Consider the following 56,409-nt stretch of genomic DNA (forward strand, 5'->3'; position numbering starts at 1 on the left):
GAAGTTTATGGAGGCGGTCCAGAGGTTGAGCAGGAAGGAGAAGGGCCTAATCGCACCGAGTCTGAGCAACAAAAGGCAGAGCGTCACCGTCAGATGTCTGAGCCCGGCTCTGCTTGATAGGGCCTCCATCACTTACGAGCCATATCGGGGAGCTGAGGGCTTGCCCGATGTGCAAATGCGCTTAGCTTTTACGTTATCTGCGCTTTTATCCCTGAAGTCACGATGGCTACGGTAGCTAGTGAGCTTAGTGGGCCCCTTAACGAAAGGCCAAGCCTGAATTCGCAATAGTGCTTGTCAGTCCACACGCTATCGCTGGCGCTTGTTGGAAGCGCTTTCTTTTTTGTAAATCCAGAATGACATCAACGTCACTATAAGGCAAAGCGGAAGCCATAGGGCATTAGGCGAATAGCACCAGGCGTCAGTGCTGCAGGTAAAAATACTCTTATAGGGCAGCAGCAGGGCGACCAGGCCAAGGGAGGTCAGCCAGAGGGCGAAGGTGTGCATGGTGTTCTTGCTAACGTCTCTGTGTAGATGGGCGTGCTGATTCAGAGCTTTGATATGACCGTAAACGCAAAATTAGTTCAGGCCACTGTTTAGAAATGATCTGGGTAGCCGCTTTTATGGCTGGAGACGGGGCGATGTCAGAAATCAGGCGCATTTTCAGGCACGGTGCTTGCTATATCCATATAAGGATGAGCAGGCACTGGTAGAAAGAATGAAAAAAGCCTCGACGAATCGAGGCTTAAAGACCATGGAGACAAGCAGATGTAGGGGTGAACTGCTTGCTAAAAGGTTATCGGAGTTTTCCTGATGTGCTTTAAGGCAAGCTGATAGACGGTTTAAAACTCAAGGCAGCACCTTGACGCCATCAGCTATTACTTTAAAGGGCGCAGGGCTTTCCCTGACTGTGCACAGTGCTAACGATGGAATGTCGCTGAGGTTGGTTGTACTAAAGCGTTCACCTATATGCTCAAGATAGTAGGTAAGTAGTCATGACTGACAGGATATTGGTTGTGTATAGCCAGGCCCTGGCCTCTGTATTTGGAGCGGCTCTGAAACTGGGTGTCGATCCCGACACTATTGCAGAGCAGGCCAAGCTCGATGTTGTCAGCTCGGATAAATGGGTATCGGCTGACCTTGTCGGGGATGTGCAGATGGCAATTGAGGATGCGTTAGTTGTTGCGAAGGTTGTTGGTCGCAAGCGCTAAACGTTTCTGAGTCGCCTTGGGTGTCTGGCTTTTAATGAGGGAGTGAGCGTTTCAAAAGCTGCACGGGCAGTCGAGAGAGTTATCATGCGCAAAGATTTTGCAGTTCTATTGCTGGCATCGGCGTTGTCCCTACCTGTTCATGCTGAGCTTACGCGCGCTGACCAGTCAATTTATAACGCTCAACCTAACAAGGCCAATACGAGCCAGAACCTAAGCAAGGCTGATCTTGCATGGCATGCTACTAAAACATTTGGTTTTGACTGCCCTGAGGTCGTCAAGCAAAAGCCGATGCTGGGTAGCCATCATTCAATCATTACCTGTAGTACCGGCGCTCAGGTCAAGGTTCATCCGTTACTGGATCGTCGTCCCGTAATGACGCTTGTTGTGAGTTCTTTCTAGTTCATGCCTATTGGCACTCTTGTTTACAGAGCGACTCCAATGTTCAGGGTTTACTGTTTTATCTGAACAGTGAATGGATGTTGGATAGGGGTTGTATAACCTGACAACCTTAATGCTTGGAGGAAACGAGATGACTGCCGATTATAGTCAGGGGCGTTACTTGGTATTCGGATACGGCGACAAGGCCGTTCAGATTGGCCTGATCGATAATGACGGCTTTGTGCGCTCTTCTGATGATCGGGACCAGCTGATCTACCGTATAGAAGGCGAGCAGGTATACGACATGGATGATAATTACCTGGCCGATATTGACGAAGGAACAGCGGTAACAGCCAAGGGTGAGCGGCTGTTTACCATTCAGGCAGAATAGGTCAGGGCCTCTGTGTGAGAGCCCTGACACAAAGGCTTAGCCTTTTTTGAAGTGCAACTCATAGTCGGGGTCGACGATGGGTTGCAAGCCACTGGCTTTGATCAGCTCGAATGAGGCATTTGAGCTGATGTACTTGATGAACTGACGGGCCTCTTCGGGGTGGGATGTATCAGGTGCCATGCAGGCTGTATAAAGCGTCATTTTTTGCGCCTGGTCTGGTATCAGTCCTACGATATCAATGCCCTGCAAGGGGCTCAGCTCGCTGACTTGCTCCAGGCCGATTTCAGCCTCACCACTAGCAACGGCTTCACCGACCGATTTACCTGTAATTCTTTTCAATTTAGGTGCAATACGTTCTTTGACACCCATGAGGTTAAAGAGAACGTTTTCCAGATACAGGCCGCTGGCGCTTTCAGAGTAGGCAATCGATTTGGCATCCAGGAGGGTCTGCTTGAACTCTTCCATACTCCTTATGACGGGACGATCTCCTCCCAGGGGAATGGCAAGCGCAATATAAGACTTGCCAAAGTCGGCACAGCTACTTGAGTCGATATGGCCCTGCTGCTGCAGTTTGGAAATAGCCATACGATCCAGCAGAAACACATCGGCTCGCTCACCTTCAGCAAGCCGGCTAGGGATGGTTGTAGCATCGCTGCCGCGTGCGGGAGCGATATGACCTATTAGCTTTCTGCCAAAGGTCGCCTCATAAACAGGGCTGATTTTTTCGACAACATCCAGAGCGCCTTTGGCACAGAACAGCTGAAGTGCAGGGGGCGTTTGTGCTACTGAGCGAGCGGCCGCGTACACAGAGAGGCTCGCCGTGGTTACAGCGAACAGGAAAGCGGTAAAAATATTTTTCATAAGCCGAGCTGATCCAGCCAAATATAGGGCGAGATCGCTTCCTTTACAGGTAAACACAACCGGAGCCGGGATATTACGTGAACAGGGCGCTTATGTGGGAAGCAAAGGACAAGACGTTTGGTAAAATGCTGTCAAAAGACAAGGATTAGAAGCAACAAAGCCCGCAAGTGGCGGGCTTTGTTGGCCTAACTGCGATTAGGCCGGGATACTGGTCGGAGCGACTGGATTCGAACCAGCGACCTTCTCGTCCCGAACGAGACGCGCTACCAAGCTGCGCTACGCTCCGAAAGATGGCGCGCATTTTACCTAAAAACTTTTTGCAGACAAGGTTTTAGGTGAATTTTTTTGCGCGCCAACTGCGAAACCTTACAGCTCTTTGATTGTACGAACCTGATCCTTATTGATGCGGGCAGGTTTGCCATCCAGCTGCTCGAATTCATAGAAGCCAGAGTCATTATCGTACTTAGGCGTATCTACTGCCTGGATTTCACGTCCATCATTCAGCGTGATCACTGAAGGTGTGGAGCAACCAGCCAGAACGGTAAAACCAAGAGCCAGCAAGCAGGCAGGTAGAATCCGGGTTCTCATGTGCAATCTCCTTTTAAACGCACGTTTAATGAAATTGTGACCTGTTACCTTCCGTCAGGTTCCGAAAGCTCCAATAAGCTGTGCTCATCGTTCATGTTGGCAAGACGCTGGTCCTGCTCATTAACCGTCAATGCTCGTGCGCCCAAGGGAATGAAAACACCGCGGGGGCTGCGCTCGCCTGTTTGCCAGGCCTTTTCAATAGTGTCTTTCTGCAGGGTAGGAAGCACTGAAAATAAGGGTTCCCAGAACCGCCCCTGCCGGACCATGACCGGTGCGTCGGGTGCTTCCTGGGCGCAACGATGCAGCTGAATCAGGAGGTCGGTATCAATGAGTGGTGCATCGCATGGCAGGACAATCATCCAGCGATGACGCGCCACCTTGAGTCCCGCACGAATGCCGGTCAGCGGCCCTGGAAAATCAGGCTCTGCATCACTGACGATCTGATCGGCGTATTGTGAGTAGCGCTCGGCATTACGATTACAGGAGATAATGAGGTCGTCCGTTAAGGGGCGGACCACTCTGTACATGTGCTCAATCAGTGGAATGCCGTGCCACTCAATCAGGCCTTTATCTCTTCCCCCCATACGCTGACCACGGCCACCGGCAAGAAGAAGGATGGAACAGTCGCAAAGGAGTGCAGGCATGTAAGAGTCCTGGTTCTGATACAGAGTGCCAGTGTAACGCGGCTTTGGTAGAAGTGGCGGGGCGACGGTTTGTCTCTATCCAGATCGCTACGTAGCGGCCCAGCCTGTGTTATAAAAATGTCTCTTACCTGCCGTTTTGGATGATTGTTATGAGCTCTAAGGCCGATGCGGTCTTTGTACCGCTGAATATTGCCGTTCTGACTGTCAGCGATACCCGTACTTTCGAAACCGACACGTCGGGACAGTTGCTGGTTGACCGCCTTACCGAGGCGGGACATTTTCTGGCTGCTCGCGTGTTGCTAAAGGATGACCTCTATAAAATCCGCGCTCAGGTTGCCCACTGGATTGCTGATGAGACTGTTCAGGTTGTTGTTATCACGGGTGGTACTGGTTTTACCGGACGTGATAGCACGCCGGAGGCGGTAGCCTGCCTGCTGGACAAGCAGGTCGATGGGTTTGGTGAGTACTTCCGGCAGATCTCTGCGACAGACATCGGCACATCTACGGTCCAGTCCCGTGCCCTGGCAGGGTTGGCCAACGGTACGCTAGTGTGCTGTTTGCCTGGCTCTACAGGTGCCTGCCGTACCGGTTGGGATGGCATTCTGGCGGAGCAACTGGACAATCGTCATCGCCCCTGTAACTTTGTGCCGCATTTGAAGAAGGCTGAGCCCTGTGGGCCGCGCGGATGAGCCTGTTACCTATTGAAGAGGCACTGGCCCGTCTTCTGGGGATGGCCGATGCCGATGCGATTACCGAAACGGAGCGCGTTTCCCTGGCTGAGGCTGAAGGGCGCGTGCTGGCCTTGCCGGTTATAGCAGGGCTTGATCTGCCGCCGTGGTCCAACAGCGCCATGGACGGCTATGCCTTGCGGTTTGAAGATCTTCAGGGTGAACCTCTATCCGTCAGCCAGCGTATCTTTGCAGGTCAAAGCCCGGAGCCCCTCAAGCCAGGAACCTGCGCACGTATCTTTACCGGGGCACCGATGCCTGAAGGTGCCGATACGGTAGAAATGCAGGAAAACACCGAGGTTCTGGATGACGGCCGTATTCGCTTTATGGAGACGCTTAAGCCCGGCAAAAATGTTCGCCTGAAGGGTAACGAGACCCGCCAGGGCGATACGGTGCTGGACGCTGGCAAGCGACTGGGACCAATTGAGCTGGGTATTGCAGCGTCACTGGGCTGCGCGACCCTTGAGGTATTCAGGCGCCCGCGGGTGGCGATCCTGTCGACCGGCGATGAGCTGGTCGAGCCGGGTAAGCCATTGGGGCCGGGCCAGATTTACAACAGTAACCGTACGGTTCTGGCATCTTGGCTCAAGCGGCTAGGCTGCGAAGTAATCGATGCCGGCATCCTGCCTGATGATCTGGAGCGCACCCGTGAGCAGCTGGGACAACTGCAGTCAGCAGACCTGATTCTTTCGACAGGCGGCGTATCGGTAGGCGAGGCGGATTTCTTGGGGCAGGCCCTGCGCGAGGCAGGTGAGCTGACCCTTTGGAAGCTGGCGCTCAAGCCTGGCAAGCCGTTGACCTGTGGCCGCTATAATGGCGTGCCGGTTATTGGCCTGCCGGGTAATCCGGCGTCTACTCTGGTGACGTTTGGGCTGCTGGCTCGTCCTTACCTGCTGCGGCGTATGGGGGTGCAAAATGTCGAGCCTCTCCAGCTGCAGGTTGCTGCCGGGTTCAGCTGGACACGTGTAGGGGATCGCCGTGAATACCAGCGCGCTCGTCTGGAAAATGGCCGAGTCGTTCCTCATCGCGACCAGGGGTCCAATGTCTTGCGCACTGCGGCGTGGGCGGATGGACTGGTAGAGGTACGAGAGGGACGAACCATCGCCGAAGGCGATTTGGTAGGCTTTATTCCCATGAGTGAGTTGATTGGCTAATGCCCTGACGACATGGGAGAGCTTTGGCTTTCCCATGTGGGTTCCAGAGCGGTTGGTCTATCACAAATCACGCCAGTCTCAAGGAACATGAACTCTTTGGCGAAGTCCTACTGACACTCGACTTTGCTGGGTGCTCTGTTCATGAATGTTCCTGTCACCGTCTCCAATTCCAATGAAAAAACACTGCTGATTCTCAATGGTAATCAGGCAACCAATGATGATGTCCGAGCAGCGGTTGACGCTCGCCGTGCCACCGGCAAAGCGATTGATGTTCGGGTAACCTGGGAAAATGGCGATGCGGCCCGCTTTGTTGAAGATGCCGTGGCGGCCGGTTACACGCATCTGGTAGCAGGGGGAGGTGACGGCACGCTCAAGCTGGTAGCCGAGGCCTTGGCTCGTACGCGCTCCGATGCGTCGCTGGCCCTGATGCCCCTGGGAACTGCTAATGACTTTGCCCGGGCGGCAGGTATACCGGCTGACCCTGCCGAGGCACTGGCGCTTCTGGATACACCGGCGCAACCGATTGACTTGATTGAGGCAGATGGCGAGATGTTTCTCAACATGGCCACTGGCGGGTTTGGGTCACAAGTGACGGCTAATACCTCCTCCGAGCTCAAGCGTGTACTGGGTGGCACAGCCTATTTATTGACGGGCCTTACGCGATTTGCAGAAGTGCGATCCGCCTATGGCCGTTTTGAGGGGCCGGATTTCGAGTGGGAAGGTGAGTTTCTGGCTATGGGGATTGGCAATGGCCGGCAAGCGGGCGGTGGTCATGTACTGTGCCCGAATGCAATCGTCAATGACGGTATGTTGGATCTGACCATTCTGCCCACACCGCAGGATCTAATGGGAACGTTGGGCTCCTGGTTTTCCGGTGGGTTTGCCAGCGAGGACCTATTCATTCGCACCCGGTTGCCCTGGGTTGAGGTTTCCGCCAGCGAGGGGGTCGATATGAACCTCGATGGTGAGCCTATGCACAGTTCCAAGGTACGTTTCGTCGTGCGCTCAGCTGCGTTGAATGTACATCTACCAACGGATTCCGTGCTGCTGGGAAATCCATCAACCCTGTTACTGACGTCTGACCCCGTTTCCTGATCCAGGTCGTGCATAAACGGGTTTCAGGCAGTAAGGTAAAAGGGTAATCCTGGAGCCAGACATGGATATCTTAATCAATACGCTGACCGTGCTAGGCACCGTGGCCTTTATGGAATGGTTTGCCTGGTTCGCGCACAAGCACATCATGCATGGTTGGGGATGGGGCTGGCACAAGTCCCATCATGAGCCGCGCACCGGTTGGTTCGAAAAAAACGATCTTTATGCCGTTGTGTTTGCCGGTATTGCCATCGCTCTGATTTATTTCGGTACGTCCGGTTATGGTCGGATTGAATGGATTGGCGCCGGTATGACCGCCTACGGCCTGTTGTACTTCATTGCTCATGATGGCCTTGTTCATCAGCGTTGGCCGTTCAAGTACGTCCCGCGGCGCGGATACCTGAAGCGTCTCTACCAGGCTCATCGCATGCATCATGCGGTGGACGGAAAGGAAGGGTGCGTGTCGTTTGGGTTCTTGTACGCACCGTCGGTAACGACACTCAAGAAGCAACTGCGCGACCTGCATGACGGCCCACTTAAAAAGCGGCAGGTGCAGCAGTAATACCTAAACGTAAAAGCGCGCCAGAAGCGCGCTTTTTTATTGGGTCTGGATGTCTTAGGCGGACAGTGGCTCATACGCGGGAAACAGCGAGTGAGCGAAGCGACTATGATCGATTTCGGTACGAAGCAGGGCGATGAATTCCTGGGCTTGTGTACCCAAGAGGCCCGCTTCTGCATTGTTCAGTACCTGCTGCTGCTCTTCAGCTGATAGGGCTGTGAAAAGCTGCTGATGCGTTTGTTGGCTATAGCGGTTCAGGTCGGCAAGTCCGGCGCGGACCAGGTCACGAATAGGCTGTCGGCCTTTTGGAAGCTTGGCGGGAGTATCGGTGAAAGGGTCCTGCAGACAATCCAGGTCACCGTGCGCGTAAGGTGACAGCATGTGTTGATCGATGAAAACAGGTAGATCAACCAAGGACTCACTGGTATCCAGATTCGCATGTGCGGTCAAGCACTCACAGGCTGCTTTCAACAGTGCCCATTCGCTCTCATTGAAGAATTCCGGTTTGTAGGTATGCGCTCTGTCCGTAATGGCCGTGGTGTGTGCACTCGGCACAAGCGGGATGATCGAGAAGAGCGAGTTCGGTGCGTTTTGTAGGTCTCTTGGAACAGCCGATTCCGTCTTGTGCATAAATAGATCCCGTACTTGACTACTGTAGAGCGACTTAAAGTAGTCGCTTATGTCTGACCTGCTATACCACTGAAAAGTTTAGGTTTAGTGTCATTGTACGACGCTTTGTTTGTGACTAATTTCAGCAAAAGAAGCAAGTCTTCATTTCGTAACGAGACACTACTGTTCAGCAAGCACGCTAGCGCGAGCGGGTCCAGAGATTGGCAGGACGCGGACTAGAGCGGCCCGCCCGTGAAGCTAGCGCGCGTAAGGCGCCTCTGATGACCAGGCGAAGCTTATCGGCTGTGCTCGTTGATACTCGGCTGTCCCATGCTTTGGGGCCGCGTGCGTTAACTTTCAGGCCAATTTCCCGATAGACGGCACGAGCAGTGGCAATTGACCAGGCCGAACGCAGAGGGAGGTCGGCAATGCCTGTGGCGGCGGAGTCGTAGTAGGGTTCCGCCAGCTCGACCAGGCGCTGCGCCAGAATGGCCAGCCGGGAGCGATGTACAGGATCAGCTACTTCAGAGGCAGGAATGCCTACTTCGTTCAGCCATTCTCTGGGTAGGTAGATACGGCCAATACGGGCGTCTTCTACGATATCACGTGCAATATTGGTCAGCTGGAACGCCATGCCAAGGTCGCAGGCACGGTCGAGGGTGTCTTCGTCATGCGCGCCCATAAGCATCGCCATCATGATGCCTACTACACCTGCGACGTGGTAGCAGTATTCAAGCGTATCGTCGAGGCGATAGTAGACGCGCTCTTCCACATCCATGCGAAAGCCAGCCAGATGTTCAAGCGGATAACGTTCAGGAATGGCGTGACGCTGGATGACCTGTTGGAAAGCGGCAAAAGCCGGCTCGTTCATGGGCTCGCCGGCATAGGCGCGGCGAGTGAGGTCTTCAAGTTCTCGCAACCGAGCCTCGCTGGCAGTACGGTCGCCGTCGACCTGCCCATGACCATGATCCTGGCCATCCACCACATCATCGCAATAGCGGCACCAGGCATAAAGCATCACGGCACTTTGACGCGTTTGTTCATCGAACAGTTTGGCCGCAGCGGCAAAGCTTTTGGAGCCAACGTTAATGGATTGCGTTGCGTGTTCGACGACGGTTGTGCTCATTTGGCCCCTCCCAGGTCCCCCAGAATCACGCTTGCGGTAGCTTTGGCAGAGCCAACTACCCCAGGAATGCCTGCGCCTGGATGGGTACCAGCACCCACCAGATAAAGGTTAGGGATGGCCGCATCGCGGTTATGCGGGCGGAACCAGGCACTCTGGGTCAGGATCGGCTCCAGAGAGAACGCCGAGCCCACGTGCGCATTGAGTTCAGTGCGGAAATCCTCTGGCGTAAAAATCCGGCTGGTCACCAAATCGCGATTCAGGTTAGGAATGTAATGCTTTTCTAGATACGCCAGGATGCGGTCCCGATACTTTGGGCCTTCTACTGACCAATCAACCGGTGCATTCCCCAGGTGCGGTACAGGCGAAAGCACATAGTGAGTGCTGCAACCATCCGGTGCCAGGGAGGAATCGGTTACACAGGGGGAGTGCAGGTAGAGGGAAAAGTCTTCGGGGACTCCTGGGCCTGAGAAGAGCTCATCAATCAAGCCACGGTATCGATTGCCAAAGCAGATCGTGTGGTGCTGAAGATTCTGCTCTTCAGGACGCTGACGCAGACCAAAGTACACAACGAACAGAGACATGCTGTGGCGTTTCTTCTTCAGCCGATTGGCCTCAACGATGCCATGCACATGATGGCCGAGCATTTTCTTGTAGGTATGAATGACGTCGGCGTTGGAGGCGACCAGGTCAGCGTTGATTTGCTTGCCCTGAGTGGTGACGACGCCTGTTACCCGGCAGTTATCGATCAGGATGCGCTCAACAGGGGCATTAAGCTCCAGCGTGCCACCGATATCCTGGAATAGTTTGACCAGTCCCTGGACCAGGGCGCCTGTACCACCGCGGGGAAACCATACGCCACCTTGACGCTCCAGTGCATGGATCAAGGCGTAGATGGACGAGGTAGCGAACGGGTTGCCGCCGACCAGTAGCGTGTGAAACGAAAGCGCCTGACGAAGCTTTTCGTTACGGACAAACTTGGAGACCTGATCATATACGCTGCGCCAGGCCTGGAGCTTTATGAGCTGTGGCGCGGCACGAATCATATCCCGGAAGCTCAGGAAGGGGACGCTGCCCAGCTTTACGTACCCCTCTTCGAACACTTCGCGGGAATAGGCCAGAAAGCGCTGATAACCTTCGACATCGGCAGGGTCTAGCGCTTTTATTTGTGCATCGAGCTGGGCTTGGTCATTAACGTAGTCGAAGCGCGCGCCGTCTTCCCAGCACAACTGGTAGAACGGATCGACAGGCAATAGCTCGACATAGTCGGACAGTTTGCGTCCCGCCAGGGTAAACAATTCTTCCAGCGCCGAAGGATCGGTAATGACCGTAGGGCCGGCATCAAAGGTGAAGCCTTTATCCTCATAGACGTAGGCGCGCCCACCGGGCTTGTCTCGTTTTTCGAGTAGGGTCGTGCGAATTCCGGAGGCCTGCAGGCGTATGGCCAGAGCCAGCCCGCCGAAACCGGCACCAACGACAACAGCTTGCTTGGAGTTGGAAGCGACGTCTGTATTCATGGGATGTCCTTAATCGGTCCGCCTGTTTGACCGGTACGGCTAGCCAGTGCAGCCGACAGTGCTTCGCGTATGGGAACCGGTGGCTTACCTATCAGAATGCGCAGCTTATCGCTGGGCTTCAATTGTCCAGCGTAGAAACGCTGGATCAAGGGTTCTGAGAGGCCATAAAAGCGTCGCATTACACGGTAGCGATGCTCAGGCTTGCCGGCTAAAAACAGCATGCGGTTGAGCAGGCGGAAAAATCCATAAGTTCGCCAGCGTTGCAGCGCGTGCTGTCGAACCGTATCAAAAAGAGTAGAGGTATCAAGACGAGGGCAGCGTGCAATAAGTTCCGCCAGCCGTACTGCTTCAGGTAACGAGTAGCCTGTAGTGGCATGGAAAAGCCCGGCAGCAAGGCCGCTGGAGGGAATATCGCCCGTTTCAGCCCAGAATGCGTCGATGTCGCCGCTGAGGGTGATTGGAAGTACGCCGTGTTCCTCTCTGATCAAGGCCTGGATTGACCAACCACGCTCCGCGGCATAGCGGGCAATGTGTTCACGCAGCCGATCAGGATCAAGGTTCTGCCCATCGGCATAGTAGGTGTCTTCGATCAGGACACGGTCCTGGGTCAGCGGCAGGACATAGATGAAGCGATAACCTTCTGTTTGTGGAACCGTAGCATCCATGATGATCGGGCCGGAAAGCCCGTGGTGCTGTTCGAGTTGCAGCTCCTGCCCCAGGAATTTCTGGAAGCCTAATCCCATGTGGGGGCTAGGGCGATGACCTCGCCCATCTAGAACCGCAGCTGCCTGGAGCGCTTCGCCATTGGCAAGCCTGACCTCTGTAGGGCTGATAGCACTAACAGAGGCGTTCAAGCGTATCGAATCCCCTAGGTACTCTAGAAGGACCTTATGAAAGCGTTCAGCGCTAATGGAGGCATATCCGCTGTTAAGCGTGCGCTCAAACTCAGGAAAAAAAACCTGATATTCGGGCCAGCGATGAGCCACCAGTGGCTCAATCCATGTATGTTGATCCGCTGTCAGATCCGGCTCATGAAATGACCAGGTGTGATTACCGCCCAATCGATCATCTTGCTCGATCAGCAAGATACGTAGCTCTGGGCGTGTTTGGCGTAATCTCAGTGCAATCAGTCCGTTGGCCAGTCCGCCGCCTACCAGAATCAGGTCGTAACTGCTCATGCCAATCTTTCCAGGGCGGCCTTACCGAGTACATCCTCGATAATATTGGCTGCTTTCTGCACTCCGCCAGCTGTTTGCACGCGTGGCTGAAAGTCCTGGGCTTTCATGCGGAAATGCGGCTCGGTCAAGAGGCGTTGTAGCGAAGAGGCAAGTTTGCTGGGCGTAAGGCGTCTGGGACTTAAGCGCAGACCGACGCCAGCATGCTCAATACGGGCAGCTACGCCGGGTTGATCAAAGGCAATCGGCAGCGCCAGCATGGGCGTGCCGGCTTCCAGAGCATCGAGAACGGTATTGAGGCCCGCATGGGTAATAACCGCGTCAGCCCGAGCCAGAGTAGCCCGTTGTGGCGCAAAGTCTGTTACCCAGTCAGCCCCGGCCCGCTTCAAGGCATCACATTGGCTTAGGGTAAGGCCTCCGCAATGGGCAATCAGTAGTTGTACGTCGAGCATTTTGCACGCACGCGCGATTCGCTCGAATAACGTGAAACGCGCGCCCTGCAGCGTACCCAAGGAGGCAAAGACAAAGGGCTTGTCTGAGCGGATCGGATAGGTCAGGGCTGGTTCTTGAGTGACTGGCAGACGTAGCGGTCCAACCTCATGAAAGTTGGCGGGTAGTTCAGTGCGGGGAAAGTCGAATTCCGGTACACATTGGCTGATTTGAGCATAGGGCGACAGGCAGTCAGCCAAGGTTGACCGTTCTGCCAGTCCAAAGGCTTTGGCATATCGCCGGATAACGCGGGCATGCTCATGCATCAGCAGATCGTAGACCTGAGCGCTGCCCTGGTTGAGATGACGACCGCGCGGCGAGGTATCGTAACCCCATGGCATGACAGGGAGGGGCACGAGCGGATCGCGGTTAACGGGCAGGGCGCAGGCTACCGAGATGTAAGGTAGGCGCAAGTGTTCGGCAACGAGCCCTCCGGCAGCTTCCATCTGGTCAGCAATGATGGCATCAACGCCCAGTTCACGCAGGCGTTCCGGCGCCTCGCGGCAAAACAGCGCGGTGTTGCGTGCCACGTCATGGATAACACGCATCAGCCCCAGCGGGCCGCCTGGGTTGCCTGCGCGTCGTATCATCGCATCCAGAGAGCCGGCCGGATGGGATTCAAGCCCTATGGGCTGGAAATGAATGGCAGTGCTATGAAGCCGCCCGCCAACATCTGCCTGATGGAGTAGGCTGACCTTGTGTCCTCGCGCCACCAGGGTTTCGGCAAGGGCTTCCATTGCACGAAGGTGGCTCGAAAAAGCAGGTGCAACAACGGCGAAGTGGGTCATTCAGGTCTCCGCGAGCGAAACGGGCGTTAACAGGCGTGCCTGACGCAGCTGGGCCAGATTGGCCGAGCCAGTGCAGAAGCACGCCACCCTGAGTTGCCTGATCATGACTTCAAAGTGGTTCAGAACGGCTTCCGAAGACAGGGTTGCACTCTGCAATACAGCTGCAGCCTGGCCTACCATGTTGGCACCCAGGCGGATGGCTTTGGCCGCATCAACGCCGTTGCGAATGCCGCCTGAGGCGATCAATGGAATATCCGGGCATTGCTTGCGCACCTGAACAATGGCCTGGGCCGTTGGAATGCCCCAGTTGATGAAGGCCTGAGCTACCAGACGATCAAGATCGTTATGGGCACGTTCGGCTTCGACGGCGGCCCAACTGGTTCCTCCTGCACCGGCTATGTCGATTACAGCAACACCAGCCTCTACCAGCTGTTGAGCGGCATGAGCAGAAATGCCTGCTCCCACTTCCTTGATAACAATCGGGGCGCCCAGATGTGTTACCAGATGTTCGATGGCCGCCAGTACGCCTTGCCAGTTACGATCACCTCCTGACTGCACCGCTTCCTGTAGGGGATTAAGGTGAATGATCAGGGCGTCGGCCTGAATCATGTCGACCGCTCGGCGTGCCTCAGCTACACCATAGCCAGCCACCAACTGGGCTGCACCAATATTGGCGAGGATGGGAATAGAGGGTGCCAGTTGGCGCAATTGACTGGTCAGCCCCTTGTCACCACCATTTTGCAAGGCAATGCGTTGGGAGCCTACAGCCAGTGCCAGGCCTAGCGCCTCAGCGGCTTCGGCAAGATGGCGATTGATGGTTTGCGCACGTTCCGGGCCCCCCGTCATGGAGCTGATAAGAATGGGTGCCTTGAGCCGCTTGCCCAGCAGCGTGCTAGTAAGATCGATCTGGTTCAGATGCAGTTCCGGTAGAGCGCAGTGCTCGAATTGAACCTGCTCGAACCCGGTCGTAATACTGCTCAGGGCGCGCTTGGGATCAAGGACAATATCTAGATGATCGTTCTTGCGACTTGCCAATTCCCAATCAACCATGGGTTACCTTTTTCCTGTTGCCATCGACCTTTCGTCGGTTGTTGTGGTCATGAGTACGTCAAGCGACTCTGATCTGCAAGATCGGATCAGGGAAATTGTTGAGTCGCTGGTGTCGACCATTCGTCGGCTCGCTTACATGTGCTGGAGTATCTCGACTCATGGCAACGGTATTAGTGCCAAAACTTCCGAAGGAATGCGCTTTCGAGCTTGTAACAGAGCGTGCCCGTATCAACACCCGACTGGAGGAGCTGCTCCCGCCTGTAGAGGGCAATGATCTGGTTGCAGCGGCCATGCGCGAAGGTGCTCTGGCGCCTGGCAAACGTATACGGCCATTGCTCATGCTGCTCGCCTCCCGGGATCTGGATGCCTTTTCACCAGCCATTATTGATCTGGGGTGTGCGGTAGAGATGGTACATGCCGCCTCGCTATTTCTTGATGACATGCCTTGCATGGACAACGCCACGCTCAGGCGCGGTCGGCCTACCATTCATGTTCAGTTTGGTGAGGATATTGCCGTCTTGGGGGCTGTAGCGCTGCTTAGTCATGCGTTCTGCGTGGTGGCCAGTACCTCAGGCGTTGCGCCGGTGCTGCGTAATCAGATGGTATGCATGCTGACGTCCGCAGTGGGCTCTCAGGGGTTGGTGCGCGGGCAGTACCGCGATCTGCGGGATGGTGCAAAAAGCCGTAGCGCCGAGGCCATCAGCGATACCAACCATCTCAAGACGGGCCTCCTGTTCACGGCAGCGTTGGACATGACTACGCTGGCAGTCAGCGCAAAGCCGTCAGTTCGGGAGGGTATGCATCGTTTTGCCATTGAGCTTGGGCTTGCCTTCCAATTGCTGGATGATCTGCAGGATGAGCATGGACTTGGAAAAGATGCCCATCAGGACGATGGTAAGTCGACATTGATCGCTTTGCTGGGTCGCGAGTCGGTACAGGCACAATTTGAAAACCACCTGGGGGCGGCACGTAATGCGCTTGCAGGTATGGGGCTGGCTGGCGGTGGCCTGGATCAGATGCTGGACGTGCTATTTGGGCAAACGATCAACTGAAGGCGCTTTGTTGAGAACTGCGACGTAATCGGGCGTCTAACAGATACAGTTCAGTAAGCTACTGGAGTTAGTGCGATGCCAAAGTGGAAAATTACCTATACCAATAATGATGGCAACACTTCCGTTGTGGAAACTGAAGCCGAACAGAAGCCCGATATGGAGCAGGCTGCTCAGCTGGTACGAGATCAGGCGCTCGACAGCTATGATGACTCTGGCCTGCCTGAAGAGTATGAAGCCCCTACGGTGGCGTTACTTGAGCGTTATGGCATCATGATTTCTGGCATTGCCCAGATGGATTGACAGGCTCCCGTTGGAAGCTGCCTCTGCAGCTTTCCTGGGTTAGCCTAGCGGCCAGATTCCACCGTCTCCCACCACAAAGATCTTTCGGCCCGGCAGGGCCTTGATTTCCCAGCCGCCAGTGAAGTCACCAAAGGCCGGCAGCAGCAAAACATCGTTATCCAGGCAGAAGCAGGGCAGCCGCAACCGTTGGCGTCCCCGACCAATTAAACTGAAGGCCGGATGGATATGGCCAGCCAGGACAAAGTGGCTGGGGTGCGACTCCGGCTCATGCTGTAACGCCAATGGGCCAATCAAGAGCGGCTCGGGAACCACGTTGATATTGAGCGCTGCGGGAGGGTCGCCCGCGCGTAAATCATGGTTGCCTCGTATCAGTGTAATGAGGAGCGAAGCCCGTGCTTGTCGCCACTGCTCTAATGCATTGAGCGTGGTTGAGGCATGGGATTCTGGTGCATGCAGGAAGTCACCTAGAAAATACAGGTGCTCGGTAGGATAGGTTTTCAGCAGTGCATCCAGGCGAGCCAGATTGGTAGCGGTGGTTCCGTGAGGCACCGGTAGGCCAAGGGCGCGGAAGGCTGCAGCTTTACCGAAATGAATGTCGGCAATCAGCAACGCTTTTTGATCAGGCCAGTAGATGGCCTTGTCAGCCAGCAGCCACACCTCGGTGCCAGCAAGGGATAGGGGAATATGGGTATGCATGCACACGTAAGAACAGCGGAAAGCCTGTCACTTTAGCAGTCCCGTATTCCTGAGCGTAGTGTGGGAAGACAACAGGCTTCTTGGCGCTTATAGAATGCCCAGTGCTTTGAGGCAATCTCTACCCAACGATGCGCAGTGGCCTCGGCCGACAATGACAGCAGTAAGGCAGTAAAAAGTCCTCCATATCAATTGGTTATGAAGCCGTTGATGGTTTTATCAGTCCGATTAAAGGTGTGATATTGCACTTACGCGATGGGCTGATAAAGCGTGAGTTGTTAGCCCCTCTTTTGCCGCTTTGTGCTTGGAAGGCCAGTTTTGACTTGGCGGGGGGCGCGGCCCTTACGGCGAGCAGGCAAGTCTGATTCTCCTGCACCTAATGCCATCAGGTCATTTCCTTCAGTGGGTAGGTCATAGTCGCTAGGTCCAGCGGCGTTTTCCAAGTCTTGCACCATGCGTGCAATTCGGTCTGCCAGCTTTTCCGAACTCATACTTTCACGGTAGCGCTCGACCAGGAGCGGAAAGCTGAACGGAGTAGGGCGCTCGATAGCATGCAGGTTAAGCTCAAGGGCCTGCATGCGTTCAAGGGCTTTTTCCAACCGTCGAACGTCCAGCTCCTGACGTAATACCTCCTGCTCGGCTTGGGTAAGCAGAAGATTCTGTGGGTCGTACTGCTGGAACACCTGAAAGAAAAGGCTACTGCTAGCCTGTAATTGCCGAGTGCTCTTTTGCGCGCCTGGATAGCCGGTAAAGATAAGGCCCGAGATCCGAGCAATTTCACGAAAGCGTCGTTGCGCCAGCTCACTGGCGTTCAGGCTGGCAATCACATCAGCAAGCAGTGTCTGGGTAGAAAATAATTGGCCGTCCAGTTCCTCCTCCCAATTCACTTTGCTGGGAGACAACAGCTCGAAACCATAGTCATTGATCGCAATGGAAAAGCTGATGGGTCGCCTCTGGCCGATGCGCCAGGCCAGCAAGCTTGCCAGGCCCAGGTGTGCATGACGTCCGGCAAAGGGATAGAGAAAGAGGTGCCATCCCTCTCGGGACTTCATCGTCTCGCCCAGCAGATGATTGCGTGTCGGTAGGGCCGACCAGTGCTTCTGAATGTCCAGTAGCGGCTTGACCAACTGCATTTCCGGAGTCGTGAACCGCTCCTGATCCGCCTCGGTAAGTTCATCGATAACGGCTTCGGCCATCTCGTCTGACAGCGGCATACGCATCCCGCTCCAGCGTGGAATGGCGGCCTTTTTGCTGCTGGCCCGGCGCACGTAAACAGTCATGTTTTCTACACGCACCAACTCCAGTACGCGTCCGGCGAACAGAAAGTGATCGCCAGGCTTTAAGCGGGCAATAAAGCCTTCTTCGATACTGCCTAACCTGCCACCGCCGCCGCCCTTGGTCCAAAACTGCACATGCAGTGCCGACTCGCTGACAATAGTACCAATGCCCATCCGGTGCCGACGAGCCAATTGCCGGTCCGGCACCCGCCAGATCCCTTGCTCATCGGGCTCCACTCGGCGGTAGTCGGGGTAAGCTGTAAGCGAGTGACCGCCGTGACGAACAAAAGCCAGGGACCATGCCCACTCCTCATCGGTCAGCTCGCGGTAGGCCCAAGCGGTACGCACTTCCTCAAGCAAGGTTTGGGGAGTGAATCCACCGCCCAGCGCAATAGTGACAAGATGCTGTACCAACACATCCAGTGGCTTGGGAGGCGCGCTGCGCGATTCGATTCGTCGTGCCGCCACCGCTTTTTGAGCAGCCGCCGCTTCGACCAACTCCAGGCTGTGCGTGGGCACCAGCGTGACGCGGGAAGGGCGACCCGGAGCATGACCGCTGCGCCCGGCACGTTGCAGCAGGCGTGCAACGCCCTTGGGTGAGCCCACCTGAAGAACGCGTTCAACAGGTAAAAAGTCTACGCCCAGGTCAAGGCTGGAGGTACAGACCACCGCTCTGAGCTTGCCTTCCTTGAGCCCCATCTCGACCCAGTCGCGTACCTCACGGTCTAGTGAGCCGTGGTGAAGCGCAATCAGCCCAGCCCATTCGGGACGTGCTTCCAGCAATGCCTGATACCAGATTTCCGCCTGTGCACGGGTATTAGTAAAAATCAGTGTGGTTGCACTGTGTTCAATCTCATTCGCGACGTGGGGCACCATGCGTACCCCCAGGTGACCGGCCCAGGAAAAGCGCTCCACGCCACGTTTGGGCAAGAGTGTATCGACCAGGAGATCTTTGGCGAGCTTACCCTGAACCAACCGGCCTGGATGTCCGGCCAATAACACCTCTTGTGCATGAGAGAGGTTACCCAGTGTGGCGGATAGCCCCCAGATAACCAGTGCTGGATTCCACTGGCGCAGCCGGGCCAGTGCCAGTTGCACCTGGGTGCCGCGCTTGTTACCCAGGAGTTCGTGCCATTCATCAACCACGATCATGCGCAGACTGGAAAAGATCTCTTGGCTGTCCTCACGGCTGAGCATCAGCGAGAGGCTTTCCGGTGTGGTAACCAGCGCGGTGGGTTGGCGACGACTCTGCCGGGCCCGCTCAGCACTGCTGGTGTCTCCCGTGCGCAGGCCTATCGTCCAGTTAAGCTCCAGATCATCGACAGGTGCTTCCAGTGCGCGCTTGGTATCTGCTGCCAGTGCGCGCATGGGCGTCAGCCACAGTACGCTCAGCGGTTCTGCCGCCTGTTTGCGTTTACTGGGCTCGCCCTTGGCCGTCAGCCGCTTACCTTTGGCAAAGCTATTAAGGGCAGCGAGCCACACAGCATAGGTTTTACCGGATCCAGTGGTGGCATGGAGCAAACCCGACTCGCCACGCTCGACAGCGTTCCAGACATCTTCCTGGAAAGGGAAGGGCGACCAGCCGCGTTGAGCGAACCAGGCTGCGCCCAGGCGGGGGGAGGAAATTGTATCGTCAGGCAACTGATGCACTCCGTCATGCTTATGGTTCGGAGTATCAAGCGGTAGGCAGGTTCCCTTTTTGACCTCCCTGAGTGGCAGAGCTGGTATCTACCCCTCAAGAGATAAGCTTACTTCAGATTGCCACTCAAAAATTGCCTCAGCCGTTCGCTTCGTGGGGTGGTCAGCACCTCCGCGGGCGCACCGACCTCCTCGACACGGCCCTGATGCAGGAAAATCACCTGAGAGGAAACCTGCCGGGCAAAGCCCATTTCGTGTGTCACCATGAGCATGGTACGGCCTTCCTCGGCCAGCGCCTGGATGACCTTGAGGACTTCACCCACAAGCTCAGGGTCGAGCGCCGAGGTAGGCTCGTCGAACAGCATGACATCCGGCTCCATGGCCAGGGCACGGGCAATGGCCACACGCTGCTGCTGGCCCCCTGAGAGAAACGACGGATACTGATCCGCTGCACGTAACGGAAGGCCTACCTTGTCGAGATAGGCACGGGCGCGCTCTTCGGCTTCCTGCTTGCCCAGGCCCAGCACCCGGCGAGGCGCCAGAGTAATGTTTTCCAGCACCGTCATGTGGCTCCAAAGGTTGAAGTTTTGGAAGACCATCGCCAGCCGGGTACGCAAACGTTGCAGCTGGGCTTGATCAGCGATACGAAGCCCATGTCCATGCTGTTCCAGGCGGATAGGATTACCATCCAGCGTCATTACACCGGCATCCGGCATTTCAAGAAAATTGAGGCATCGCAGAAAGGTACTTTTTCCCGAGCCGCTGGCGCCGATCAGGCTGATGACATCGCCTGTCCGAGCCTTTAACGAAACACCCTTGAGCACTTCAATATCGCCGTAACGCTTGTACAGTCCTTCGACGGTCAGCTTGTACATAGGGAGTCCTTGTTCCAATCAAACGGCAGCGCGCCGAGAGCGGTTCGCTGCCACAGGGCGGCCCGTCTACGCGGGCTCACCGTTTTGCCAGGTATTGTCTTACGGCGAAAGGAGATAGCCGCTGCGGTAGGCCTCGGTGCCTGCAATGCGTGCGACAGCCATTCCAGCGGTTGCCATGCGGCGGTTGGCGCAGGCATACATGACACCGGAAATCGAACTGCGGATAGGCTCTACACGGTCTGTAATCGGGTCGATCACTTCAGCGATGACCTGTCCTGCTTCGATTACATCGCCTGCCTTGGCCATTAGAACTAATACGCCCCCCATGGGGCTTTCAATCGGCTCCACGGCCGCCAAAGGGGTGGCGGAGAAGGGCAGCTCCGGCAGTGCAGCAGCCTCGCCAGCAATGACGCCATAGTGAGTCAGATAGTTAAGAATGGCCTGGGCATCTTGCTCTGCAAGGTCGTGAGACACGTCCATCTGGCCTCGTAATTCAATCGTGACAGAAAAGCTGCCCAGAGGAATGCGCTCCCCAAACTGCTGATTCAACTTCCACCACAGCAGCGTGAAGCATTCATCGAAGGACTGGCCGCCTGAGTCGGTGGCCAGCAGGCTGGCCTTGGAACCTAAATACCGCGCCAGGGGTTCAACTTGGTCCCAGGCTTCAGGTGTTGTGTAGAGGTGCTCCACCGCATCGAAGTCGCAATGCAGGTCTAGCACCATTTCAGCATCACAGGCCAGTCGCTGCTGGATCAGCCGTTGGGACGTCAGCTGGTTATTGGCCGTCTCGCGTTCAAGCGTTGTCTTGAAGGCTTTGCGTACAAGTGACTGGTTCTGTACGGGATCATCGGTAAGAGTGCTTTCGATTTCGGCAATAACCTTGTCGGTCATGTCCAGGAAGCGCCGGTTGAAGTTCTGGCCAGACTCCAGCTCATAACGTCCCAGGTGAATATCCATGACCTGCTGGTCCTGGCCGATAGGGTTTGCAACAGGAACCAGCACGATTTCAGCTTTAAGCCGGCCCGCCTCTTCAAGTGTGCGAAGCTGATTCTTGAGTTTCCAGGCGACCAACATGCCGGGCAACTCATCAGCGTGCAACGAGGATTGGATGTAGATCTTGCGGCCGCTGTCCTGCGGCCCGAAATGAAAGCTATGAATCTTGCGGTCGGTGCCAGGCACCGGAGAAATCAGGTCGTGTGTGGCGTGACGCATGAGGTAACTCCTAATGAATCAGCCCGCATCCGTGCGGGATAAGCATCCTGCATGAAAAGATCAGCGGGCCGGGCCTAGAAAGGCCAGCCAGCGGCGCTCAGCCAGACGAAACAGACCAATGAGCGTAAAGGACAGGATGAGGTACAGAATCGCCGCAATACCAAAGGATTGAAAGGTCAGGAATGTCGCTGTGTTGGCATCCCGAGCGACCTTGAGAATATCCGGGACGGTAGCCGTGAACGCCAGCGTCGTGGAATGCAGCATCAGGATGACTTCATTGCTGTAGTAGGGCAGCGCGCGGCGCAGCGCAGAGGGCATGATGACGTAAATGTACATCCGCCAGCCCGTCAGGCCATAGGCCTTGGCCGCCTCGATCTCACCATGGGGAATATTGCGGATCGCACCGGCAAATATCTCCGTGGTGTAGGCGCATGTATTGAGGGCAAACGCCAGAACGGTGCAGTTCAGTGCATCCCTGAAAAATTCGTCCAGCAGTGGCTGCGCACGTACGGCTTCGATGCTATAGATGCCGGTATAGCAAATCAGCAGCTGAAGATAGAGCGGTGTGCCGCGGAAGATGTAGGTGTAGAACTGTACCGGCCAGCGGATGAGGCGATTCCGAGATAGCCTTGCCACGGATAGCGGCAGTGACGCCACGAATCCGATACCGATTGAGGCGGTCAAGAGCCATAGGGTCATTGCAAGACCCGACAGGCCATAACCATCAGTCCAGAGAAAGGCGCGCCAGTATTCCTGCAGGATCTCGATCATCGCACGGCCTCCCGAACACCGGCAGAGTAACGGCGTTCAAGCCAGTTGAGTATCTGATTGGTCATTGCCGTGATGAGCAGGTAGAGGATGCCGCCCAGAATCAGGAAATAAAAGGTCTTGTAGGTCGTCTTGCCGGCCTCCTGCGTAGCCGTAATGATATCGCTCAGACCGATGATGGAAACCAGTGCCGTAGCCTTGAGCAGAACCTGCCAGTTATTACCTATACCAGGTAAGGCAAAGCGCATCATTTGCGGAAAGGTAATCCGAAAGAAGGTTTGCGTACGTGTCATGCCATACGCTGTAGCGGCTTCAATCTGGCCTCTTGGCACCGCCAGGATTGCTCCACGAAACGTTTCAGTGAAGTACGCACCATAAATGAAACCAAGGGTAAGTACGCCCGCGGAAAGGGGATCGATTTCGATATAGTCCCAATCCATGTAATCGGTAAATTCGCCTAGCCAGTTTTGCAGGCTGTAGAAGATAAGCAGCATCAGCACAAGATCGGGAACGCCCCGAATCAGCGTGGTATACAGGGCTGCCGGCAGGCGAAAGGCTTTTACCGGTGACAGTTTTGCGGTAGCGCCGAGCAGGCCCAGGATGACCGATACCACCAGCGACAGGGCCGCCAGCTTCAAGGTCATCCAGGTGCCTTCTAGCAGTAGAGGACCATAACCATGGAGTGCGAAGGCGCCCAACCCCAGGTTTTCAAGAAAGGTGTCGAACGAAGTCTGCGGCATGTGTGATCGCGCTGTTCTTATAGGTCTTGAAATGCCAACGCCTCCACAAGCGGGAGGCGCTGACGTTAAGGCGGATCTTACTTGTTGTTATAGATATCCAGATCGCCAAAGTACTTCTTCTGAATCTTCTCGTAGGTACCGTCAGCATGGATGGCCGCGATGCCTTTGTTCAGCAGAGCCTTCATTTCATCATTGCCCTTGCGGATACCGATCGCGGTATCTGCAGGCAGCAGCTCATCACGGATGGACTGGTTGACGTAATCCTTGGCTTGAGGTGATTTCATGAAATCACCTTCGGCTTGCAGCATGTCCTGCATGGCTACGTCAATGCGGCTTGACGTCAGGTCAGCATACACCTGATCCTGGTCCTGGTAGCTCTGTACCTTGATGCCTGCAGTTGCCAACTTGGTTTTGGCAAAGTTTTCCTGAATGGTGCCTTGTTGAACACCAACGACCTTGCCTTTGAGTGATTCAGGCGTAGGTTCGAGGTTGGCGCCTTTTTTCGTAATCATTGACGAGTAGCCCGACCACATGCGGTCTGTGAAGTCGATCTGTTCGGCTCGTTGGGGCGTTACCGTCAGGGAGGACAGGATACCGTCGAACTTGCGTGCACGCAGGCCGGGAATCAGACCGTCGAAATCGCTGACTATCCAGCGGCATTTCACTGCCAGCTTTTCACAAATGGCATTGCCCAGCTCTACGTCAAACCCTGCAAAGCTTCCATCTGGCGCCTTGTATTCAAAGGGAGGGTAGGTAGTGTCTACACCGAAACGAATTTCCTTGATGTCCTTGGCCAGTGCAGAGCCTGCGGAAAGACACAGCGCAATTGCGGAGAGGGTCAGCCATTTCTTTTTCATGAGTCGTCCTAATACGGATGATTGCAATAAAGTGCGCACTAAAGGCCGCGCTGCAGATGACTGACTGTCAGCAGCAATAACCGAACCAACTGCCACTATATTGAGGTCATGGCATAGGCGCAGAGTAAGCCGAGCGTGCCTCACAAAGAAAAACAGAGCGCATAATCTTCACGATATTGCACCTAAAGTGTGCGCAAATTCTGGCTAAGGTAGGGATGTGCACATGTTTGGTGCGTAAATGTATTGAGTTATTTCTAGGGCTGATATAAGTCAATGATTCTTATGGAATGACTTCAGAAGTGTCACCTCAGGAGGTCTACTTCGTAGCAAACAGCGCATCGGTTGGGTGGATTCGAAACGATCGGATTAAATAATTTCTAGGCTGATGGAGGCTGCACTTGCAGGAGCCGATGATGTTTAACGAATGGGAATTAACCGGCAGAGCACGCACGCATCTGCTACAGATTGACCATCCTCGCTATGCAATACATCGAGAGGTCCATGAGCCGTTTAAAGCAATGCAGGACGCTGCGCAACGGGACGGGTTTGCGCTGCATCCATTCAGTGCTTTTCGGGATTACAAGACCCAGCTTCGAATCTGGAATCGCAAATTTGCAGGGGAAAAGCCATTGTATGACCGCAACGGGAAGGCGCGTGATCAGTCTGTCCTTTCCTTGGATGAGCGCATCGATTGCATCCTGAACTGGTCAGCCTTGCCGGGCGCGAGCCGTCATCACTGGGGTACCGAAATCGATGTCGTAGACCTGACCCTGGTGCCGCCGGGGTACGTTGTCCAGTTGTTGCCTGAAGAAACGCAACCGGGTGGCGTGTTCCATGAATTGCATCTCTGGCTTGATGAGCACATTGAACAGTTCGGATTCTTTCGGCCGTACAAAGCGTACCAGGGCGGAATGTACGAAGAGCCCTGGCACCTGAGTTATAAGCCAGTGGCAACCCTTGCGCTTGACGCCTTGACGCTGGAGTTGCTGGAACAGGTCATTGCCGCCTCATCCCTGCTGGGCAAAGACGCAGTGCTAAGGCGCCTGCCGGAACTGTACGAGCGCCATGTGCGTAACATCTGTGAAAGTTGAAATCCTGGATTTACTACCCCTGATACCCCGTTCAGGCTAAGCTATCTCCAGGTTTTCCGTTTTATGGAGTTGATGGTGAAAGAGCCCCAGGTAAACGCCTCCCATGTGGGTGATCTTCCTGCACATGATGGTAAGTCGGTCGCATTGTTCGTGCTGGCGCTCATTCTGGCACTTTTCGGTACCATCGCCATGTGTGTCGAATTTGCGCGTGGTACCCAGCAGTATGGATTGCCTTTGATCGTCTGGATTCTGGCCTTTTTCATAAAATTGGCAGAGACCTTTCGCCTGCGCAGTCTGCTCAAGGCGGCATACGCGTCTACTGGCAAACGCTAACACCTGTACTAGGTCGGTGGAGGGTTACGATTACTCCATCGGCTTGCCAGCCTTTCCATTCACTCTGAATACATCATCGTTATAGGCCGCTGGCGTATAACGCCTCTGTTTTATCTGCCTTTCTTGTCTGTTGGTCTTTCCATGATTCATCTGCTGTCAGCGCATCCCTGGCTTTATGTCGGGCTCGGCGTCATCGTTTTCCTATGTGTTCTGAGTATGCTGCGGCCTCGTGATACGCAGCGAGCTTTTCCTTACCTTCTTAATGAAGCTTTGTTTACCCCTGCTGAGCGCGCCTTTTTGACTGTACTTGATGAGGCTGTCGGTGAGGATTACCGCATCTTCGGTAAGGTGCGTATCGCAGATGTCGCCAGCGTAAAAGCTATTCGAGACCAAAAGAGCTGGTACAGAGCCTTCAACAAAATCAGTGCGAAGCATTTCGATTATGTGCTCTGCGATAAGGACGATCTGTCGTTCGTAGCGGTTATAGAACTGGACGACAGTTCTCATCAACGGCCTGACCGGCAAAAGCGGGATATCTTCGTCGCTGGCGTATGCCGAGCGATTGCCTTGCCGCTTATACAGATTCCTGTCCGGGGTGCTTATTCAATTGCGGAGGTCAGGGAGGAAATTATGACGGCCTTGCAAAAGAGCGGTACGGCCAAGGCACGCAGGCGTCCGGTAACCAACCGCTCAAGCAGAGCTGCTGTAACGAGCGAAACACCGTCTCCTGCATGTTCAAAATGCGGATCACCCATGGTCATGCGTAAGGCCAAGCAGGGAAGCAATGCCGGAACATATTTTTGGGGCTGCAGTGCCTTTCCCGACTGCCGCAACATCATGCGAATCGAGGAACAGGCTTAGGCCATGCCTGAACGGATTTGGTAATACCAGCCTATTGATAAGGGCATCAATTCCTAATCAGGCCTGCGTAGTTATGCCAGCAAGCCTTGCAGGATTTCCAGGGTATCCGCTTCTTCCACGGGCTTGTCGTGACGCCAGCGCAGCATGCGTGGGAAGCGCACGGCAACGCCGCTTTTGTGCCGTGTGGAAAGGGCAATGCCTTCAAAGCCCAATTCAAACACCAACGTTGGTTCAACGCTGCGTACCGGGCCGAATTTCTCGACGGTCGTCTTGCGCACAATAGCATCTACCTTGCGCATCTCTTCGTCGGTCAGGCCCGAATAGGCCTTGGCGAAGGGTACCAGGGTGCGCTCGGTGCCGGGCGGGCCATCCCAAACGGCAAAGGTATAGTCGGTATAGAGGCTGGCACGTCTGCCATGGCCACGCTGGGCATAAATCAGCACAGCATCCACTGAGAAAGGATCAACCTTCCATTTCCACCAAACCCCCATGTCTTTTGTTCGGCCGACCCCATAGAGCGAGTCTCGCGCCTTTAGCATCATGCCTTCTACGCCTAAGCTTCGAGAGGCTTCCCGCTGCTGGGCAAGGTCTTGCCAGCTTTCGCCTGTAAGAAGTGGCGAGGGACGTAGAAGGGGGCTGTTGCATTGCGCTGTAACGGCTTCCAGCTGAGCGCGGCGTTCATGCTGTGGACGGTTGCGCCAGTCATGGCCCTGCCACTCCAGCAGGTCATAGGCCAGGATAACGACGGGTATGTCTTCAAGCAGTTTCTTGCTTAAGGTCTTGCGACCAATGCGTTGTTGGAGCAGCGCGAAGGGCTTTACGCCAAACGGGATGGGTTCGTCCGGTGTATGCTCGGCCTGCTGATGTGTGATTTCTTCACTATTCATAAGCAGGTCAGGGCTTGTCTCGTCTTTCCAGACGACGATTTCACCATCGATCACCGTGCCATCAGGCAGGGAGGCCCCAAGCGTATGCAGCTCAGGAAAGCGGTCGGTCACTAGATCTTCGCCCCGTGACCAAATCCATAGACGGCCGTCACGTTTGACCAGCTGTGAGCGGATGCCGTCCCATTTCCATTCCACCTGCCAGTTTTCAACGGCGCCCAACTGGGCTTCGAATTGTTCGACCGGCAGTTGCAAGGCGTGCGCCAGAAAAAATGGATAGGGTTGCCCGCCACGCTGCGCATGTTCGTCATCTGATTCGGGCGCGATAAGCGAAAGATAACGCTCGGCTGTAGGGCGGTGCGACAGGTCGGTATACCCCACCAAACGCTGGGCCACTCGCTTGGCATCCAAATCCGCCATGTTGGCCAGCGCACGGGTAACCAACAGCTTGGATACCCCTACACGAAACTCACCCGTGATGAGTTTGAGGCTGACCATCAGGCTGGGCCGGTCCAGCTGCGACCAGAGCTGCGGTAGGCGTTCAGCCAGTTCTTCAGGGGCTAATCCACGCAGCGGCAGAAGCCGTTCTTCCATCCAAAGTGCGAGGCCTTCGTCCGAGACATGCTCAGCTGTAGGAATGAGGAGAGACATGGTTTCCGCCAGATCGCCGACGGCCTGATAGCTTTCTTCGAATAGCCATTCCGGCAGGCCTGAAGCAGCAATTGTCAGCTCTCGAAGCTGGCGCGTAGGGACCGTCCGACGCGGGCGGCCACCTGCCAGGAAGTAGACGGCCCAGGCCGCATCGGCCGGGGCGGCTTGGCTGAAGTAGTCCTGCATGGCTTGGAGCTTGGCATTGCTTGAGGTCGTGGCGTCCAGGCGGGCATAGAGATCGGCGAAGGCTTTCATGGTGGTCTCGCTTTCCTGTGCGGCGTTCTAAATCGATGAGTTTCAGCGCCGCTCTAAAAATAGAGCCAAATCACTGGCAGATTCATCGCTTCGCTGTAGTTATGAGCCTGGCAGAGAGAAAGGAGTTCTTTTAAATGATGGCTATGCAGGATTTATCAACTGAAATGGAACGCGTAGTCCAGAGCAGCTTTCTAATGGCTTATTCGTCACGAGGTTGCAGTAGATGGGCGAGCGCTTACGTTTTCTCTGGATAGCCAGCCGTGACAGTCTTTGGTTTATTCCTATGATCATGTCGCTGATCGCAGCCGGACTGGCCGCTGGGATCGTGTGGCTGGAGCGGCTGGGTATTATCAGTGCCGGTGATTACTTGCTCTGGTTGGCTGGTAGTACAGGTGAGGGCGCTCGCACGGTATTGTCGGCGATCGCTACCAGTGTCATGACGGTTACCGGTACCGTGTTTTCCATTATGATCGTCGCGTTGCAGCTATCCAGTAGCCAGTTCTCTCCACGCCAGCTTAGAAACTTCGTCTCTGATCGCGTCAATCAAGTTGTACTGGGTGCGCTTGTCGGCACGTTTACCTACAGCTTGATTGTGATGACCATGATTCGCTCTGCTTCACCTCAGTCAGCGTCGTTTGTGCCACAGATTGCTGTAGCGCTTAGCATAGGGTTGGCACTGATCAGTGTTGGATTGATTGTCTATTTTATCGATCATGCCTCCCGCTCAATGCAGATTGCCGTCATCCTGCAACAGGTGACGCACCGTGCTACCGAGCAGATCGAGCATGCCTTTGCACCGCTCAATCAAAAACAAGCTGAGCCTGAGCCCTATGTGCGTGAGGCATTGGATAAAAAGGGGCACAGGCTTTGTAGCCAGCGGGGAGGGTATCTTCAGGCAATTGACAGAAAGGGTCTGCTAAAGCTGGCGTGTAAGCATGATCTTGTCATCCAGATGGAACATCGAACCGGGAGCTTTATTTTACCTGGCGATCCTATTGCCTCCATATGGCCTTCCGAGGCGTTGGACGATGCCCTGTTGGCTGAATTACGCAAAAAAACTGTTCTCGGCTCGGATCGTACTCCAGAGCAGGACATTGAGTACTGGATCATCGAGATGTCTGATATTGCAATCAAGGCATTGTCACCTTCCATCAATGATCCCACTACGGCCTTTCGGGTCATTGATCGCTTATGCGAGGTGCTGGCTGTTTTGGGGCATCGACATCCTCGTGCGACACATTGCAGTAAGGATGGAAAGGTTCGGTTGATTGAGAGGCCCCTGACATTCAAATTGTCAGTAGGGCTCGCTTTTGAACAGATTTATCACTTTGGGGAAAGCAACCCTTCAGTGCTCAAAAAGCTGGCCGACTCGGTGAATGCGCTCATGAAAGCCATCCCCCATGAGTGTAGGCCAGCGCTTATTCGCTATAGCCGTACACCACAGGCATCTGAGTAAACCGTAGCCGCCTGGAGTGCTATCTTCTGGGCGGCTAAGTTCTTATGAGCTATTTTCTGTCTCTGCTTCTTCCTCGCCATATTCTGTTGTAAAACCCTGTGCATCCAGCCCTTGTTCGCGTAGATAGCGGACCAGCACGCTCACCGATCCATGAGTCACCATGACCCGCTCGGCCCCGGTCTGCTCAATAGCCCAAAGCAGGCCCGGCCAGTCAGCATGGTCGGAAAGCACAAAACCACGGTCCACACCACGGCGCCGCCGTGTGCCGCGCAGCATCATCCAGCCGCTGGCAAACGCATCGCTGTGCTCGCCAAAACGACGAATCCATGTACTGCCGCCTGCCGAAGGTGGTGCGATAATCAGCGCTTTGCGCAGAAGCGGGTCGCTTTTCTTGAAATCACCCGCATAGTGGGTTTCTGGAATATAAACGCCGCCCTCGCGGTAGACCCGATTGAGCGGTTCTACTGCACCATGAGTCAAGATGGGACCGATACTGGCGTCGATTCCATGGAGGATGCGCTGGGCTTTGCCGAAGGCATAGCAGTACAGTACGCTGGCGCGGTCCTCTGCAGCATTCTGCCGCCACCAGGTATTGATCTGCTCGAAAATTTCGGTTTGCGGCTGCCATGTATAGATCGGCAGCCCGAACGTAGATTCGGTAATAAAGGTGTGGCAACGTATGGGCTCGAAGGCATCGCAGGTCCCGTCTGGCTCTACCTTGTAGTCACCTGACGCTACCCAGACCTCCCCTTGATACTCCAGTCGTACCTGAGCTGAACCAAGCACATGCCCGGCCGGGTGAAGGCTGATCTTCACTCCATGATGGTCGATGACCTCACCATAGCCCAACGTTTGGAGATTGATGTCCTGTCCCAATCGGGAGCGAAGGATACCTTCACTAGGCGCCGATGCGAGGTAATGCTGGTTTCCCCAGCGCGCATGATCGCCATGGGCATGGGTAATGACGGAGCGCTCAACGGGGCGCCAGGGGTCGATGTAAAAATCTCCGGGTGGGCAGTAGAGACCTTCAGGTCGGGCGATGACAAGATCCATGGCGTCGTTGGTATCGCTCTTGATGGGCTTATCTAGTAAGAGCGAAACGGAACGAATCGGTTCGGACAGGCTGTTGCAGCATGATGAGCTAAGGATACCTCGCTTATATGGCGGGTTCCTTGCGGGGCGTCTGGGGTATGTAGCACCCGTGGCGATTTAGTAGCTCTGGAATCTCGGCGTTGGGCACCGCCTTACTAAAGAGAAACCCTTGGCCGAACTCGCACCCAGCTTCGCGTAGCCACTGGAGTTGATAGTCATGCTCAATGCCTTCGGCAATGGACGGCATGTTCAACCCATGGCCTAGCCCCAGCATGCAGCGTACGATCTTGTCATCCTTCTCATTGATGACCATGGAGTCGATGAACTCACGATCGATCTTCAGTTTATCAAAAGTAAAGCGGCTGATCTGAGCCATGCTTGAGTAACCCGTCCCAAAGTCATCGACGGCGATGCGTACCCCTAACTCTCGCAGCATGTCCAGGTTGAGTTTGGCCTGCTTGATGTCCTTGACGATGGCCGTTTCGGTAATTTCGATTTCCAGGTGCGATGCGTTAAAGCCGGTTTCAAGCAGAATACGTTCGATGCGGTCCGGTAACAGAGGATCTCGCAGGTCGATGGCGCTCAGGTTGAAAGACAGGTAGATACCTGCGGGCCAATGCTTGGCTTCAATGCAGGCTTTGCGCAGGAGGTAATCCGTAAGCTCGGTCATCAGCCCGCTTTCCTCGGCTGCCGGGATAAACTTGTCCGGGATAATGGAGCCATGTACCGGATGGTCAAGGCGCGCAAGGGCTTCGAAGCCGGCAATGGTCATTCCATCCAGCGCAACGATTGGTTGATATTCGGGCCTTACATAACCGTGCTCAATCGCCTCGCGTAATGCCTGGGCAATCATGGACTGTTGTTCCAGCAGGTGATCTTGGTCCATATCAAAAAAACGGATAATGTTTTTGCCGTTTCGCTTGCCTTGATAGAGCGCGACATCCGCCCGGCGCAGCAGTGTGCTGATGTCCTGCCCGTCATTTGGATAATGTGAAACGCCGAACGTAGCCGCGGCTGTCAATGCAGTCGAACCATGGATCACTGGGCTTGCAATCAGACCGGCCAAGCCATTCAAAATGGCATGGGCTGCTGTCTCGCTTTTGGCAGAGTGCAGAAGAACCGCAAACTCATCGCCACCCAGACGACAGATAAAATCGCCTTTAGGGAGTGCCGTAGCCACACGCTGCGAGATTTCTTCAAGCAATTTATCGCCGGTGATATGGCCATAAATGTCATTGATGGCCTTGAAGCCATCCAGGTCGAAAACGGATAGAAAAAAAGGCTCTGGCATGCCGCGTACTGTTTGTGCGAAGTGCTCATTCAGCGCGCGCCGGTTCGGCAAATGCGTGAGATTGTCATGGTTGGCCAGGTGATAGGCTTCTTCCTGGGCCTGCTTGCGCGCCTTGATTTCCTTGCGCATGTCAGCGATACGGCGAAACCCGAAGAAAAAGCCGCACCAGCCAATAATGATAAAAGCCGTGATGCACTCATCGATCTGCCATTCTTCATGGGTAAAGCTGAATGCTACAAGATGCTCGAAAAAATCACATTCGATCATCACCACTAGCAATACGATACCGACAGCAATGATGCCAGCAAGGTCTCTGAAGTGCCTTTTGTGCATTGAATAAAAAAAGGTCTTCGGAGACATGAGCAGCTCGGTGGCAGGATCAATCGAAGTAAGCAGGGTCTAGGGCAGGATGTGGCCCCTGTCGTGTTATCGACGCTTGGCAGACGAAGTTGATAGTAGCATTATGCTACGAATATAAAAGCAATAAACATAAAATGACCCTGAGTGACCAATTGGTCACTCTGTGACGGACAAGCGTTTAGGGATTATCCAGCCAGCGTAGCCTGGGCATGCTCAAGCGGTATATAAAGTGCCTGAGCGGCGGCTACTTCACCAATAATGAGAATCGCCGGGCTTTTCAGCTGGAAAAGTGCTGCGTCGGCCAGCATATTGCCAAGCGTACTGCGGTATTCCCGCTGCTCTGGTAATGACGCATTTTCGATCATGGCAACCGGAGTGGCTGCATTCATTTGGCCAGCCAATAATCCCTGCTGGACGTCGTTTATCCGTGACACCCCCATGTAGACAACAAGTGTTGTGCCACTCTGGGCCAAGGCCTGCCAATTCAAGGAGCTGTCGTCCTGGGTATGGGCTGTAACCAGCGTAACGCCACGGGCAATGCCGCGGTGAGTGAGCGAAATGCCGCAGTTCGTAGCACCCGCAAGACCGGCGGTAATGCCATTGACGATTTCAGCCTGAACGCCATGCATGGCTAGCCACTCAGCTTCTTCGCCGCCTCGGCCAAAAATGCAAGGGTCGCCGCCCTTGAGGCGCGCCACAACTTTGCCTTGGCGTACATAGCGCAGCATCAGGCGATGAATGAACGCTTGAGGCGTTGAACGGCAACCGCCTCGTTTGCCCACCTTGATGATTTGTGCGGTTGGGCAGTGTTCCAGCACGGCGGGATTGACCAGATCATCAATCAGAACCACGTGTGCCTCGCCTAGTGCGCGAACAGCCTTGAGGGTCAAGAGTTCCGGATCGCCAGGGCCTGCGCCGATCAGCCAGACTTTTGCGTTCATGTATATACCCTCATCATCAGCTAGGTTCTGTACCAGAGGTGCCTGCGTTTGGCTAACCAATGGTTGGTATCTTTTCGTGCAGACTTTAATTCAGGACAAATAAAAAAGGCGCACCCGCTGTTTCCAGCTGGGACGCCTTTGTCCGGTTCTGTTTAGGTCTTGAGAGACCGCTCAGAAAATGCAGCAATCGCCATTGACCGCTACATCAAATGTCAGACAAATCAGTGCAGTGATTATGCCAAGTATTGGAAGTGGCGGTGTAGAGCTCTTTTCATCAGGATCATGAGCAGTTACCACTCTATACATGCACTCTCTTGGTGGGGATTGCCCTTAAAGGGTGCATGTATAGGCTTGCACTTAGGCGTGTACAGGCGCCTGGGCCAGCAGACGTTTGATCTCCGGAACACAGGAGCCACACTGAGTCCCGCAACCTAGCGACTGTTTGAGTCCATTCAAATCCAGCCCTTCGGCAATACCGCCGCGAATGGCTGCCTCGCTGATATTCATGCAGTTGCAGATAGTCTTGCAACTGACTCCCGTTGTGCCACCGGGCGGTGTGCTGAGCGGTGCCAGGAGCCAGCGGCGCAGCTCTTGATCCGCTCGACCTTCTTCCCAGAGACTTTTGAGCCAGCGGCGTGCGGCTGTTTCACCTGTCAGGCAGAGCGCCGTGATACGGCCATCTTCAATGCGAACGCGCTTGCCGACCTGACGGCGTGCATCGTCATACGCCATGACCGGACCCTCTATCAAGTCCAGCCCTTCATAGATTTGGGCGAGCAGAGCTTTGTCGGGTGATTCGCTGTGTGCTGCGCGAATCAGCAGGGCTGGGCGCTCACGTCCGGTCAGGGTAAGGCTGGCATGGGCGAAGGTTTCGAGTAGCGGACGCAGGGTCTCGAAACGCATTTGCACAGGGCCTTCTACCAACGCGTATAGCTCCCAGGGGAGTTCTACTTTTTCTACTTCAATGCCGGCATGCTTGAGTTCAGGCTGTTTGGAGAGGGGATCGAACTGAGGGAGGGTGAGGGCGTTGATCCCAAAACCCTTAAGGAATCGATCCCCCCAGTGCATGGGCAGAAAGGCTTGGCCAGGCCGTATGTTCTCATCAGACTCGACACGGACGACGAGACTGCCACGACGGCTCTTGACCTTGGCCAGCTGTCCGCTTAACAGGCGCCGCCGCCGCAAGTCCTCCGGGTGCAGCGAGAGCAAAGGCTTCTCTACGTGGCTGAACAGTCGCGCTGCCGTTCCGGTACGGCTCATGCCATGCCATTGATCGCGCAAACGGCCTGTGTTGAGCGTCAATGGATATCGCGCCTCACGTTTTTCCTTGGGCGCTGCGTATTCATCGGCCACGAAACGGGCCCGGCCTGAGTCAGTGGGGAAAATACCCTTCTCATACAGACGCGGCGTACCGTGGACAGCGCCGGTCGGGTAGGGCCATTGCTGCGGGCCGTGGGTATCGATCAGTGAATAGCTGATGCCGGACAGGTCCAGATCACGGCCTGTAGTCAGGTGCTTGTATTCCTCAAAGAGTGCTTCAGGCGTCTGGAAGGCGAAGCGACTGCCTTGTCCAGGCTGTAACCGACTTTCCAGGCGACGCGCGAACTCAGTTGTGATCGCCCAGTCCGGGCGGGCTTCACCCGGTGCGCAAATAGCGCGTCGCACATGGCTTATACGTCGCTCGGAATTGGTCACTGTTCCTTCCTTCTCGCCCCAACTGGCGGCAGGAAGCAGCAGATCGGCATAACGGCAGGTCTCGGTGGTAGAAAAGGCCTCCTGGACCACCACGAACGGGCAATTGGCCAGTGCTTCATGAATCTTTGCCTGGTCCGGTAGGGACTGTGCCGGGTTGGTACAGGCGATCCAGAGCGCCTTGATCTTGCCGCTGTGTACGGCATCGAACAGCTCGATAGCTGAGAGCCCGGGTGCTTCGGGTAGCGTCTCAACCCCCCAGTACGCTGCGACTTCCCTGCGATGGACAGGGTTGGCAACCTCGCGATGGCCGGGGAGCAGATTTGACAGGCTACCGGTTTCGCGGCCCCCCATGGCGTTGGGCTGGCCGGTCAGAGAGAAGGGGCCAGCCCCGGGCTTGCCGATCTGGCCGGTTGCCAAATGCAGGTTGATCAAGGCTGAATTCTTGGCGACGCCTGCCGTGGACTGGTTCAAGCCCATGCACCAAAGTGAGAGAAAGGCAGGCGACTCGCCAATCCACCGGGCGCAGGTGGTTAACGCCTCAATGGTAATGCCGCACAGCTCTGCCACCATGGCAGGGTTGTAATCACGCACTACCGTTTTCAATGCCTCGAACCCTTCGGTATGGGCATCGATATAGCGACGGTCGATCCAGCCTTCCCACAACAGAAGGTGCAGGATGCCATGAAACAAGGCAACGTCAGTACCAGGTTGAATAGCCAGGTGCAGGTCGGCCAGTTCGCAGGTATCGGTACGCCGAGGATCGACCACAATGACCTTCATCTCTGGCCGTTTGGCCTTGGCCTCTTCCAGACGGCGGAACAGCACCGGATGGGCATAGGCCATGTTGCTCCCGGCAATAAGCAAGGTTTCTGCCTGTTCGATATCCTCATAGGAGCAGGGTGGAGCATCGGCGCCCAGGCTGCGTTTGTAGCCTACAACCGCAGAGGACATACACAGCCGTGAATTGCTGTCGATGTTGTTAGTACCGACTACGGCGCGAGCCAGCTTGTTAAAGGCGTAATAGTCTTCTGTAAGCAACTGGCCTGAAATATAAAATGCCACGCTATCAGGGCCATGCTCACGAATGGTCTCGGCAAAGACCGTGGCCGCATGGTCAAGAGCACTGTCCCAGTCGGTACGGCTACGTGCCAGCCCCTTACCCAGGCGTAATTCAGGGTAAAGCGCACGCGCATCCAGATCACCGGTCAGGTGCAGAGTGGCGCCTTTGCTGCACAGCTTGCCGTAATTGGCGGGATGAGCAGGATCGCCTTGCACATTAAGGATACGGGCGCCGTCATGCTCGATCAGTACACCGCAGCCTACGCCGCAGTAGCAACAGGTTGAGGCTGTAACCTGTGTGGCTGCGTCGTGATGCGGCGCGTGAAGTGGAATGTTCATGGGGTACTCCGTTCTTTTCCCGCAGGCCCAGCGGCACGCAAGGTAGGGCAATCAAGCCGCTGTTGTACTGGCAATAATCCGTGTGTCCCTGTGTGTGGATTTCTGGAGGACCAGAAAGACGCGTCCTTCTTCGATCTTGACTGGGTACTTATGCGCGCAGCCTACATCGGGCGCTATGGCTTCACCGGAGTCCAGAGCGATCTGCCAGTTGTGCAGCGGGCAGGCCACGGTCTTGCCAAAGACGATCCCTTGGGACAGTGGGCCGTGTTTGTGTGGGCAGCGATCATCCAGCGCGAAGACCTCATCGGATGAAGTGCGGAAGATGGCAATGTCGCCTTTTGGGCCTTCGACAATACGGGCGCCCAGTTGGGGGATGTCGGTCAGGGCGCAGATATTGAGCCAGTTCATGAAGGAGTCCTTTTAAGTCGAGGTAGAAAAGTCGACGATGGGGACGCTGCGTTTAACTCACCCTATGCAAACCGACCGTAGGATGAGCTAAGCCTGCAGTACCCCATCAATTAGCTGTCATCACAGCGCTGCAACCGGAATCCGTTCGAATTCTTTCTTCAAGGCGGTCTGCTCGATGCGCTCCTTCCAGGGGTCCTGCTCAAGGGAGAGGGCAAAGAGCAACTGCTGGTACAGCGCTCTGCGCCGCTCTTCATCGTCCAGAACGGCCTTCTTGATATGCTCAAGGCCTACGCGGTGCATGTAGTGCACGGTGCGTTCAAGGTAAAAGGCTTCCTGGCGGTATAGTTCGATAAAGGCCAGGCTGTACTCCATGACTTCTTCAGCCGTCTTGACCTTGGTAAAGAATTCTCCCGCTTCTGTCTTGATGCCGCCGTTACCACCGACGTAGAGTTCCCAGCCCGAGTCCACACCAATAATGCCCACGTCCTTGATACCGGACTCGGCACAATTGCGCGGGCAGCCTGACACGGCAAACTTGACCTTGTGCGGTGACCACATGCCGAACATCGCATGCTCAAGATCAATACCCATCTGGGTCGAGTTTTGTGTGCCGAAGCGGCAGAACTCACTGCCGACACAGGTTTTCACCGTACGGATCGATTTGCCATAGGCATGACCACATGGCATATCGAGGTCTTTCCATACCCCAGGCAGGTCTTGCTTCTTGATGCCCAAAAGGTCAATACGCTGGCCCCCGGTCACCTTGACCATAGGGACGTTGTACTTGTCGGCCACATCAGCAATACGGCGTAGTTCGGCCGCATTGGTCACGCCGCCCCACATGCGCGGAATAACCGAGTAAGTGCCATCTTTCTGAATGTTGGCGTGAGCACGTTCATTAATGAATCGGGACTGCGGATCATCCTTGGCCTCGCCGGGCCAGGTGGAAATCAGGTAGTAGTTAAGGGCAGGGCGGCAGGTGGCGCAGCCGTTAGGGGTTTTCCAGCCCAAGGCGGCAATGGCCTGTGGAATGGTGATCAAATGCTGTTCACGAATGGCCTGACGCACAACGCCATGGGTGTGATCGGTGCAGTTGCAGACCGGTTTCTCGCTCTTGGGTTTTACATCCGCCGCGCCGCCTACAGTGTTGATAAGGATTTGCTCAACCAACCCGGTACAAGAGCCGCAGGAGCTGGCCGCCTTGGTGTGCTTTTTTACCTCATCGACGGAGAGTAGATTGTTCTCAGTGATGGCCTTGACGATGGTGCCCTTGCAGACGCCGTTACAGCCGCAAACCTCCATCTCGTCGCTCATCAGCATGGCCTTGTCCTGGCCTTGATGGCCTGCATCGCCTATGGCGTGCTCGCCAAACATAAGCAGGTCGCGGATCTCGCTGACGTTATGGTTTTCTCGAATTTGGCGGAAGTACCATCCACCGTCTGCGGTGTCACCATAGAGGCAGGCACCCACGAGGATATCGTCCCGAATGACGAGCTTTTTATAGATCCCGCCGATGGGATCGGACAACGTGATTTCTTCGCAACCGTCGCCACCCATGAAATCGCCGGCCGAGAAAAGGTCGATACCGGTCACCTTGAGTTTGGTGGAGGTGACTGAGCCGTGATATTCAGCCGTGCCTTGCATGGCCAGATGATTGGCGCAAACCTTGGCCTGCTCAAAGAGTGGAGCTACCAGACCATAGGCGATGCCCCGGTGTGCAGCGCATTCACCTATGGAGAAGATATTCGGGTCTGAGGTGCGCATTGTGTCGTCCACGGTCAGGCCACGGTTACAGGCCAATCCCGCAGATTCCGCCAGTGCATAGTTAGGCCGAATGCCAGCGGCCATCACGACCAGATCTGCTGGCACCTCGTCACCTTCGGCAAAGCGCACCGCCCGTACTCGACCGTTGCCGTCATCCAGCAGCTCGGCGGTCTGCTTGGGTAGCAGGAATTTGAGACCGCGACTTTCAAGAGCGGTTTGCAGGAGCTTGCCTGCAGTTTTATCCAGCTGCCGCTCCATCAGCCAATCGCCGATGTGGACAACGGTTACATCCATGCCGCGTAGCTTCAGACCGTTGGCAGCCTCAAGGCCCAGGAGTCCACCCCCAATGACTACCGCGTGGCGATGTGTGGTGGCGGTGTCGATCATGGCCTGAGTGTCGGCAATGTCGCGGTAGCCAATTACGCCTTGCAGGTCTTTGCCTGGAATAGGGAGGATGAAAGGGGTGGAGCCGGTAGCAATAATCAACCGATCATACTCGGCCACGGTGCCGTCTTCAGCAATCACACGGCGGTTCCCACGATCGATTTCAACCACCTTGCGATGAAGGTGTAGCTCAATGTTGTGTTCGGCATACCAGGCAAGGTTGTTCAGGACGATCTCTTCAAAGGTCTGCTCACCAGCCAGTACGGGCGATAACAGGATGCGGTTGTAGTTCGGATGCGGTTCGGCACCAAAGACTGTCACGTCATAGAGGTCAGGCGCGAGCTTGAATAATTCTTCCAGGGTGCGTACCCCGGCCATGCCATTACCGATCAGTACCAGCTTGAGCTTTTTCATCAGGCGTCTCCGCAAGCAGCCCCATCAGGCGTGCTCTTAAAATCAAGGCAACAAAAAAGGCGTCCCGCACGTGAGTGCGAGGACGCCTTTGTCCGGTCCCGTTATTGACCTGCGTAGGCCTTTCGGGGAGCGCTGCCGTTCGCCGTTGAAGGCTGCGCTTGATGTCTGCCTAAACGCTAAGCAGGGGACGTGCCAATCCTGTAACTGCCTGATATAGCTCTATTTGTAGTCAGAATATCCCAACATTTCTGAGCTTTTTTGCACTACTTTGAAGCGCCCTGCACTCTATCCGTGCGAACTCTCCTTGATTGGCGTGACATTTTGCGTGCCAGATGCTGGCCGATCACTGACCCAGTTAACCTTGGGGAAAATACGATGGAAAGGCTTGGGCATAGGCTCAATATGCTTTTCACGGTAGTTGTAAAAGACAAAGCCACACTTGGCCAGCGCGATAATGGTATCGGTGTCCGGACGCGTAATACGAAAGATGATGTCACCTCCGTATTTATTGAAATCCATGACGCCAATATCGAACTGCAGCTTGTCTCGTGCAAATGCCTCGGCCTGATAAACGGTCGCAAGGTCCGTCACCATCGTACCGATGCCATCCTCGGCACCATCCCGGATGCCGTAATAGAACATGAAGCGTGTACGAGCCTCTGAGATCATGGAAATCATCGACTCATTACTCAAGTGGCCACCGGCATTAATGTCGGTACTGCGGACCGTTTGATGGGTAGTAAAGTAGAACTGGTCGCTTGGAAGATTGAGTTCGATGCGGGCCATGAGGAGCTCCCTAGGATCTTCTTATTGAGGGTTATGCTTGGAGCTTAGCAAGCATGCCGTCTGGAATCACGGTTCCTTCTCTCTTTTACACCTTTGAGGGGCAGTTTGAGAAGCGATTAAGTGAAACGTTTTTACAAGGCTTTCTTCACAAAAGATTGACGAGCGCCTTATCAGACTTTGGACATCTTATTTCAAGAGTTGTCCGTGATGCTGAAGTTAAGACCTGTTCGTCCCGAATGGCTTACGCTGATCGTGAGTGCGGCCTTCCTTGTCCTTTACAATGTTTCCCTATGGATGCACCTCTTTGAAGTGGTGAGCCCCCTCGGTATGAAGGGCATGCTTACCCTGGGTGCTGTAGCTGTTCTTTTCCTGGCAGCCTTCAACCTGATTCTTACCCTGTTTGCCTTTCGCTGGGTATTCAAGCCTCTGCTGAGCGTGCTCTTTATGAGTGCGGCAGGGGTTACCTACTTCATGAATCAGTATGGCGTGATGATTGATACGGAGATGCTCCGTAACATGCTGGAAACCGATACGGCCGAGGTAGGGGATCTTTTATCATTCAAACTGGCCGCCTACCTGCTTGTGCTGGGTGTGCTGCCTGTCTGTCTGCTATGGCAGACGCCGGTTCGTTATCGGCAGTGGCCCCGCGAGCTGTTGAGCAAGTCCGTTGCCGGCGGCGTAACCATCACGGTCATGGTAGGCGTAGCGATGCTCAACTATCAGAGCCTGTCTTCGTTATTCCGTAATCATCACGAGATCCATATGCAGCTGACGCCCAGTAATTCGGTGGGTGCCTTGATCGGCTACGTACATGACGCCACGGCCAAACCCAAAGGGCCACTGCGCGAGATGGGTACAGATGCGGTCCGCCTGGCGCCAGTCAGCACTGGCGCACGTAAGACACTGACCGTTCTGGTCGTTGGAGAGAGTGCGCGCGCCGACAACTTCGGCCTGGATGGCTACAGTCGCGATACAACGCCGGAGCTACGGCAGGAAGAAGGTATTATCAGCTTTACCAATATGCACTCCTGCGGCACCGAAACGGCCGTATCCGTACCCTGCATGTTTTCCAACCTGACCCGTGCCCATTACAGCGACAGCATAGCCAAGAGCCAGGAGAATCTACTCGATGTGCTCAAGCGTGCCGGGTACGACGTGATCTGGCGTGACAACCAGGCCGGCTGTAAGGAGACTTGCAACCGTGTTGCCTTTGAGAGCCTGACTAAATCCAAGGACCCGGCGTACTGTAGCGATGGCGAATGCCATGACGAAATTCTGCTCAGTGATCTGCAAGACATTATCGATCATATGCAACGCGACACCGTGCTGGTGCTGCACCAGATGGGTAGCCATGGCCCTGCCTACTTCAAGCGGTATCCAGCAGCGTTCGAACACTTTACGCCTGTGTGCAGGAGCAACGAGCTGAGCCAGTGCTCCCGTGAGAGCATCGTGAATGGGTACGACAATACTATTCGCTACACCGATCATGTGCTGGCAAGTCTGATTAACTCGTTGCGCACCCAACAGGATAAAGTGGCTACCGCCATGTTTTATCTGTCTGACCATGGCGAGTCACTGGGGGAATACAATGTTTTCCTTCACGGCATGCCTTATGCGGTTGCGCCAGATCAGCAAAAGCATATCGCTAGCGTAGCGTGGTTCTCCCAGCCGTATCAGCAGTCGATGGGCGTGAATAGTCAATGTGTGGCAACGCACCGCAACGATGCGCTTAGCCAAGACAATCTGTTCCACTCCATGCTGGGTCTCTTGCGTGTTCACACTCAGGTTTACAACCCAGAGCTGGACATGTTTGCCAGCTGCCGTCAGCTCTCCGGCGCGACAGTGGCCAGTACAAGCCCGTCCTCGCAAACGGCTGCGAGCAAACTTAACTGACACAAGCGAGCTGGCTTCCGTGAGGCCTGCTCGCTTAGCCAGTCAGTGTCGATAGAGCCAGAACAGTACAGCGGCCACGTTGATCAGCAGCGAAGCACACGCCACTGTGCGCCAAAAGGCTAGGGGGTTGCGTTCCAGCAAGGCTTTGGGAGGTGGCATGGGTTGCCGTTCCCCTTGCTCCAGCATCAGCAGCGCCTCTTCTGCAGTTTCGAACCGCTCGGTCGGGCTTTTTGCTATACAGCGAAGCAACCAGTCGTTTATCCAGACTGGCACATCGTGCCGATAGCGCAGCGCATTTTCTGGCCGCTGAAAGCGCGGTCGCTGAAAAGCCTCGATTTCGCCATAGGGGTAATGGCCTGTCAGGAGGTGATAGAGCGTAATGCCTGCCGCAAAAAGATCCTGCTGCGGCTCGGGAGTAGCGCCCTCAAATACTTCAGGCGCGAGGTAGCCCGGAGTTCCCGGTACCGTACCTTCGCTTTCTCGGGAAAGACCTGGGCAATAGGCCAGACCAAAATCCAGAAGCCTGAGCTCGCCATCGTCGCCGCGGTGCAGGTTCTCGGGTTTTATATCCCGGTGCAGGATATTACGGCGGTGCAGCTGGCCTATGGCGCGCAAGAGTCGGGTTGCGGTATCCAGCCACTCTCCCAGCGGCAGTGGGCCCTCCTGGCTAAGTTGTGCGGCTAGGGTGCGACCAGGATATTCACGCTGTACGTAATACAGGTGCTGGCGGTGGGGCAGAGAATGCAGTTCCACAAAGGCCCGCCCGGCGACGCGGCGCAGGAACCATTCTTCCATCAGAAGTGCCTGCATGGCCTGAGTATCACCCTGCTGAGTTGGCGCGAGGGTCTTGAGCAGCCAGGGGCGTCCCGCTTCATCATGTACTCGGTACAGCCAGGATTGTTGAGAAACGGATAGACGTTGTTCGATCTGCCAACCCTCGAAAATCTGGCCTTCTTTGAGGCGTGGCGGAATGGGCCAGCCTTCTACCTCGGCAAGCGCATCGGCCAAGGGTTTGTCCGGCAGAGTTTCGATTCGTACCAGCAATGCGCTGGCATTATCCTGACTACCGGCTAAATGCGCAGCGTGGATCAGGGCTTGAGTAGCCGAGACCGGATCGGCTTCTTCGAGCAAGGCACGTCGGATAGCGGTATCGCCCAGGGACGCCCATACCCCATCGCTAGCTAACAGAAAGCAGTCGCCTACCTGTACATCGCCCTCACGAAAGTCTACGACCACGTGCGCTTCCAGCCCTAGGGCGCGTGTCAGTACGTGCTGCATTCCGGGTTGTTGCCAGACGTGATCCTCTGTTAGGCAGCGAAGCGTTTCGCCCCGCAGGTGATAGAGGCGGCAATCACCAACATGAGCGAGGGTATAACGGTGCCCCCGAAGGACGAGGGCAGTCAGCGTCGTTAATAACGGCTGCCCCTGTGTACCGGCTTGCAACCATCGGTTCTGTGCCAGGAGCAGGCGGTCCAGGGACTGTGCAACAGGCCAGGTTTCGGGTGTGGAGTAATAGTCCTGCGCCAATGCCTGTACGGTCGAGCGCGCAGCCAGGCCGCCGTCAGCACATTGGCTTACTCCATCTGCCAAGGCAAACAGGTATCCCTTGCTGGTTGCCAGCGCCGGTGCGGGCATTACGCTACGCAATGCGTCCTGGTTTTCCGTGCGTGGACCTGTAGCCGTAGCTTCACCGATGCTCAAGGTAAGGGGCATGGCCTGGATTCAATCAATGGTTGAAGGACATGGGCAACCGTAGTGCTTTACACAAAAGCCCGCCATGTAGCGGGCTTTCCGGTTCAAACGCGTGCGGCGGAAACTGCGGCCGAGCCCCAGGTGGTTCTCCAGCGGCGCTTCACACTTAGCAGGCCAAACCAGGCCAGCACGCCCAGGCAGGCAAACAGCCACAGCCCGAGTTGATAATCGCCGGTGGATTGCTTGATGGCGCCAAGGCCTGCCGTCAGGGCAAAGCCGCCAATACCGCCAGCCATTCCGATCAGGCCAGTCATAACGCCGATCTCCCTGCGAAAGCGCTGCGGCACCAGCTGAAAGACAGAACCATTGCCGGCACCCAGACTCAGCATCGCAACCACGAACAGGGCCAGGGCAGCCGTTGCGCTGGGTAAATGGAAGCCTACAGCGGCGATGCAAATGGCTGCTACGGTATACATGCCCAGCAGACAGCGAATCCCCCCAATCCTATCAGCCAGCGCACCGCCCAGTGGACGCATCAGGCTGCCACCAAAGACGCAGGCGGCTGTGTAATAGCCTGCAATGACAGGCTCCAGACCGTACTGGTCATAGAAATAGCCGGGCAGGGTGCTGGCCAGGCCGAGGAAACCACCAAAGGTCACACTGTAAAAAAACATGAACCACCAGCTGTCCTGATCGCCAAGTGCTTTGGCATAGTCGGACAACTTCTTTGGCGCAGGCCGCTCTGGTGCATTACGCGCAAATACCACAAAGAAAATGAGCGTGGCGACCAAAGGAATCAGCGCCCAGCCAAACACGTTGGTCCAGCCGAACATTTTCGCAAGGCCAGGCGCAAACAGCGCCGCGAAAACGGTCCCGGAGTTACCAGCGCCCGCAATGCCCATGGCCTTGCCTTGATGTTGCGGCGGATACCATTGGGAAGCCAGTGGTAGTGCAACGGCAAAGGAAGCCCCTGCAAAACCCAGGAAGAGGCCCAGCAATAAGGCCTGGTCATAGCTGTCGATACCCATTTGCCATGCCACAAATAGCGCTGCAATAACGGCCACTTGACCCATAATGCCTGCGGTCTTGGGTGAAAGCGTGTCGGCTACAAAACCGAGAATCAGGCGCAGCACAGCGCCAGCCAGGATGGGCGTGGCTACCATCATGCTGCGCTGCTGGGTAGTCAGTTGCAGGTCGGAGGCAATCTGCACTGCCAGGGGGCCAAGTACGTACCAGACCATGAAGCTCAGGTCGAAATAAAGAAACGCGGCAAAGAGCGTAGGCGCATGGCCGGCTTTCCAGAAACTCGTGTTCATTCGTGCACCTCGTAATCAACGATGTACCCGCCACGCGGCAGGGCCTCAGTTCGAACATCACAAGGCGAACGCGCCTGACGTGCGTTGCGAAATGCCAGGCACTCAACACATCTGCGGTGCGTCCACCCGCCCCGGGCATTGGGGCAGAAACGACAAAGGCGCCACGTCGCTCTCTACCAAAGCAGGAGCAACGCGACGCCTTTGTCGTAGGTGGGTAACCGCCATTGGCTACCGTTACAGACAGGACTGCAAAGGCCAAGCCAAGTCGATAAAGTGCTCTGGAATGCGGTTTTACCGTCAGGCTATCGGCTGTTCTGAATCATTACAGAGCATATTTCGTGTATGTGCTCGCATATAGGGCATATGCAGTGACTCGTTAAGAGGCTACGTGATCTGGCTTTTTGCTGCGGACAAAGCGCTCATAAGCATCAAAGTCGAATTTAGTGGCAGACAGAATCTGGCTCTGCTTCAACGTAAGGTAGATGTCCTTATCCGCATCGGCATAGTGGGTCGTAAACGTTACCCAGAGTTTATCCTTGTCCCGGTAGCCGCTCATGATCGGCTTGATACAAACCTCCTGGTCAGCCCCTTCCGTTTCGCTGGGCTCGCCCAGAGTTGTGATCCTGCCGACGTAGACCTTTCGCTCTTCCAGAGAGAGCATCAAGGTTTCCCGGTTGATCGTGGCGTTGAAGAGCAGGTCATCAAGCGGACTGTCCTTGAGGATGCCTGCCATGAGGAACATGGCATAGTTTTCCTCCTTTAGCCCATGTCGGCGCTTGATGTAGGCCTTGGCCAGAAATGCCCAGGGTCTGGGAATCATCAGCGCGGTCACGGTAAGGATGAGAATCCAGGAGAGCTGGGTAGCCTGGCTCGCACCCTCAATGGCATGGGTTCGCAGGATCAGACCCGCCAGGCCGGAAAAGTAGTCAAGCGAGACACTATGGCCTGCAACGTTCCAGTCCCGTTGAGAGACGAGGAGAAACAGGATCAGATTAACGGTCAGCGAAAGAAGAGAGCAGAACAGGCCCAACCGGGCACTCTGCAAATAGAGGTACTGACCCTCGTAGCGATGCAGTCGATAGTAGAAAAGCGGATGCTTATGGCAGACCAGAAACCCGCTGACCAGGATAGGCAGGAGAAGGAGAAGAAACATTTAGCCGTTGATAAGACGTTTGGCTCGGTCGAGATCCTGCTTGAACTCTGGCGAGTCGAACACTTCTTCCGGATCAATCCGAATCGTACCGCGGCCTACTACCCGAAGGGTCTTGTAGGAATTGTTGATCGTTTGCGCCAACTTCCGCTCTTCTTCTGAAGGAGCGCTGAACAGACCGATCAAGTGTTTGAGCATGATAACGTCCATACGAGGTTTCCCGGGCTTATAGCCTAGATAGGAGCCGCCTTCAAGCAGGGACAGACAAGCTCGTTACTCATTAACCTATCACTATAGTTGACCCATGAATCGCTTTATTTATTCAGCTTGCTGTCGATACAGTCAGTACATGGCAGTCTTTAGAGTAACTACGCTTGTTTTATTGATGAACGATGACGTCATCAATGTAGATATGAATCTTCTTGGAATCGATTAATGACCAAAACAGCTTCACAGCTGCGTAGCCGATTCGGCCTCATTATTATCATGTTGGTGCTTAATATCCTTGTGCCGCTGAGCAGCACTACCTGGGTCAAGGCAGGCATAGATGAGTACGAGGTGCTGGAATCACACCTGCAAAAAATTGAGCGGCTCATTTCCGCCGTTAAGGATGGGGAAACAGGACAAAGAGGGTTCATCCTGACAGGGCGGGAGGATTACTTGACCCCGCTATTCCAGGGTTATGCTGAGGTAGACCATCTCCTGGGTTCCTTAAAAGGCGAGATTGATCCTAAAGAGTATCCAGAGTTTGTAGCGCTTCAGGCACAGATTGCGGAACAGCGGACCTACTGGAACCAGGTTATCCAGCTGCACCGGGATAAGGGGCAGGCTGAGGCAATCGCACGTATTAGGGCTGGGGAAGGCAAAAGGCTAATGGATACCGTCCGCCAAGAGGTGGCCGGTATCGAAGGGCGTATTCAGCAGCAAAGCCTATTGGCTTCCCAGAAGATAGAGCTTCGGCGTCAGATTATCCTTATCGCTCTACTGATGATTGCTCTGCTGGACCTTATCCTGATTGCCATTCTGTATAAGTTTACGTTCCGGGTGCTTGACGAAACCAAGACCAGCGAAAATCGCCTGATGGAGCTGTCCGAGCAGTTATCCCGGGGCATGCTGGAGCTGGAAAGGCGCAACCACGAAACAGTTTTGATGAGCCGCATGGCCAGTGCGTTGCACTCCACGACAGACTTTCCTGAGTGCTATGACATCATTACCCGCTTCGCCAGCCAGCTCTTTAGCAACGCGCCGGGCTGTATCCATCTCTATCATCCCTCTCGGGATGTCCTGGAGCTGGCAGGCGCATGGAATGGCTGGGAAAGCGCTAAAAGTCTGTTTGAGCCGCATCAGTGCTGGTCGGTCCGTCGTGGCCAGACACATAGTGTTCAGGACACCAGCAAGGATTTGATCTGTCCGCATATGGCGGGGCTTACCCTGGGTGCAAATGGTTATGTGTGTGTTCCGCTGATGGCCCAGGGTGAGCCTATCGGCGTGCTGACGCTGTGCAATCACCCCAGCACTGGGATTGAGCTTGCTGAGGCGTTTGCAGAGCAGGTTTCGTTGGGTGTTGCCAACCTCGCCTTGCGTGAAAGCCTGCGTCATCAGTCCATTATTGACTCGCTGACTGGCCTTCACAATCGTCGATTCCTGGATGAAACCATTAGCCGTGAGCTTTTAAGGGCAGGCCGCAACCAGTCCACCACTGCAATTGTTCTGCTTGATGTAGACCACTTCAAGCGCTTTAACGATACGCATGGCCATGAAGCGGGCGATGCTGTTCTGCGGCACCTGGCGGTAGAAATGAAGCGACTGGTTCGTGCCAGTGATCTGGCCTGTCGTTTCGGAGGCGAAGAGTTTGCCCTGGTACTCCCGGAGTGTACCCACGCGGGGGCGGTAGCGCGATGCGAGGCGCTACGTGAGGCTGTGAGTCGTATGCAGGTCATGTACGGAGGTTCGCCCCTAGGGCCGGTAACCATTTCAATGGGTATCGCCATGTACCCGCAAAACGGGCAGAAAGCCGATGAGCTGTTACAAGCGGCAGACAAGGCACTTTATGAAGCCAAGCGCTTGGGGCGAAACCGGGTTTGTATGAGTGAGTCACTGAGTGCCTCGCAGGCTTTGCCTTCCCATCCTGTAGGGCGAGGGTGACGCCTTGCCCTACAGGCCGAGCAGCTCATTCATTGAAATGACCTGCTCGGCCACCTGAATCAGCTTTTGCTGTTTGCTCATGGCCTGGCGCCGCATCAGGGTATAGGCCTGCTCCTCATTGCAGTCCCTCATTTTCATCAGCATGCCTTTCGCCAGCTCGATCCGTTTGCGCTCGGCGAGCTGTTGCTCCCGTGCCTGCAATTGGGCACGCAATGCCTGATCGGTCTCAAAGCGTGCCATGGCAACATCCAGGATCGGTTGCAGCCGCTGGGCATGAATCCCTTCCACGATATACGCACTGACACCCGACTGAATGGCTTGGCGCATGACGTCTGGGTCGTGCTCGTCAGTGAACATTACAATAGGACGAGGGCGATCGCGTGTGACCAGACAGACTTGATCCATCACGTCACGGCTGGGTGATTGGGTGTCGAACAAGATGACATCGGGACGGATAGCCTCGATACGCGCAGGCAGGTCTATGGTCAGACCTGACTCTTCAATCACATCGAAACCGGCTTCAAGCAGGGCTGCCTTCAGGCGGCCTACCTTCTTCGGGGTGTCGTCGATAAGCAGAATACGCATGATGCTTGTCGCCTCGAAGTCAAGTCAGTGGGTGAAGCATGGCGTCAGCCAGTGCATGTAGAGGGAAACTACGGGCATAACCTGCTGGGTCCTGTCCATCCCAAACCCGGCCGTCAAGAAGGGTAGCGCTGCGCATTGTTTGTTCAGGTATCTGCACACCACTACGCTCTGCGGCCTCGGCATAAAGCGAGAGTTGCTGCACCTGCCGGGCAATCCCCAGGTAATCTGGATCATTGCGCAGGAGGCCCCAGCGACGAAACTGAGTCATGAACCACATGCCGTCGGACAGATAGGGCATGTTCACGGCACCGTTATGGAAGAAGCGCAGGGGATGTTCGTCCTGCCATTGTTCCCCTAGCCCGTTGGTATAGTGACCCAGCATGCGCGGTTCAATGGCAGTCACCGGGGCATTGACATAGGCCGAACCGCTGATGAGTTGCGCAGTGCTGCGGCGATTCTCGACGCTTTCCTCAATGAACCGGCTGGCCTCAAGCAGAGCGCAAATCAGGGCGCGTGCCGTATTGGGGTTCTGCTCGGCAAACTCGCGCGTACAGGCTAATACTTTCTCGGGATGATCCGGCCAAATGGCCTGAGTCGTTGCCAGGGTTACACCCAACCCGTGCTCAATGGCCAAGGCCCCCCAGGGCTCACCTACACAGTACCCATCAATCCGGCCTGCTCGTAAGTGCTCTACCATCAACGGTGGTGGGACGACGGCTGTAGTGACGTCCTCCAGGGGATGTATGCCTTTGGCTGCCAGCCAATAGTAAAGCCAGAGCGCGTGGGTGCCTGTGGGCAAGGTGTGCGCCAGCATGAGCGGAGGCTGGGTGGGTTGCTGAATGCACTGTGCCAACGCTTCTGCGGTGTTGATCCCTTCAGCAGCAAGCGCAGCCGAAAGATTGATGCTTTGCCCGTTCTGGGCTAAGCCCATCAACACTGCCATGTCGGTAGGGGATGGGCCGCCGAGGCCCAGCTGCAAGCCGTAGATCATGCTGTACAGGCTGTGCGCAGCGTCCAGTTCGCCAGTAAGTAAATTATCCCTCAAGGCTGACCAAGACGGCTGTCGATGCAGATGCAGGGTCAACCCATACGGTTGAGCGAATCCTTGAGTCGCTGCCACGATCAGTGAAGCGGAATCGGTCAAGGGCATAAAGCCCAGGTTTACAATGCTCCGTTCTGGTGCATCCGAGCCTGATACCCAGGCGAGGGCGTTGTTTGTGATCATGGCAAGCCTTGGCAGAATCTAAACAAAAAAGCGCCGTTAGGGCCGATAACCAGGGGCTATCAGCACCAAACGGCGCCATTGTCGAAAGAATCGGTCAGCAGGCACCGTCGTTGGCACTTGCTCCATAAAAGGGATGAAGCAAGTGATATGCCAGAGCCGGTTCGCTTACTTGGCAGGGGTTAGTGTCAACCGGCGAGTGCCGTACACGCGTTCCAGATTCTGCGGTTGGAAAGGAAAGCTGGAATACTGGCCTTTTAACCAAGGCTCAATCCCTTTGGCATAATAGGGACTGGCTGGGTTATCCGATTGACCCTTGCCATCGATAGCCATAAACGGCTCGGGTTGGCCAAAGTCTACAACTAGACGCAGGGTACTGGCGCTTTGCGCGCCAAAGCCTTGCTCCCAGCTATAGGCTGAGCGATCCAGCGTAGAAAAATCGCCTCCCGCAGGGAGTGCCTTGCGAATCGGGTAGTCGGCCTTGATACCTAACCGTGACGCCGCCTTATCAGTTTCCCTACGCCAGTCATAAGTATGCAGGCGACCCCATTGCCAGCTGGCACGGTCAGCACCCATGGTCTGTTCGCACTCGGTAATGGCGGATGCCAATGCCTGTGCAAGAATGGCAGGTTTATCGTGCTTGGCTGCCGTACGTGTATCGTTCCAGAAAGGGCTATCGTCACGGGTCAAGAGATGATCAATCTGAGCCGAGTAGGAGAGCGTTGCAATCCGGTTAAGGGCCTGCATCGCTGAGCTATCGCTTCCGCCAAGCTCATCTGCAAATGTTAGTCGAGCCGTTGCCTGAAGAAAGGCTTCGTAAATGGCGGCATCGGCTGATGTGGCCAGGAGGCGCCCATCGAATGCACTTATCCGGCGCAGGGCTTCGCTGGCGTGCGCACGTTGCTCACCTGGAAGTGCTCCAATGGCTGACTTCAAGGGTTGATCCATACCGGGCGCACTTAGCATGGTCTGTACCTTGGCCACCAGGGGCGAAGTCTGATCAGCCTGCATTGCGATCAGGTTGCGAGCATCCTGGCGAGTCTGGGAGACTGCGAGTTGAGCCATACGCTCGGCCCGCTCGGGGGCTTGCCATGAGCTCGACAGCTGCATGCCATACCCCAGCGGCACTGTCCGGTTGCCAGCATTGCCGAGCCAGCCCTGGGATGGGTCCTGGTCATAGGGGTGTAGCATCGGGTCGGCAAACCCATCCCACTCGTAACGATCGGTCCAGCCGGGTGATGGTAGCAGTCCGCGGCCTTCCCGACGGTTGGGATACAGTCCGGTCACCTGCCAGGCGATGTGCTCGGCATCGGTAAAGACAATATTCAGAGGAAGCGCACGAATATCTCGGGTTACCTCGAACGCACGGTCTACATTCTTGGCGCGGCTCAAGTCGAACACGGCATCCATGGACTTGTCCGCTTCCAATGTCGCTCTTCGTAGCGCTAAACCATAACCGCTTTGTTGGCCAGTTAGGTTATTGAGCAGCGGGCCGTGGCGAGTCTCGAACTGCATCTCTCGCACGGGCCGTTGGCCTTTTATAAAAAAGGTCTCGGAACGAACGGCTGCAGGTGTCCATTTCCCGTTGACCTCATAGCTCAAGCCGTTACCCTGGTTGCGCACACGCTCAAGATACAGGTCTTGGGTATCCCCCATGGCCGGTGAGAAAGACCAAGCCAACGTGCCGTTATAGCCAGCAAAAATGAAAGGCGTGCCCGCAAGGGACAAGCCTGCCGCCTGATAGCGAGGCGCACGAATCTGTATGTAACTCCAGGCCGATGGCAGGGCAAGCGACTGGGTAAGATCGCCGGCTAACAGGCTTTTGCCGCTGCGGCTACGTTGTGGGGCAATGGCCCAGCTACTTCCCGCTGGAACAGCCAGCCCATTTACTTGAGCAATATGTGCCGAAGCATTGCTTAAGCCCTGTAGACCTGGAATCTGGCCAGCTAATGACAAGCCCTTCAGTTTATTGGCTTCGTCGAAAGGAATGGGCTCATCGGGATAGCTGGGCAGTAACCAGGCCAGCGTGTCGGCGCTGACCTTCTGTGCCAGCTCCAGACTTGCCAGCTCTTCCTTCAGGTTGGCAGACAGGCTGAAGTCGAGCAGAACGAAGAGCAGGGCGCAATCTTCAGGCTTCCAGTATTCAGGCTGGTAACCGGTTGCTGCCAGATCTGCTGGAAGTTTGTCCCGGTAACGAAACAGGTAGGCATTAACGCCACGCGCATAGACATCAAGAAATTTCTTCATGCGTGGCGAGGCATTTTTATAAGCCGCCTCCGCAGTCTTTCGAAGATTGACCGCTCGCATGAGTCGGTCCGCGTCCAGCGCCTCTGGTCCCGCCATTTCGGATAGCCGACCCTGTGCGAGCAAACGCAGGGTAACCATCTGGTTCAGCCGATCCGAGGCATGAACGTAGCCCAGCGTGAACAGGGCGTCGTGAAAGGTTGAGGTCTCAATCAGGGGAACACCCAGTTCGCTTCGCCGAATTGATGCGTTTTCCGCTAGCCCTTTGATGGGCTGGACACCCGAGCTGGGCGGAAGGCTATCCGTATCGCGTTGATCGAGCGCCGTCTGGCAGCCGGCAAGTGTTAACACTGAGGCAAGACCCAGGCGAACCAAGTGGTGCCGGTAAGCAGGAAAATCCATGAACGGATAGTCTCCAGAGGAGCAGGGGTTCAAAAGCGCGCTACGTTAGTAAGGCGTTGGTATTCAGGCAAGCACTGTCCAGTCTATTCCGCCGACGGGTGTATTTTTCCTGACGGGTGAAACGGGGCGCACTTACTTGAAAACGACATTTAGTTCTTATCACGACAGAAACATTCTGACATGATTTGGCGCTTCGCCAATCGGACAGGCGACTCTTGGCACGTTATCGCTCTGTTCATCGGCCTTGAGTCTGTCCTTTGAGGCGCTGACCAAGGAGTACACGATGTCGAATGAGCGCGCGATCCGTCGCGATTTAGGGCCTATGGCTTTAATGTTTACAGGGCTGGGGTCGATCATCGGATCCGGCTGGTTGTTTGGTGCCTGGCACGCTGCCCAGTTGGCAGGCCCAGGTGCTATCTATGCGTGGCTATTAGGTGCAGTAATCATTCTTTTCGTTGCGCTGACCTATGCCGAATTGGGTGCCATGTTTCCTGAGTCCGGCGGTATGGTTCGTTATGGGCACTACTCGCACGGCTCTCTCGTAGGGTTCATTGGCGGATGGGCCAATTGGATCGCTATTGTTTCAGTTATTCCTGTCGAGGCTGAGGCTTCGGTTCAGTATATGGCTTCCTGGCCGTGGCAGTGGGCACAGGATCTTTACAGCGTCAGTCACGGGCATGGTGAATTAAGCACGACCGGTCTGATATTAGCTGGGCTTCTGGTCGTCGTGTATTTCCTGCTCAATTTCTGGGGCGTCAGGCTGTATGCCCGCAGTAATAGTGCGATTACCGTATTCAAACTGCTGGTCCCGGCCCTAACGGCCATGGCACTAATGGCATCGGGCTTTCATGCTGAAAACTTCAGCGTTGGCATTACGGGTGAAGGCCATCCCATCAGTATTTCAGCCGTACTGACTGCAGTAGCCATTAGTGGCATTGTGTTCAGCTTCAACGGCTTCCAAAGTCCAGTGAATCTTGCGGGCGAGGCGCGCAATCCAGGCCGTAGTGTACCTTTTGGAGTAATCGGTTCGATCATCATTGCTACGGTGATCTACTTGCTGCTGCAGGTAGCCTTTTTGGGCGCTGTCCCGCCTGAGCACTTGCACGAAGGTTGGGCGGGTCTTGAGTATAGTTCGCCTTTTGCCCAGTTGGCGTTGGCCTTGAATCTCAATTGGCTGGCTTTCCTGCTCTATGCGGATGCCTTTATCAGCCCGAGTGGAACAGGCGCTACCTACACCGCGACGACCTCAAGGATGATTTACGGCATTCAGCGTAATGGCAACCTACCGTCCATGTTCGGACGTGTACACCCTAAATTCGGCATTCCCCGTCCAGCGATGTGGCTGAACCTGGCAGTATCGTTCATCTTTCTCTTTTTCTTCCGTGGATGGGGCACGCTGGCGGCTGTTATTTCTGTCGCTACGATTATCTCCTACCTGACCGGGCCGGTCAGCGTCATGGCGTTACGGCGGACAGCCCCGGAGCTGCATCGTCCGCTGCGTATTCGTGGTCTATCTGTATTGGCCGCGCTGGCGTTCATCTTTGCTACTGAGCTTCTCTATTGGGCGAAGTGGCCGCGGACCGGTGAAATCATGCTACTCATCGTAGCCGCGTTGCCCCTCTATATTTACTACCAGGCCAAACAGGGTTGGAAGGGATTCAGCTGTCACTTCCGCGGCTCACTGTGGCTACTCTGCTTCCTGCCTGTATTGGCTGCGGTCTCTTGGGCTGGAAGCGATCGCTTTGGCGGCCAGGGCTATCTACCCTATGGGTGGGACTTGGCGGTAGTAGCCGTGATTGGCTTGGTATTCTTTGTGTGGGGCGTGTCGTCTGGCTGGCGCACACCGGCAGTTGAAAGGGCCCGGTTTCATGATGATGAAGGCCAGCCCTTGACCTGATCATGTTAGGCGTCGGACGTCATAAGGCTTCCGACGCCTTTGCAGGCTGTCAGCTTGAGGCTGGTGGGTTTATCTTGTTGACCACATCATAGGCGCGAACGGTGGCGGTGCGCATACTGATTGTTTCGAACCAGCGCTTGATGTTTGGATAGTCTTCCAGCTTTTGCTGCTGCCACTCGTACGGCACGATCCAGGGATAAATAGCCATATCTGCAATGGTGTACTCACCCCCTGCCACAAAGTCCCGGTCCTCCAGCCGCTTATCCAGGACGCTGTAAAGACGCGCTGTTTCCTTCACGTAGCGATCGATTGCGTAAGGGATTTTCTCTTTGGCAAAACGGCCGAAATGATGGTTCTGGCCTGCCATGGGGCCCAGGCCACCCATTTGCCAGAACAGCCACTGCATCACCTCCTGACGCCCGCGGATGTTCAGTGGGATGAATTTGCCGGTTTTTTCTGCCAGGTAGAGCAGGATGGCACCAGATTCAAACAGCGTTACGGGACTACTGTTGTCAGCTGGATTCTGGTCAACAATGGCGGGAATTTTGTTGTTTGGTGAAATCTTCAGAAAGTCTGGCGCAAACTGCTCATCGTTCATGATGTTGATGGGATGAATGCGATAGGGCAGTCCGGCCTCTTCAAGAAACAGCGTTACTTTGTGGCCGTTGGGGGTAGTCCAGTAATAAAGATCGATCATCAAGGCTCTCCGGGGCAAAGGGTGCTGCCAAAGAAATGACCGGGCTGGACGCTTTCAGTTCGAAAGGATCGATAAACGAGAACGGCCCACATCAGTGGGCCGTTCCTGTGTACTTATGAGGCGCCGTGGCACTTCTTGTATTTTTTCTCGCTTCCACACGGGCAGGGATCGTTGCGGCCGATCTCTTTCAGCGGGTTGCGGACAGGGGTTGCTGGACCATGATTGCAATGCGGTCCATGAACATGATGATGGTCATGATCGTGGTCGTGATTGCAATCAGGGCCATGGACATGGGGTTGCTGGTTCATCGGTTACTCCGGTAAGAAATTTTTGGGGACGACCTCGCCGCTGCGCGATATATAGACGCTGCGGCCAAACATCAAGCCGGTCTTCACTTCGCCAACGAGACGATAATGAATAGGCTTGTCGGTCCGTTTGATTAGTTTGACGATGTCCTTTACATACCGCCACATATTGGTTTGTACGGGAAGGGTAAAGTCCGTACTGCCATAGGCTGGAATCGTAAAGTTACGTCCGGTTTCGCCTTCGGCGAGCGGGATATCTTCCAGGTAGATCGCATAGGTCATGCCGCGAATGGGCAGGTCGATATCGTTAGGATTATCTACCTTGAAGTGCAGCAAAAATTCCTGGCCCCATAATTTAGCCTTGAGCAGGTCTACCTGGGTCAACTGTATTTCAGGGTCTTCGTAATCCCTGGCGAACCACGTACAGCCATTGATTCCAAACAGAATCAGAAAGCCTAGCGAGAGGCTCAGGGCTTTGCTGTTGAATGCCCGAAAAGACATATGGCGACTCCATAACAAAGGGCAGTGGTTACAGCGCGTCGGCGCATCGAAAAAATAGCTCGGCCCGATTGTTGCACTGGCGTGCCTGGCATAAGCTGAATCTTACCCAAGCGCGAGCCATGCTCATTTTATTCTGAAGTCGGCAAGTGCCTGGGCCATTATGTTGTACTTATACAGGTTGAAAAACGGGCTATCCGCTCCTCAGGCGGTAAGCAATCTACAGAACTTATAGCCCTCAAGCTAGACAGGATGATGAACATGAGTCTTTTCGAGATCGCCTTTTCCGGTGAGGTGGTAACGGGTGCTGACGAGGCGCAGGTACGTGCCAACCTGGCTCGGTTGTTTCAGGCGGACGAGAAACGAATCGCACAGTTGTTTTCCGGGCGCCGGGTCATTATCAAGAATAGACTCGATGCAGCCGCTGCTGAAAAATATCGGGCCGCGCTGACAAATGCCGGGGCGCGGGTTGAAGTTGCGCCAATGCCAATTGTCGAAGAAATTGACCTGGCTCCGCCACCGGCGGCCGCGGA

The 56,409-nt window shown here is 55.3% G+C and carries 52 protein-coding genes and 1 tRNA gene (2 of these 53 cut by a window edge); 18 read left to right on the top strand and 35 right to left on the bottom strand.

What is annotated here, in order from left to right:
- From IEX86_RS08860 to IEX86_RS08875, 4 genes are all read left to right on the top strand, one after another.
- On the top strand, positions 1-117 hold the 3' end of the coding sequence (locus IEX86_RS08860) for an SDR family NAD(P)-dependent oxidoreductase (RefSeq protein WP_188865760.1). The gene continues 693 nt to the left of window position 1, outside the view; 117 of the gene's 810 nt are visible here — the last part of the coding sequence; its start codon lies off the left edge, out of view; it ends in the stop codon at positions 115-117.
- Between the two features lie 875 nt (positions 118-992).
- The gene (locus IEX86_RS08865) at positions 993-1,208 is read left to right on the top strand and encodes a hypothetical protein (protein WP_188865761.1); all 216 of its coding nucleotides are present in this window, start codon (positions 993-995) and stop codon (positions 1,206-1,208) included.
- A gap of 84 nt (positions 1,209-1,292) precedes the next feature.
- Positions 1,293-1,607, top strand: a complete 315-nt coding sequence (locus tag IEX86_RS08870; protein ID WP_188865762.1) for a hypothetical protein — start codon at positions 1,293-1,295, stop codon at positions 1,605-1,607.
- Between the two features lie 130 nt (positions 1,608-1,737).
- A complete protein-coding gene (locus tag IEX86_RS08875; RefSeq protein ID WP_188865763.1) occupies positions 1,738-1,977 on the top strand; it encodes a hypothetical protein in 240 nt (79 codons plus the stop codon).
- 36 nt (positions 1,978-2,013) lie between these two features.
- On the opposite strand, the gene IEX86_RS08880 is transcribed toward IEX86_RS08875, so the two are convergent.
- From IEX86_RS08880 to mobA, 4 genes are all read right to left on the bottom strand, one after another.
- Positions 2,014-2,838 carry a molybdate ABC transporter substrate-binding protein gene (locus IEX86_RS08880; RefSeq protein WP_188865764.1) on the bottom strand — a complete coding sequence of 275 codons (825 nt, stop codon included), beginning with the start codon at positions 2,836-2,838 and terminating at the stop codon, positions 2,014-2,016.
- Positions 2,839-3,047: 209 nt separating this feature from the next.
- Positions 3,048-3,124 (bottom strand) — tRNA-Pro (locus IEX86_RS08885).
- Between the two features lie 80 nt (positions 3,125-3,204).
- Complete coding sequence (locus IEX86_RS08890) at positions 3,205-3,426, bottom strand: YgdI/YgdR family lipoprotein (protein ID WP_188865765.1); 222 nt, start codon at positions 3,424-3,426, stop codon at positions 3,205-3,207.
- Positions 3,427-3,470: 44 nt separating this feature from the next.
- Positions 3,471-4,070: a molybdenum cofactor guanylyltransferase MobA gene (gene mobA / locus IEX86_RS08895; RefSeq protein ID WP_188865766.1), complete on the bottom strand. Its 600-nt coding sequence runs from the start codon at positions 4,068-4,070 to the stop codon at positions 3,471-3,473.
- Positions 4,071-4,219: 149 nt separating this feature from the next.
- Here mobA and moaB point away from each other — a divergent pair, with 149 nt between their 5' ends.
- From moaB to IEX86_RS08915, 4 genes are all read left to right on the top strand, one after another.
- A complete protein-coding gene (gene moaB, locus IEX86_RS08900) occupies positions 4,220-4,759 on the top strand; it encodes a molybdenum cofactor biosynthesis protein B (protein ID WP_188865767.1) in 540 nt (179 codons plus the stop codon).
- Positions 4,756-5,952: a molybdopterin molybdotransferase MoeA gene (locus IEX86_RS08905; RefSeq protein ID WP_188865768.1), complete on the top strand. Its 1,197-nt coding sequence runs from the start codon at positions 4,756-4,758 to the stop codon at positions 5,950-5,952. Before moaB ends, IEX86_RS08905 begins: the two co-directional genes overlap by 4 nt.
- A 141-nt stretch (positions 5,953-6,093) precedes the next feature.
- Positions 6,094-7,047 (top strand): lipid kinase YegS, encoded by a 954-nt coding sequence (gene yegS / locus IEX86_RS08910; RefSeq protein ID WP_188865769.1) that lies wholly within the window; start codon positions 6,094-6,096, stop codon positions 7,045-7,047.
- 61 nt (positions 7,048-7,108) lie between these two features.
- Positions 7,109-7,606, top strand: a complete 498-nt coding sequence (locus IEX86_RS08915; protein WP_188865770.1) for a sterol desaturase family protein — start codon at positions 7,109-7,111, stop codon at positions 7,604-7,606.
- Positions 7,607-7,660: 54 nt separating this feature from the next.
- Here IEX86_RS08915 and IEX86_RS08920 read toward each other — a convergent pair whose 3' ends face one another.
- The 6 genes from IEX86_RS08920 to fni form a co-directional block, all read right to left on the bottom strand.
- On the bottom strand, positions 7,661-8,233 hold the full coding sequence (locus tag IEX86_RS08920; RefSeq protein ID WP_188865771.1) for a gluconate 2-dehydrogenase subunit 3 family protein: 573 nt from the start codon (positions 8,231-8,233) through the stop codon (positions 7,661-7,663).
- Positions 8,234-8,411: 178 nt separating this feature from the next.
- A complete protein-coding gene (locus IEX86_RS08925) occupies positions 8,412-9,338 on the bottom strand; it encodes a phytoene/squalene synthase family protein (protein ID WP_188865772.1) in 927 nt (308 codons plus the stop codon).
- Positions 9,335-10,852 (bottom strand): phytoene desaturase, encoded by a 1,518-nt coding sequence (locus tag IEX86_RS08930; protein ID WP_188865773.1) that lies wholly within the window; start codon positions 10,850-10,852, stop codon positions 9,335-9,337. The genes IEX86_RS08925 and IEX86_RS08930 overlap by 4 nt, the downstream gene beginning before the upstream one ends.
- Complete coding sequence (gene crtY / locus IEX86_RS08935) at positions 10,849-12,030, bottom strand: lycopene beta-cyclase CrtY (protein ID WP_188865774.1); 1,182 nt, start codon at positions 12,028-12,030, stop codon at positions 10,849-10,851. The genes IEX86_RS08930 and crtY overlap by 4 nt, the downstream gene beginning before the upstream one ends.
- Positions 12,027-13,304, bottom strand: coding sequence for a glycosyltransferase (locus IEX86_RS08940; RefSeq protein ID WP_188865775.1), 1,278 nt, complete (start codon positions 13,302-13,304; stop codon positions 12,027-12,029). Before IEX86_RS08940 ends, crtY begins: the two co-directional genes overlap by 4 nt.
- Positions 13,305-14,354: a type 2 isopentenyl-diphosphate Delta-isomerase gene (gene fni, locus IEX86_RS08945; protein WP_188865776.1), complete on the bottom strand. Its 1,050-nt coding sequence runs from the start codon at positions 14,352-14,354 to the stop codon at positions 13,305-13,307.
- 158 nt (positions 14,355-14,512) lie between these two features.
- Here fni and IEX86_RS08950 point away from each other — a divergent pair, with 158 nt between their 5' ends.
- Complete coding sequence (locus IEX86_RS08950) at positions 14,513-15,406, top strand: polyprenyl synthetase family protein (RefSeq protein WP_188865777.1); 894 nt, start codon at positions 14,513-14,515, stop codon at positions 15,404-15,406.
- Between the two features lie 75 nt (positions 15,407-15,481).
- Positions 15,482-15,706 carry a hypothetical protein gene (locus tag IEX86_RS08955; protein ID WP_188865778.1) on the top strand — a complete coding sequence of 75 codons (225 nt, stop codon included), beginning with the start codon at positions 15,482-15,484 and terminating at the stop codon, positions 15,704-15,706.
- A gap of 39 nt (positions 15,707-15,745) precedes the next feature.
- On the opposite strand, the gene pdeM is transcribed toward IEX86_RS08955, so the two are convergent.
- The 7 genes from pdeM to IEX86_RS08990 all read right to left on the bottom strand — a co-directional run bounded on the left by pdeM (position 15,746) and on the right by IEX86_RS08990 (position 23,766).
- A complete protein-coding gene (gene pdeM, locus IEX86_RS08960) occupies positions 15,746-16,402 on the bottom strand; it encodes a ligase-associated DNA damage response endonuclease PdeM (protein WP_188865779.1) in 657 nt (218 codons plus the stop codon).
- 275 nt (positions 16,403-16,677) lie between these two features.
- Positions 16,678-19,302 carry a ligase-associated DNA damage response DEXH box helicase gene (locus IEX86_RS08965; RefSeq protein WP_188865888.1) on the bottom strand — a complete coding sequence of 875 codons (2,625 nt, stop codon included), beginning with the start codon at positions 19,300-19,302 and terminating at the stop codon, positions 16,678-16,680.
- 122 nt (positions 19,303-19,424) lie between these two features.
- Positions 19,425-20,189: an ABC transporter ATP-binding protein gene (locus IEX86_RS08970; RefSeq protein ID WP_188865780.1), complete on the bottom strand. Its 765-nt coding sequence runs from the start codon at positions 20,187-20,189 to the stop codon at positions 19,425-19,427.
- Between the two features lie 99 nt (positions 20,190-20,288).
- A complete protein-coding gene (locus tag IEX86_RS08975) occupies positions 20,289-21,401 on the bottom strand; it encodes a succinylglutamate desuccinylase/aspartoacylase family protein (protein ID WP_188865781.1) in 1,113 nt (370 codons plus the stop codon).
- Between the two features lie 60 nt (positions 21,402-21,461).
- Positions 21,462-22,172, bottom strand: a complete 711-nt coding sequence (locus IEX86_RS08980) for an ABC transporter permease (protein WP_188865782.1) — start codon at positions 22,170-22,172, stop codon at positions 21,462-21,464.
- The gene (locus tag IEX86_RS08985; RefSeq protein WP_188865783.1) at positions 22,169-22,909 is read right to left on the bottom strand and encodes an ABC transporter permease; all 741 of its coding nucleotides are present in this window, start codon (positions 22,907-22,909) and stop codon (positions 22,169-22,171) included. Before IEX86_RS08985 ends, IEX86_RS08980 begins: the two co-directional genes overlap by 4 nt.
- 77 nt (positions 22,910-22,986) lie before the next feature.
- Entirely contained in the window at positions 22,987-23,766 is a 780-nt protein-coding gene (locus tag IEX86_RS08990; RefSeq protein ID WP_188865784.1) for a transporter substrate-binding domain-containing protein, read from the bottom strand.
- A 413-nt stretch (positions 23,767-24,179) separates the two neighbouring features.
- On the opposite strand from IEX86_RS08990, the gene IEX86_RS08995 reads away from it, so the two are divergent.
- The 3 genes from IEX86_RS08995 (at position 24,180) to IEX86_RS09005 (ending at position 26,051) form a co-directional block, all read left to right on the top strand.
- The gene (locus tag IEX86_RS08995) at positions 24,180-24,857 is read left to right on the top strand and encodes a M15 family metallopeptidase (RefSeq protein ID WP_229685286.1); all 678 of its coding nucleotides are present in this window, start codon (positions 24,180-24,182) and stop codon (positions 24,855-24,857) included.
- Between the two features lie 75 nt (positions 24,858-24,932).
- A complete protein-coding gene (locus tag IEX86_RS09000; protein WP_188865786.1) occupies positions 24,933-25,190 on the top strand; it encodes a hypothetical protein in 258 nt (85 codons plus the stop codon).
- A gap of 141 nt (positions 25,191-25,331) precedes the next feature.
- Complete coding sequence (locus IEX86_RS09005) at positions 25,332-26,051, top strand: DUF2726 domain-containing protein (protein ID WP_188865787.1); 720 nt, start codon at positions 25,332-25,334, stop codon at positions 26,049-26,051.
- A 71-nt stretch (positions 26,052-26,122) separates the two neighbouring features.
- Here IEX86_RS09005 and IEX86_RS09010 read toward each other — a convergent pair whose 3' ends face one another.
- The gene (locus tag IEX86_RS09010) at positions 26,123-27,841 is read right to left on the bottom strand and encodes an ATP-dependent DNA ligase (protein ID WP_188865788.1); all 1,719 of its coding nucleotides are present in this window, start codon (positions 27,839-27,841) and stop codon (positions 26,123-26,125) included.
- Positions 27,842-28,064: 223 nt separating this feature from the next.
- Between IEX86_RS09010 and IEX86_RS09015 the strand changes: the two genes are divergently transcribed.
- A complete protein-coding gene (locus IEX86_RS09015) occupies positions 28,065-29,297 on the top strand; it encodes a DUF2254 domain-containing protein (RefSeq protein ID WP_188865789.1) in 1,233 nt (410 codons plus the stop codon).
- Between the two features lie 42 nt (positions 29,298-29,339).
- On the opposite strand, the gene IEX86_RS09020 is transcribed toward IEX86_RS09015, so the two are convergent.
- The 7 genes from IEX86_RS09020 to IEX86_RS09050 all read right to left on the bottom strand — a co-directional run bounded on the left by IEX86_RS09020 (position 29,340) and on the right by IEX86_RS09050 (position 39,830).
- The gene (locus IEX86_RS09020) at positions 29,340-30,350 is read right to left on the bottom strand and encodes a ligase-associated DNA damage response exonuclease (RefSeq protein WP_188865790.1); all 1,011 of its coding nucleotides are present in this window, start codon (positions 30,348-30,350) and stop codon (positions 29,340-29,342) included.
- A 103-nt stretch (positions 30,351-30,453) separates the two neighbouring features.
- Entirely contained in the window at positions 30,454-32,040 is a 1,587-nt protein-coding gene (locus tag IEX86_RS09025) for a putative bifunctional diguanylate cyclase/phosphodiesterase (RefSeq protein ID WP_188865791.1), read from the bottom strand.
- 185 nt (positions 32,041-32,225) lie between these two features.
- Positions 32,226-32,981, bottom strand: a complete 756-nt coding sequence (gene cobA, locus IEX86_RS09030; protein WP_188865792.1) for a uroporphyrinogen-III C-methyltransferase — start codon at positions 32,979-32,981, stop codon at positions 32,226-32,228.
- A 357-nt stretch (positions 32,982-33,338) separates the two neighbouring features.
- Positions 33,339-36,074 (bottom strand): nitrate reductase, encoded by a 2,736-nt coding sequence (locus tag IEX86_RS09035; protein ID WP_188865793.1) that lies wholly within the window; start codon positions 36,072-36,074, stop codon positions 33,339-33,341.
- 51 nt (positions 36,075-36,125) lie between these two features.
- A complete protein-coding gene (nirD, locus tag IEX86_RS09040) occupies positions 36,126-36,482 on the bottom strand; it encodes a nitrite reductase small subunit NirD (RefSeq protein WP_188865794.1) in 357 nt (118 codons plus the stop codon).
- Positions 36,483-36,602: 120 nt separating this feature from the next.
- Positions 36,603-39,044, bottom strand: a complete 2,442-nt coding sequence (nirB, locus tag IEX86_RS09045; RefSeq protein WP_188865795.1) for a nitrite reductase large subunit NirB — start codon at positions 39,042-39,044, stop codon at positions 36,603-36,605.
- Between the two features lie 285 nt (positions 39,045-39,329).
- On the bottom strand, positions 39,330-39,830 hold the full coding sequence (locus tag IEX86_RS09050) for a thioesterase family protein (protein WP_188865796.1): 501 nt from the start codon (positions 39,828-39,830) through the stop codon (positions 39,330-39,332).
- Positions 39,831-40,037: 207 nt separating this feature from the next.
- Between IEX86_RS09050 and IEX86_RS09055 the strand changes: the two genes are divergently transcribed.
- On the top strand, positions 40,038-41,723 hold the full coding sequence (locus tag IEX86_RS09055; RefSeq protein WP_188865797.1) for a phosphoethanolamine transferase: 1,686 nt from the start codon (positions 40,038-40,040) through the stop codon (positions 41,721-41,723).
- Positions 41,724-41,765: 42 nt separating this feature from the next.
- Here the strand turns inward: IEX86_RS09055 and IEX86_RS09060 are convergent, their stop codons facing one another.
- The 4 genes from IEX86_RS09060 to IEX86_RS09075 form a co-directional block, all read right to left on the bottom strand.
- The gene (locus tag IEX86_RS09060; protein WP_188865798.1) at positions 41,766-43,436 is read right to left on the bottom strand and encodes a bifunctional protein-serine/threonine kinase/phosphatase; all 1,671 of its coding nucleotides are present in this window, start codon (positions 43,434-43,436) and stop codon (positions 41,766-41,768) included.
- 83 nt (positions 43,437-43,519) lie between these two features.
- A complete protein-coding gene (locus IEX86_RS09065) occupies positions 43,520-44,731 on the bottom strand; it encodes a nitrate/nitrite transporter (protein ID WP_188865799.1) in 1,212 nt (403 codons plus the stop codon).
- Positions 44,732-45,107: 376 nt separating this feature from the next.
- Complete coding sequence (locus IEX86_RS09070; RefSeq protein WP_188865800.1) at positions 45,108-45,884, bottom strand: hypothetical protein; 777 nt, start codon at positions 45,882-45,884, stop codon at positions 45,108-45,110.
- Positions 45,885-46,091, bottom strand: a complete 207-nt coding sequence (locus IEX86_RS09075) for a hypothetical protein (RefSeq protein ID WP_188865801.1) — start codon at positions 46,089-46,091, stop codon at positions 45,885-45,887.
- 225 nt (positions 46,092-46,316) lie between these two features.
- Between IEX86_RS09075 and IEX86_RS09080 the strand changes: the two genes are divergently transcribed.
- Positions 46,317-48,026, top strand: coding sequence for a diguanylate cyclase (locus IEX86_RS09080; protein WP_188865802.1), 1,710 nt, complete (start codon positions 46,317-46,319; stop codon positions 48,024-48,026).
- Positions 48,027-48,035: 9 nt separating this feature from the next.
- Here the strand turns inward: IEX86_RS09080 and IEX86_RS09085 are convergent, their stop codons facing one another.
- The 3 genes from IEX86_RS09085 to IEX86_RS09095 all read right to left on the bottom strand — a co-directional run bounded on the left by IEX86_RS09085 (position 48,036) and on the right by IEX86_RS09095 (position 52,479).
- Positions 48,036-48,614, bottom strand: a complete 579-nt coding sequence (locus tag IEX86_RS09085) for an ANTAR domain-containing response regulator (protein WP_188865889.1) — start codon at positions 48,612-48,614, stop codon at positions 48,036-48,038.
- 16 nt (positions 48,615-48,630) lie between these two features.
- Positions 48,631-49,836 carry a CmpA/NrtA family ABC transporter substrate-binding protein gene (locus tag IEX86_RS09090; protein ID WP_188865803.1) on the bottom strand — a complete coding sequence of 402 codons (1,206 nt, stop codon included), beginning with the start codon at positions 49,834-49,836 and terminating at the stop codon, positions 48,631-48,633.
- Positions 49,837-50,001: 165 nt separating this feature from the next.
- Positions 50,002-52,479 (bottom strand): penicillin acylase family protein, encoded by a 2,478-nt coding sequence (locus IEX86_RS09095; RefSeq protein WP_188865804.1) that lies wholly within the window; start codon positions 52,477-52,479, stop codon positions 50,002-50,004.
- 283 nt (positions 52,480-52,762) lie between these two features.
- Between IEX86_RS09095 and IEX86_RS09100 the strand changes: the two genes are divergently transcribed.
- Entirely contained in the window at positions 52,763-54,376 is a 1,614-nt protein-coding gene (locus IEX86_RS09100; RefSeq protein WP_188865805.1) for an APC family permease, read from the top strand.
- Between the two features lie 49 nt (positions 54,377-54,425).
- Here the strand turns inward: IEX86_RS09100 and IEX86_RS09105 are convergent, their stop codons facing one another.
- The 3 genes from IEX86_RS09105 to IEX86_RS09115 form a co-directional block, all read right to left on the bottom strand.
- Entirely contained in the window at positions 54,426-55,073 is a 648-nt protein-coding gene (locus IEX86_RS09105) for a glutathione binding-like protein (protein ID WP_188865806.1), read from the bottom strand.
- 113 nt (positions 55,074-55,186) lie between these two features.
- Positions 55,187-55,381 (bottom strand): SEC-C metal-binding domain-containing protein, encoded by a 195-nt coding sequence (locus tag IEX86_RS09110; protein WP_188865807.1) that lies wholly within the window; start codon positions 55,379-55,381, stop codon positions 55,187-55,189.
- A gap of 3 nt (positions 55,382-55,384) precedes the next feature.
- The gene (locus IEX86_RS09115; protein ID WP_188865808.1) at positions 55,385-55,879 is read right to left on the bottom strand and encodes an LEA/WHy family protein; all 495 of its coding nucleotides are present in this window, start codon (positions 55,877-55,879) and stop codon (positions 55,385-55,387) included.
- Positions 55,880-56,137: 258 nt separating this feature from the next.
- On the opposite strand from IEX86_RS09115, the gene IEX86_RS09120 reads away from it, so the two are divergent.
- Positions 56,138-56,409 carry the 5' portion of a hypothetical protein gene (locus IEX86_RS09120; RefSeq protein WP_188865809.1) on the top strand. The gene runs 268 nt beyond the window's last position, so only the first 272 of its 540 coding nucleotides appear in the window; the start codon lies at positions 56,138-56,140; its stop codon lies off the right edge, out of view.

This window comes from Pseudomonas asuensis, assembly GCF_014646755.1.
GTDB classification, from domain to species: Bacteria; Pseudomonadota; Gammaproteobacteria; order Pseudomonadales; family Pseudomonadaceae; genus Chryseomonas; species Chryseomonas asuensis.

What these genes read in the sequence shown, in the direction of transcription:
- IEX86_RS08865 (WP_188865761.1), top strand. Translation starts at nt 993, where the DNA reads ATGACTGACAGGATATTGGTTGTGTATAGCCAGGCCCTGGCCTCTGTA.
- IEX86_RS08870 (WP_188865762.1), top strand. Translation starts at nt 1,293, where the DNA reads ATGCGCAAAGATTTTGCAGTTCTATTGCTGGCATCGGCGTTGTCCCTA.
- IEX86_RS08875 (WP_188865763.1), top strand. Translation starts at nt 1,738, where the DNA reads ATGACTGCCGATTATAGTCAGGGGCGTTACTTGGTATTCGGATACGGC.
- IEX86_RS08880 (WP_188865764.1), bottom strand. Translation starts at nt 2,838, where the DNA reads ATGAAAAATATTTTTACCGCTTTCCTGTTCGCTGTAACCACGGCGAGC.
- IEX86_RS08890 (WP_188865765.1), bottom strand. Translation starts at nt 3,426, where the DNA reads ATGAGAACCCGGATTCTACCTGCCTGCTTGCTGGCTCTTGGTTTTACC.
- mobA (WP_188865766.1), bottom strand. Translation starts at nt 4,070, where the DNA reads ATGCCTGCACTCCTTTGCGACTGTTCCATCCTTCTTCTTGCCGGTGGC.
- moaB (WP_188865767.1), top strand. Translation starts at nt 4,220, where the DNA reads ATGAGCTCTAAGGCCGATGCGGTCTTTGTACCGCTGAATATTGCCGTT.
- IEX86_RS08905 (WP_188865768.1), top strand. Translation starts at nt 4,756, where the DNA reads ATGAGCCTGTTACCTATTGAAGAGGCACTGGCCCGTCTTCTGGGGATG.
- yegS (WP_188865769.1), top strand. Translation starts at nt 6,094, where the DNA reads ATGAATGTTCCTGTCACCGTCTCCAATTCCAATGAAAAAACACTGCTG.
- IEX86_RS08915 (WP_188865770.1), top strand. Translation starts at nt 7,109, where the DNA reads ATGGATATCTTAATCAATACGCTGACCGTGCTAGGCACCGTGGCCTTT.
- IEX86_RS08920 (WP_188865771.1), bottom strand. Translation starts at nt 8,233, where the DNA reads ATGCACAAGACGGAATCGGCTGTTCCAAGAGACCTACAAAACGCACCG.
- IEX86_RS08925 (WP_188865772.1), bottom strand. Translation starts at nt 9,338, where the DNA reads ATGAGCACAACCGTCGTCGAACACGCAACGCAATCCATTAACGTTGGC.
- IEX86_RS08930 (WP_188865773.1), bottom strand. Translation starts at nt 10,852, where the DNA reads ATGAATACAGACGTCGCTTCCAACTCCAAGCAAGCTGTTGTCGTTGGT.
- crtY (WP_188865774.1), bottom strand. Translation starts at nt 12,030, where the DNA reads ATGAGCAGTTACGACCTGATTCTGGTAGGCGGCGGACTGGCCAACGGA.
- IEX86_RS08940 (WP_188865775.1), bottom strand. Translation starts at nt 13,304, where the DNA reads ATGACCCACTTCGCCGTTGTTGCACCTGCTTTTTCGAGCCACCTTCGT.
- fni (WP_188865776.1), bottom strand. Translation starts at nt 14,354, where the DNA reads ATGGTTGATTGGGAATTGGCAAGTCGCAAGAACGATCATCTAGATATT.
- IEX86_RS08950 (WP_188865777.1), top strand. Translation starts at nt 14,513, where the DNA reads ATGGCAACGGTATTAGTGCCAAAACTTCCGAAGGAATGCGCTTTCGAG.
- IEX86_RS08955 (WP_188865778.1), top strand. Translation starts at nt 15,482, where the DNA reads ATGCCAAAGTGGAAAATTACCTATACCAATAATGATGGCAACACTTCC.
- pdeM (WP_188865779.1), bottom strand. Translation starts at nt 16,402, where the DNA reads ATGCATACCCATATTCCCCTATCCCTTGCTGGCACCGAGGTGTGGCTG.
- IEX86_RS08970 (WP_188865780.1), bottom strand. Translation starts at nt 20,189, where the DNA reads ATGTACAAGCTGACCGTCGAAGGACTGTACAAGCGTTACGGCGATATT.
- IEX86_RS08975 (WP_188865781.1), bottom strand. Translation starts at nt 21,401, where the DNA reads ATGCGTCACGCCACACACGACCTGATTTCTCCGGTGCCTGGCACCGAC.
- IEX86_RS08980 (WP_188865782.1), bottom strand. Translation starts at nt 22,172, where the DNA reads ATGATCGAGATCCTGCAGGAATACTGGCGCGCCTTTCTCTGGACTGAT.
- IEX86_RS08985 (WP_188865783.1), bottom strand. Translation starts at nt 22,909, where the DNA reads ATGCCGCAGACTTCGTTCGACACCTTTCTTGAAAACCTGGGGTTGGGC.
- IEX86_RS08990 (WP_188865784.1), bottom strand. Translation starts at nt 23,766, where the DNA reads ATGAAAAAGAAATGGCTGACCCTCTCCGCAATTGCGCTGTGTCTTTCC.
- IEX86_RS08995 (WP_229685286.1), top strand. Translation starts at nt 24,180, where the DNA reads ATGTTTAACGAATGGGAATTAACCGGCAGAGCACGCACGCATCTGCTA.
- IEX86_RS09005 (WP_188865787.1), top strand. Translation starts at nt 25,332, where the DNA reads ATGATTCATCTGCTGTCAGCGCATCCCTGGCTTTATGTCGGGCTCGGC.
- IEX86_RS09010 (WP_188865788.1), bottom strand. Translation starts at nt 27,841, where the DNA reads ATGAAAGCCTTCGCCGATCTCTATGCCCGCCTGGACGCCACGACCTCA.
- IEX86_RS09015 (WP_188865789.1), top strand. Translation starts at nt 28,065, where the DNA reads ATGGGCGAGCGCTTACGTTTTCTCTGGATAGCCAGCCGTGACAGTCTT.
- IEX86_RS09020 (WP_188865790.1), bottom strand. Translation starts at nt 30,350, where the DNA reads ATGGATCTTGTCATCGCCCGACCTGAAGGTCTCTACTGCCCACCCGGA.
- IEX86_RS09025 (WP_188865791.1), bottom strand. Translation starts at nt 32,040, where the DNA reads ATGTCTCCGAAGACCTTTTTTTATTCAATGCACAAAAGGCACTTCAGA.
- cobA (WP_188865792.1), bottom strand. Translation starts at nt 32,981, where the DNA reads ATGAACGCAAAAGTCTGGCTGATCGGCGCAGGCCCTGGCGATCCGGAA.
- IEX86_RS09035 (WP_188865793.1), bottom strand. Translation starts at nt 36,074, where the DNA reads ATGAACATTCCACTTCACGCGCCGCATCACGACGCAGCCACACAGGTT.
- nirD (WP_188865794.1), bottom strand. Translation starts at nt 36,482, where the DNA reads ATGAACTGGCTCAATATCTGCGCCCTGACCGACATCCCCCAACTGGGC.
- nirB (WP_188865795.1), bottom strand. Translation starts at nt 39,044, where the DNA reads ATGAAAAAGCTCAAGCTGGTACTGATCGGTAATGGCATGGCCGGGGTA.
- IEX86_RS09050 (WP_188865796.1), bottom strand. Translation starts at nt 39,830, where the DNA reads ATGGCCCGCATCGAACTCAATCTTCCAAGCGACCAGTTCTACTTTACT.
- IEX86_RS09055 (WP_188865797.1), top strand. Translation starts at nt 40,038, where the DNA reads ATGCTGAAGTTAAGACCTGTTCGTCCCGAATGGCTTACGCTGATCGTG.
- IEX86_RS09060 (WP_188865798.1), bottom strand. Translation starts at nt 43,436, where the DNA reads ATGCCCCTTACCTTGAGCATCGGTGAAGCTACGGCTACAGGTCCACGC.
- IEX86_RS09065 (WP_188865799.1), bottom strand. Translation starts at nt 44,731, where the DNA reads ATGAACACGAGTTTCTGGAAAGCCGGCCATGCGCCTACGCTCTTTGCC.
- IEX86_RS09070 (WP_188865800.1), bottom strand. Translation starts at nt 45,884, where the DNA reads ATGTTTCTTCTCCTTCTCCTGCCTATCCTGGTCAGCGGGTTTCTGGTC.
- IEX86_RS09075 (WP_188865801.1), bottom strand. Translation starts at nt 46,091, where the DNA reads ATGGACGTTATCATGCTCAAACACTTGATCGGTCTGTTCAGCGCTCCT.
- IEX86_RS09080 (WP_188865802.1), top strand. Translation starts at nt 46,317, where the DNA reads ATGACCAAAACAGCTTCACAGCTGCGTAGCCGATTCGGCCTCATTATT.
- IEX86_RS09090 (WP_188865803.1), bottom strand. Translation starts at nt 49,836, where the DNA reads ATGATCACAAACAACGCCCTCGCCTGGGTATCAGGCTCGGATGCACCA.
- IEX86_RS09095 (WP_188865804.1), bottom strand. Translation starts at nt 52,479, where the DNA reads ATGGATTTTCCTGCTTACCGGCACCACTTGGTTCGCCTGGGTCTTGCC.
- IEX86_RS09100 (WP_188865805.1), top strand. Translation starts at nt 52,763, where the DNA reads ATGTCGAATGAGCGCGCGATCCGTCGCGATTTAGGGCCTATGGCTTTA.
- IEX86_RS09105 (WP_188865806.1), bottom strand. Translation starts at nt 55,073, where the DNA reads ATGATCGATCTTTATTACTGGACTACCCCCAACGGCCACAAAGTAACG.
- IEX86_RS09110 (WP_188865807.1), bottom strand. Translation starts at nt 55,381, where the DNA reads ATGAACCAGCAACCCCATGTCCATGGCCCTGATTGCAATCACGACCAC.
- IEX86_RS09115 (WP_188865808.1), bottom strand. Translation starts at nt 55,879, where the DNA reads ATGTCTTTTCGGGCATTCAACAGCAAAGCCCTGAGCCTCTCGCTAGGC.